Source organism: Geotalea uraniireducens, from assembly GCF_027943965.1.
GTDB classification, from domain to species: Bacteria; Desulfobacterota; Desulfuromonadia; order Geobacterales; family Geobacteraceae; genus Geobacter; species Geobacter uraniireducens.
In genome coordinates, this window is sequence record NZ_AP027151.1 from 1,691,421 (window position 1) to 1,749,091 (window position 57,671).

Below are 57,671 nucleotides of genomic sequence, written 5' to 3' on the forward strand. Positions count from 1 at the left end.
AGTTCGAGAGCCCTTTTCAACTCAGCCTTGAAATGCTTTGCCTGCATGCCGGAGCCGCAGAGCTTCAGCAGAGTTTCGACCTTTACCGGGTATGGTTTCCGGTGGCTGGCCCAGTATCCGAACAGTTTTGAGGCAATTCCGTCGGGCAAGGAGCGCCTGGTATCCCACATCACCTTGGTGAGAAATTCCTCGTCGAACAGCAACTGCATCTCTTTGCCGACCCACACCTGCCATCGGGTAAGGTTCTCGTTTCGCTCGTTCCTGGACATGAACTTCTGGATGAGTGAAATGCTGACGAAGCTGTGCAGGCGTTTGGACTGAATGCGCAACGCTGTGGCCTGCATTCGACTCAGACAATTCCGAAGCCGCTCATAGCTCTGGCCCTTGATGGGCCATCCGAGTGCCTTGATGAACGAATAGGGGGTAAACTCAACGCATTCCCCCAGCGGGCTCTTCTTAATCAAGTGCATCAAGTGCATCCACACCAGCTCGTCATCCTGCCGAAGCTCTTCCCCTCGATAGATGACCTGACCATCGCCAATCACGGCAATCTCCACTTCCTTCATGAACATGCGTGGCAGGTTCCGGTTACGGCAGTTGAATAGCGCCGACCGCAAAATTTCGTTGGGTAACGCTCTGTAGCTCTCCGGCCAATCGGGAAGGTATTTGGGTCTGGCCGCGATGCTCGCCAGCAATTCATGGAATGAGTCAGGTGCTTGCGATTCCTTGGAGTCCGAAAACAGCATGGGTTGAAGATGATCATGCAACCGTGACCTCCCAAATCGGCGTTATTGAAATGATGCTTGTCTCAGGCACTTTTCCGCGCCTCGATCCACGATGCGACTTCCTCAGTTCTCCAGCGTTTGCATCCCATCAGGATGACCGGTTTGGGAAAGTCCTGGTATCTCAGCATCCTCCAGAGCGTTGCACGCGATACGTTCATGATTTCCATCAGGTCACGCTGCCTCAAAAGTGCTTCCATTGCTTTTCCTCCGTTCTTGGTGTTTCTCCCTGTCTCTAATATCTATAAGGGGGGCAGGTACAATTTGTGCTCTGACCCGATAAAGTCGTGTAACTGGCTAAAAGTTCGTATGAAAAAAAATTTTGTCATGGGAATGTCCGGTTTCTTTGAGGGTGCCCATGCCGGGAGGGACCGGCAGGCCGGTACTGGTTATTTCCGCCAGATTGGCTTCATTGCCGCCCAGCAGGTTTTTCATCTCCGCCTTCCCTTCGGCCTGACCATCACCGAAGATGTAAATATTCATTCCGCATCCTGAGGTTTCCAACTCACCCAGTAACCTAACCACTTCCCCCCACGATCTTTCCTGAACAGAATCGTATTTGAGCAGATGAGCCAGAGTTGGCGCGTTACCCAGATCAGTGACGGCGACCGCACCTGCCCCCCCTATAGATTATGTGTATGAAGCACACTCCTACTGGAGGCCTGTTCTCCTTATGAAATCGCTCAGCATCACCGCACTGGCGTTGATTCTTCCTCTGGCAGCCCATGCCGCAGAGATCCGCCAGCGGCCATTCAGTTATTCGCTCGATGCAAGTCCGGCTAAACAAGATGACCAGTTCGTTGTCTGTTCCGACTGCCCTGATCACCGGCTTTCACTCCTGCCAGTGAAACCCAAGCTTGCCGTGCGGCTTTCCGGCCCGGCAAAACCGGAGCCGCAAGTCTCCCTTGAGAAAAAGTCTGTTCAGTCATCCACCCACGGCGCCATTGAGACAGATATTAGGCTCACAACCGTGCAGTTCGATTTCGACAGTGAACGGCTGTCAGGTCATGAGCGTTTGAGATTCGATGGGCTGTTGGCTGGATTGTCGAAGCAGAGCACGTTCGGACTGAAGGGCTACACCTGCACGATTGGGACGGATGACTACAACGAGAGGTTGTCGATCAGGAGAGCGAATCACGTAGCAGGAATAATGAAATCTAATGGCTTTAATGTGGTGACTGTGGAGGGAAATGGCAAGTGCTGCCCTGTTTCGACCGACAAGCGCCTGAATAGGCGCGTGGAAATCGTGGAACATCGAAAGGAGGAGAAGTGAAGATCATTAACGGCAGGACCATGATGGTTGGCGGACTGATGCTGCTTCTTGTCGCGGTCGCAGGGTTCTCCATGGCGAACGACGACGTGAAGACGGAGAAAGAGAATTTGATGAAGAGTTTCCCGAACCTGAAAATCGACAGTTTCAGAGAATCACCGCTCAAAGGACTCTACGAGATCACCGCAGGCGAGCAGGTATTCTACTTCAGCCCTGAAGGATATCTTTTCTTCGGAGAGATCTGGTCCAAGGACGGCAAGAATCTGACCGCTGAAATACGCGAAAAGGTTGTCGCAGAACGAATCAATGGTCTCCCCCTCGATAAAGCTCTTAGAATCGGCAGCGGACCCAAAAAGGTTATTGAATTCACCGATCCAGACTGCCCTTACTGTCGCAAGGTCGACGACTTCCTTGCAAAGCGCACCGATGTGACGCGCTACGTCTATTTCGTCCCACTCCGCAGAATCCATCCCGACGCCGAAAAAAAGGCCCGTTACATACTGTCCCAGCCTGACAGGGACAAGGCGTTTCACGATGTCTTTACCGGTCAACTGGACGGCAAACCGATTGCCATCGCCGACAACGTTCAGCAACAGCAGCTGGAGGAGATGGAGAAGATCGCTGCCGGGATCGGGATACGGGGAACACCGGCACTCTGGATCGAAGGTGCTCACGTGAATGGTGCGGACATCCAACGGATATCCGGGCTGCTGGACAAGGGAAAGGAGGTGAGCAAGCCGCAATCGCACTGACTCTGTACCACTGTCACCGCAGCACCATCAAGAAATCAGCACAAAGGAGAAATGAATGCACAAACGGAAATTACTTCTGATGACCGCCGTGGCCATGATCGTGACCCTGGTGGCATCGCAGGCCATGGCTCTCGTTGCCCCGGTAGCCGGTTCCTTCGGTTTCGAGGCCTACGACTTCTTCATCAACAACATCCTCAAGGGGCCCTTCGGTGCCATTGCCGGTGTCCTGTCGATCATTGCCGGCGTCGTCGTCATGATCCAGCAGAAGATGGTCCCTGCCGTCCTCTGCATCCTTGGAGGGGTCCTTGTCATCAACTCGGACAAGATCGTCACCTCCCTCGGGATGATCATCTGACACAGCAGGGGGGCGAAAGCCCCCCTCACCACCTTGTATCCATGAACGGAGCCGGATGTGACCCGCAAGTTTCCGCAATACCTGACCCAGCCGTTCCAGGTTCTTTGGTTCGAGCCCGACGACCTGGCAATCATGACAGCCAGCTTCATTCTGGCCCAGCAATTCGGCGGGTGGCTCTGGCTGACAATGATCATTGTTCCGTGGGCATACAGCCGCTTCAAACGGCAGTATCCGCGAGGTTTCCTGCGGCATGCGCTCTATTTTCTCGGCCTGGCGCCAATGAAGGGGTACCCGCAGTTTTTCGATAAGGATTTCCTGGAATGACCACCACAGAGGGAGCAACGAAGTGAACCTCGATATTTTTCTGCAGAAAAGTTCCAACATCTTCGCCGAGAACCGGCTGCTCAAGTTCGTGGTTGTGGCGCTCGGCATCGCCGTCGTTATCAATACTGCCGGTCTCTTCATGGCATTGAACAGTCAGCGGGTCATCCTCGTGCCCCCGGTCGTCAACTCCAAGATCTCGGTTTCCGGGGACAAGGCTTCAGATGAATACCTCAAGGAGTTTGCCCGCTACATCCTGAATCTGGCCCTGACCTACAACCCGGTCAATGCCCGGTCCCAGTTCAGCGAACTGCTGGCCGTCTATGACCCGGCCGAGTTCCAGACATCACGGAAAGAGCTGTACGAGCTGGCCGACAAAATCGAAAACACCAAGGCCTCCAGCGCCTTTTACATCCAGTCGATCATCAACGACACCGAAAAGCGCCGGCTCGAAGTCACCGGCACCAAGAAGACCTACATGGTTGACCAGAAGGCGGAGGATACCCTGAAGGTCTATCTCATCGAGTACCGCATTGAGAACGGAAAATTCATCCTGGTCCGCCTCTACGAGAAGCCGGTCCAAGGTGAAAGCAAGGGGGCATGATGCGCAGCACGGTTGTGATACTGGCAGCATTGCTGGTTCCGGCACTACTCCACGCGGCTGATCAATCCGCAATCCAGAAAAAAAGAGTCACTGATGACCAGTCTATGGAGAAACCGGTCGAAAGTGAATTCCCAACAGTGGTACTGCCCGAGGCAACGACCACCATTCGCCTGTCCAGCTCGGACCTGAACCGGATCTCCTGCCCGGCCGAGATCCGCGAGGCACTCACCTCCACGGAAAAAGGGGTAACCATCAAGATCACCGGCAAGGATGCCTTCGTGAAGTTCAAGGTCACGAAGAAAGGGGACAAGCTCTCCTACGCCTCCACGCCAACCGAGCTGTACGTTGTCTGCGGCGATGAAACCTTCAGCATGATCGCCTTCCCCCAGAGAATTCCCTCCCAGACTATCCGTCTGACGTCAGGCAGGGAACGTAAGATCAAGGAAAACCTCTCACTCTATGCCGGGCTCCCCTTCGAGAAAAAGCTGCTTCGCGCCATTCGGGATATCTACACCGAGAACATTCCCGATTCATACAGCGTGGTTCGCAAGGACAAGCGGTATCTCATGTTCAGGGAAATTGCCCTGACGCTGAAGCGTACCGTGGATATCGAGGGGGAAGGACTCCGGATCAAGGAGTACGAGGCGACTTTGAGGGGGGAGCCGTCTGAATTCAGGCTGAACGAGAAGATGTTCCTGAGAACGGAACTGGCGGAAAACCCGGTGGCGGTTGCACTCGAACGGCACATTCTGCGCCAGGGGGACACCTCACGGATATTCGTAGTGGAGCAGCGGGCGGAAAAGCAGGAAGGGCGGAAGCTGGCTGGCGATCTGCCGGTCATGGATAGTTCCGGTGCAAGCCAGAAGATCAAGCAGGAAACCGCCCAGAAACAGCAACCGGCACCGGCTGACCAGGAGGCGGAAGATGAGAAATAAGCTTCTTTCCTACTGGAACGGTCTGACCGGCAACCAGAGACGAATGATGGTCTGGGGGGGCGGCCTAGCCATTTTCGCCCTCACATTCATGCTCGGGAGCATGGCCATGAACCGCGGCAAGTCGACTCTGCCGGTAAGAAGCGCAAAGCAGGCACCGCTGAGCATCGAACCAAAGCTGCTGGAAAAGTCGCAGTACCTTGAAAGCCAGAAGGAAATCGCCAAGCGGGACGACAAGGTTGCCGAACTCCAGCAGAAGCTCGATGAAATCACCCGTGAAAAAAAAGGAGAGACGCCGGCAGCTCTCGTGATACAGCCCGGCACGTCAACTCCCGCAGCGGGTGATGCCCGCATTGCCGCATCAGCCCAGGGCCAGGCGCAAAAGGCCGGTTCAGGAAGGTCCGTGCTGGCAAAGCAGCCGCTGCCGCCACCGCCAATCCCACAAACCAGTTCCATTCCGTTGCCGCCGCCTCCCACGTCCTCGCAGCCGATGGCGGCTGGTCAGCTCCCATCACCACCGGAAACCGAGATCGGTGACATCGCCGTTGTGTCATCAACCGGGACAGGAAAACAGGCCAAGGTCGAACCGGAGGATAAAAAAAAAGACGCAACAGCAGGTTCAGTCTATCTGCCTCCTTCCTTTATGGAGGCGACCCTGCTGAGTGGCCTGGACGCACCAACCACTTCGGAAGCAAAAGGTAACCCGGTGCCGGTGCTGCTCAGGGTCAAGACTCCAGCGGTCCTGCCCAACAGCGTGAAGGCCAATCTCAAAGGGTGCTTTGTCATTGCCGACGGCAAGGGGAACCTTGCCACCGAGCGGGCCGAACTGCTGCTGGTCTCACTGTCATGCCTCGACCGCAAGGGACAGGCAGTGGTTGACCAGAAGGTCAAAGGATTCGTCGTGGATGCAGACGGCAAGATCGGGCTGCGGGGGCGAGTCGTGGCCAAGATGGGCTCCATGATCGCGAGGAGCATGCTGGCCGGATTCTTTGGCGGTGCCGGTGACGCCATCAAGGCATCGGCGACAACTCTGGCTGTCAGCCCTCTCGGCACTACCCAGACTGTTGATCCGAAGGACATCGCCATGTCTGGAGCCGGCTCGGGGCTGTCGAGCGGCTTCAAGGAGATCCAGAAGTTCTACATGGAGCTCGCAAAACAGACCATGCCGGTCATTGAGGTCGGCGCCACGAAGCCGGTGACGCTGGTCATCAGCGAGGGAATCAATCTGGAAATTAAAAGGATCGCCAAGGGAGGCGGAAAGTGAAGAAAACACTGATTCTGGCGGGAATGCTGCTCATGAGCGGATGTGCCCTGCTCAACCCCTATGAAAGCAGTTTCAGTTGCCCGGAGAGTTACAACGGGAAATGCGTCTCCGTTCAGACGGCCTATAGCGAGTCGTCCGGTCTGTCTGTCAAAGCAAAGGACGTGGTTGCCGATCAGCCCCATGAGAACTGCGGGCCAGATACCGAGAATCCCGGTGCCTGTGCCGAAAGCGGGAAAGAGTCTGCAGGCGCCAATTCATCGTCAAAAGAGAACGGCGCCTTGACGAAGTACCGCGCCGCTCTCTTTGACAAATTCACCGGCCTTCTCAAGGAGCCGGTTACCCCGGTCGTTGCTCCTCCCAAGACCATGCGGGTCCTGCTCTTGCCCTACACCGGCCAGGATAAGGAATTCTACATGCTGCGCTACGTCTACTTCTTTGTCGATGAGCCGCGCTGGCTCTTGGGTGACAGCGTGTCGTCCGGTGAGGAGGAGTAGCGCGATGGGGATCATGTCCGCTCTATTCGGCAAGGACGGCGGGATTACCAAGGGAGAGCTGGACCAGATGTCCCGTCGGGAGAAGTTCTCCGATTACCTCCCCTGGATCGCCTACGACGACAGGGAAAATATCTATCTCAACACCGACAACACATTCGGAATGATGTGGGAGTGTGCTCCTCTGGCGTTCGCCTCCGAAACGAGCATCAGGACCCTGGAAGGGATTTTCCGTGTCAACCTGCCGGAAGGATCGGTCATGCAGTTCATCCTTTTTGCCGACCCGGATGTAGAACCGATTGTCAAAGCCTACGGGGCTCAGAAGACGCGTAACAGCAAGCTGGTTCACGACGTTTCCGACAATGTCACGCGGTTTTTCCAGGAAGGTGTGGAAGGTCTCGGTTGCTTGAGCGGCATCCCGGTGCGTACCTTCAGAATGTTCTTCACCGTAAAGTTTCCGGTCAAGGAGATCGGCCATGTGAACCTGGAAGAGGTCTTCGGCACCATTCAGGAAGTTCTGCGCGGAGCCGGACTTGCCCCGGTTGTGGTCGGACCGGGCCGTCTGCTGGACTGGCTGCGGCGCATGCTGAACGAAGATCCTTCCACCAATTCGACCCACTATGATGACCGGAACGTCATTCGCAAACAGGTATTGCTCGGCACGAAGATCGAAAAGCGCTTCACCTCCCTCAAATTCGATAATCGGCACTTTCGCTGTGTCACCCCCAAATCGTTCCCCCTGAATGGTGATCCGATCCAGACCAACCAGCTCTTCGGCGGGATCATGGGGATGGCGACCGATTCCGACCAGATCCGTACTCCGTTCTTTTTCACTCTGAATATCCTGCTCCGCAACCAGAAGAACAAGCTCCACACCAAGTGCAACCTTGTCCTGCAGCAGCAGGGGGTCGGCAGCTTCGCCCCGTCGCTGGCTCGCAAGAAAGATGAATACCTCTGGGCCGTGGATGAACTGGAACGGGGTACCAAGTTCTACCGGATCATCCCGATCATGTGGGTCTACGGCAGTGACGAGTGGCTGGTGAACGAGTCCGTCACCCGGGCCAAGCGGGTCTGGGAGGGGCAAGGGTATGTCATGCAGGAAGACAAGGGGATTCTCCCGATCCTGTTCATCTCGTCGCTGCCATTCGGCCTCTACGACAATGGCAGCAACATCGACACCCTTGACCGTGATCACATCATGCCGGTGGACAGCATCGCCGTGACTCTGCCGATCCAGGGGGACTTCTCTGGCCTCGGCAAGCCGGTCATGCTCTTTGCCGGGCGAAAAGGAAACCTGTTCGGCCTCGACATCTTCAACAAGGGGGTCAACAACCACAACGCCATGGTTTGCGCCTCCAGCGGCGCCGGCAAAAGCTTCTTCATCAACTACCTGGTCTACAACTACTTCGCCATGAACTCCAAGATCAGGATCATCGACATCGGCGGTTCCTACAAGAAGATGACCAAGCTGTTCGGTGCCCGCTACCTGGACTTCAGCGAGGATTCCCAGGTCTGCCTGAACCCTTTCACCAACATCATCGACCCCGAATACGACATTCCGGTCATCGCCCCCATCGTTGCCCAGATGGTCTTCTCCACCGGGAAGACCATCCCCAGTGAAACCGAGATGACCCTCATCAAGGGGGCCGTGCGCTGGTCCTGGCAGCAGGAGGGGAATGACGCCGGCATCGACACGATCTACGAGTACCTGGCCAACTTCGAGCGCTATTCCTCCGAAGGGGGCGAGATCAAGGAGGCAGCTTCACGATTAGCCTTCAACCTGGCCGATTTCCGGAGCGACGGGGCCTTTGGCCGCTTCTTCAACGGCAAGAGCAGCCTCGACATCTCCAACGACGAGTTCGTAGTGCTCGAACTGGAGCATCTCAAGTCCCGCAAGGAGCTGTTCCGGGTCGTCACCCTCCAGGTAATCAACGCCGTCACCCAGGATCTCTACCTCTCCGACAAGTCGGACCAGCGGCTGATTGTCTTCGACGAGGCCTGGCAGTTTCTCGGGGAGAGCTCGACCCTGAAGGAGGTCATCGAGGAGGGGTATCGCCGGGCCCGGAAATACGGAGGGAGCTTCACCATAATCACGCAGTCGGTGCTCGACATGAAGCTGTTCGGGGGCGTTGGCGACGTGATCAGGAACAACTCCGCCTTCAAATTCTTCCTGGAGTCGTCGGATTTCGAGAAGGCGCTGGATGAGAAGCTTCTGGACTATGACGACTTCACCATGCGGATTCTGAAGTCAACCAAGAGCAACAAACCCAAGTATTCGGAGATCTTCATGGATACGCCTTTCGGGGCCGGCATCGGCAGGTTGGCCGTCGATCCGTTCTCATATTACGTGTTCACGTCGGATGCGAGCGAGATTGCCGAAATAGAGGCAATGGTGGATGGCGGAGTGAGTTATGAGGATGCGATCCGTGAGATGGTCAAGAAATACCGCAGCTAGCCTGACCGTGGCTCTGGCACTTGCGAGTTCCCACGCACTGGCTGTGGACGGGAAGACCGCAGGCCAGAGCACTGGTCAGACGGCTCTTTCCCGGTTCGGCACCAAGAGCGGTATTAACAGCAACATCTCGTTGCCGATGACCAACTCCGCGAACCTCATGCAGACGGTGAACGGCGCCACCAGCTTCCCGGCGACCCTGAACGCACCCTCATCGGCAAAGTTCTTGGAGGTAATGATCCAACCGTCGGGCACCGGCGACCTGCAGCAGGTCATCGTCAGCCAGGATCTCAATACCGATGGCGCCATCGACAATGTCCACACCGTTCCGGCGCTCGTTTCAGGAGTCTGCGCCAATGGCTTCATCTCCTGCACCGCCGGCAGCTGGTCGAACTGCAAATACTTCACCTGGGCAGCTGACGCCGATGGGCGGGTCACCGAAGCGCCGGCCTCCATTACCGACCTGGGAGGCTGCTACTGCATAAACAGCAGTTGCGGCAGCAACCTGGTCTGGGTGAACAGCGCCATCGTGCTCAAGGATATCGGCGGCGGGATCGTCAACGCCGTCCATACCAGCAACACCCAGTTCACCATCACCAACGTCGCCACCGACATCACCACCATCACCTATTACGGGCAGGTGACTACCCAGACGAACAACGCCGCGTCAAGCGTCTCAGCCTTCGCTTCATCGCCGACCGTCTCCACACTGTCGGGGTACTACAACAACTGGCCGCAACTGACGGCCGCCAGGGATTCAGCCGCTATCTCCCAGTCCTCCGATCCCAGCAGCCTCTATTACTTGATCTCCAATTCGGGAGCTGCCCGCAATGCCCAGGGAAAAGCAAGCAACTGCACCATCGACCGGGTCGGTCGGGTCGACACCACCATCAAATCCTTCAACGACTCGGGGAACAGTGCCCTTTGCACCGATCACCTCGTCTACATGCGGGTCCACAAGGTCGATGACCTGACCTACCAGCTGGAATACCTGGACACCGGCCCGGGAGGACCGGGAGCGGCGCACAACAACTGCGGCGGCAGTCCTGGCGGCGATGGCTGGCATACCGTCAAAACTGTGATCGTGTCTACTCCTGATCCGGCCAAACTCGGCCAGCTCATGTCAGCCACCTTCAACATGAACAACCTGAGCGGCGGCGGGTGTAACACCGCTTCAGCCTCGGTCGACGGAGTAATCAACGGATTTGACACATCCGTACAGACCGGCATCGTCTGCCCGGCAAAAGGTGCCCAGGGTGTTTCCTTCAACTGGAGCTATTTTTTCGACTTCAAGGAGGACGCCTATACGGAAGGCGTGGAGGACAAGTGCGCCACCCTGGCCAACGATCCGGACTGCCGTCTGAAGGAGGAGGATATCGACGGGGTTGTGACGTATCAGAACTTCAACCCAACCGGATTCAAACCACTCCCTTCCTGTAAGAACTTCACCGGACAGGTGGGCACCAACAACATCTGCCGGGACTGGTGGCACAAGAAGCGGACCTATGTCTGCGGTTCACAACAGTATGACTTCTCCGATGTGGCGACCCGCTTTGGGCAGGTGGTCACTTCTGCCAGTGACAATACTTCCAACCTGACGTTCCAGGACCCGCGTCTCGGTCCGACCGGGTGGAGCATTGCCAACGGCAGCATCAACCTGCCGCAGCGCGACCCGGCCTCCGAATGCGAAGTGGCCTGCAAGACTCGCATCGCCAAGACCGATACCCAGGTGACCACGACCGGGACGGTCAACGACATGCGCGTGCCCGCCCAGTCCTACGACATCTTCTACAAGACCTGCATCAACAACAGCTGTCCAGCCGACCCTGGCGAGGAAATCGTCATCGATTGCCAGTGCATCAACGAGTTCGCCGAGGCTGCCACCGTCATCCAGACGCTCAGGCTGGCCGGCAAGGACAATATCTGTTCCAGCGGCCAGAAACAGCCGATGCAGTCGAGGTAAGACCTGATGCTATTCCGAATTGTCTTCTCAGCAATCTACGCCGTTCTGCTCCTTTCGCTATCGGGAGTTGCGTCTACCGCGCAGGCTGTTGTCAGTTGCCAGGACACGATCACGACTGGCACCACCTATCGCTACGTCGATGCGCTGGCGTTCTTCACCGAATTCAACGGCAAGACTTACGCTATCGCCAAATCAGCGGCCAGCGGCAGCCAGTCGCTTCCCGACATCTATTTCGATTTCTCGGCAAACATCAGCCGGGAGTACCTGATGACCGGCACTGATACGGCTTCGCTCAAGCGGATGCTTTCACTCGGTCAGTTCGGGGCGGCAAAACCGGTGCGTGTGGACAGCCAGCAGACATTGGATTTCCTGATCAAGCGGTATGGTGCCTATTTGGGGGCCTCATCATCGGACAAGAGCACCTATATCGATGCCTGGAAGGAGTTCGGTCCAGGTGGTTTCACTGCCATTGATGGTTCCGGGCTCTCATTCAGCAAATGGCCGGCAAGCGGACCCTATATCGGCCAGGACCCGCAGGCAGTCGTAATGGGGAGTGACGGGGTCTGGACAAGCGGCATCGATGGGACGAGAAGCTCTCAGATCGTGGAATTTTCAGGGAAGCTCGACTGCGCTCTGTCGTACATCGATCCCGGCACTATTACCCCGCCTCCGCCACCACCGCCACCGCCGCCTCCTGATCCAAATGCCATCAATAACATCATGTGCGGTCAGGATCTGAACAACAACGGCTATGCCGGTGACCCGGGAGAAACAGCCAACTGCATTCAGACAGCTCAAGGACAATTCTGCCCGGTCGGTTCCACGGAATGCGTTGAAACCTATACCGCACCGGTCTGTCCGAATGGCTCGACCCTGGAAACGAACCGCGACATGTGCCAGGCAACGGCCCAGAATATCTGTGGCAGCGGCTACACCTGGGATTCCAGCATCGATAAGTGTGTGAAGGATATAGTCTGCCCGGAAAACGGTACTTTCAACACGGTTGCCGACCGGTGCGAGAAACTGGTCCAGAATATCTGTCCTGCCGGCTATGCCTATGACGCCAACCCGGCCAGCCCGACCTATGACCGCTGCGTGAAGTCGGCCAGCTGCAGCAGCGGTGGGTCGTTCATTGCCGCCCGTGACCGCTGCGAGAAGGCCTGGATGCCGGTCTGTGACAGCGCCAACGGCTATTATTACAATGCCCAGACCGGTATTTGCCAGCGGGCGCCGATCTGCACCTATGGCAGTTACAACACCACTTACAATCTGTGCGTCCAGCCTTTTGTCCCTTCGTGCCCTAATGGGTACACCTACAATGCCGGCCGGGCCCGGTGCGAAAAAACCCCGGAATGCCCGCCCGGTACCACCTACAACGGAGTGACCAACAAGTGCGACGCCATCACCGCTGCCAGTTCCCAACAGGTGCTCGCCTGCAGTCCGAAGTCATTCCTCTGCGCCTCTTACGCCGACTCCTGCTGCAACGTCAACATTTCCTGCCCCAGCGGCCCGCAAGGACAGGTGAGTGTTGTCGCCAACTACTGCTGCCTCGGCTCCGATTCAATCACCATCCAGTCGCCGCTCAATCTGTTGAGCAGGACCGAACTGACCAGCACCGGGTATGCGCTTTCGGCGTTGCAGTGCGACAGTGTCGGCAACTGCAGTTACTACTTCATGGACCGCTACTGTTCTGACGGTTCACCGGCCAGCGACTGGATGCTTTCCGGTTCGTTCACCATGTCATCGACCCAGATGGTCTGTCCCCCCGGGCAGGCGCTGATCAATGGTAACCAGTGCCTTTCAGCTACCAATCCGACCTGTTCCGGCGGCAACTTCGATCCGAATCTTGATGTCTGCTGGGCCGCCTATACACCGACCTGTACCCAGGGGACCTATGACAGCGCCAGTGGTCTCTGTGTTCTGGTACCTTCTTGTCCGAACGGCACACTGAATACGGCAACCGATCAGTGCGAGGCGGTCATCACCAAGGATTGCGGCACTTATGCGCTCGATGCCGGCGCCAACCTCTGCTACTCCGCACCGGTCTGCGCCAATGGCGCCTATGACGCGAGCTTCAATGTATGTCAGGCCACTCTGACCAGGGATTGCGGCAGCTATTCGTGGAGCCAGGCCGATTTCAAATGCCTGCAGCCGGTTTCCTGCCCGCAGGACTCAACCTTTTCCCAAGCTGCCACCATCAAGTTTACTGCCACGCTCGACAAATGCGTTTCCGACGTCCAGCACGACTGTCCGGCTGGAACCACCTACACGCCGCTTCCTATCGGCAAGTGCGAGGCCGTGCCGATCTGCAGTGGCGCCGGCATCTACAACCCCCAGAAGGACAGCTGTTTCGAGGGGTTCAATACCTGTCCGCTCGGGACTCAGTACGCGTGCATGGAATATCAAGGGAAAATGCAGTGTTCCCCGAATCCCTGCTTCAACCCGGGTGCGCCCGGATCAGAAGTGACCACTACTCTCGACGAGTCGATGCTGCAGGACGATGGACCGAAAGATGCGAACGGTAACTGCCTTGGCCAGATCTACATTTTCAACGGCAAGGCGTCCCGCTGCCGTCCCCCGGGGATGACGGTCGGGTACCTCAACAACTGCTGTGAAAGCGACAAGGTCGCCTCGGAGGATACCGGCAACAACATACAGTATGCTGCTCAGGGCATTCAGATGGCCTATGAAATCGGCCAGGTCGCCTATTACGGCAATGCGTTGGTCACTGGAGCGGCCCAGATTTCGGCTATCTCGACCACGGCAACCGGAGCTGTCACCTCCATGACCGTGGTCACGGCTACCGGCACCACAACCACGCTTTCAGGAGCGGCAGCTACCGGTGCATACGCTACCATGGCCAGTGGGGCGACAGGAGCATCGGCCCTTGGCGCTGGTCTTCAGGCCTACGCTGCTGCGCTGTTCAATCCGGCCACCATTGCCATTGCCATCGTCGTGATGGTGGTGATGAAGGTGCTAATGGGGAGCGGCTGTGACCAGGGTGATATCCAGACCGGGATGCAGAATGCCGCCAAGGACTGTCACTACGTGGGGGATTACTGCCAGAAGAAATGGCCGCTGGTGGGATGTGTGCAGAAGGCCAAGAGCTTCTGTTGCTTCAACTCGAAAATGGCGAGGATCATCCATGAACAAGGGAGACCGCAACTGCAATCGTTTCAGCCGAACGGCGCCTGGGGGGTACCGGAAGCTCCCAACTGCCGTGGCTTCACCCCCGATGAATTCCAGTCCCTGGATTTCTCGCGGATCGATCTGTCGGAATACTTCGAAGACGTACAGAAGGATCTTGCTACCAAGATCGATGGTTCACAACAGACCATCATGCAGAACATCCAGAACAAGTATCAGGCGACCACGAAATGACCATACGCAACGGACTGGCAGCGATTGGGTTGATGGTGTGCGTTTCATCGGCACAGGCCAAAGAACTCGGCACCTTCGGCATGACGTACAGGATTGCGGAGCGGGATGCCCTGGCCGAGATCGAGGAACGGGCCCGGCAGGTGGACTGGCACAAGGTGCTGGACAAACAGAAGGTCGAGAACTTCCAGGGGCCACCGGACCGGGTGCGCCTGCCGCGTGCGAAGCGGAACCGGAGCTTCCCGGTTGATATGACCTATACCACAGAAATCGATGTTCCCGACGGCAAGGGGGGCATCCTCTATCCGAAGGGATATACCTTCAATCCGCTCGACTACGTGACCTACCCGAAAACGCTGGTGGTCATCGACGGCACCGACGCGGACCAGGTGAAATGGTTTGCAGCTTCCGAGTATGACAAGCGGCTCGATGTGACACTCCTTCTCACCGGGGGGAGCTTCGGGGCCGTGTCGAAGAAGATCAGCCGCCCGTTGTTCTATGCCGACCGCAAGATCGTTGAACGGCTCAAGCTGCAGGCGGTGCCGTCAGTTGTCAGGCAGAAGGGACGGATCATGGAGGTAACGGAGGTCAAGCTGACAAAGATTATCGGTACACCAGCACATGGCAGGAAGGGGGCACCATGAAGTCGCAGCTATTACGTCGCCTGGCAACAGCCTGCATCATTGCGCTGTGTTCCGGGTGTTCCCATGAATCTTGGACAACGGTGGAGGAGACATCCCGCCTGCCATCCGTGGCCGCACCGATCCTGGCGCCGGTCAGCTGGGTTGCGATGGCCGGCAGGGCTGCCACCAGACCTGCATCCATGGGGACAGATTCCGAGCGGGGGAAGCAGTTCGTGCTGACCCGCAGGGTGCTGGATGACTTTAGCAGTGACGGGAAGTTCATGGAAGAGGTGCTGGCAAGGCAGAACCGGTTCCGTGCCCGTGATTGGGGTGAGATATCCCCTGAGCAACTTCATATCAACAGCAGTTCCACCAATGGCAAAGGAACTGTCGGTCGCTATCCAACCGGGAATAAGCGGTCAATCATCATCACGGACGAAGGGTCCGAATTCAAGGTGCGATATGAGGATGAACCTGAACCATAACATCCCGATCTTCACGCTGATCGTGCTCTTCATGACAGTACCACTCGCCTGGGGTGCCGGCGTTAGTTGCAAGGGGAAGGTGCTCAACCCGGTGACCGACATCTGCTGGCAGTGCATGTTCCCGGTAAAGATGGGGAGCGTCTCTTATGGCAATGGCGCCGAGCCGGCACCAGGTAATATCACCTCGCCGGTCTGTGCCTGTCCCGACAGCAAGGGGGTCTTGATCATCGGCGTGTCCACCGCATTCTGGGAGCATGCCCGTCTGATCGAGACCGTGAAGGACCCGTTCTGCTTCCCGGTCATGGGCACCGGCATGACCAACCCGAAGCCGGGCTTCTCGTCCGGGGAGAACCGGAGCAAGGAGTACGGCGACTCCGACTACGCCTTTCAGCAGGCCCATTACTTCTATTTCCCGGCCTGGTCGATCCTGAAGCTGTTCATGGATTTCCCCTGCGCCGAGAACAAAGCTTTCGACCTGGCCTACATGACGGAAGTGGACCCCATGTGGAACGACGACAGCCTGTCGTTCATCATCAACCCGGAGGCGCTCCTGTTCGGCAACCCGGTGTCGCAGCTGGCGTGCGTTGCCGATAGCGTGGGAGCGACCATGTCGTATCCCATCGATCCCCTGTTCTGGTGCATGGGGAGCTGGGGCTCCTTCTACCCCCTGTCGGGGAGCATGATCGAGAACAACCCGTTCAACGTCAACGCCGGCCTGGCGGCCCGGATGCTGTTCAAACTCGGCAGAGAAACGCTCCTTTACGATACCGGCATCAACCAGTGCGCCAGCGCCGGGGTCGTGACGCCGATCCTGGTCAAGAGCAATTACCGGCTCCAGATCGCCCGACCGGTACGCGGCAACGACTGCATCCCCATTGGCCGGCCGTCACTGATCTGGGGGACGGCGAAGAATCCCCCCTTCGGGACAACCAATACGTCACCGGACAATTTTCTCTGGTCACTGACACGAAGGAGGGTCTGTTGCGTCGGCTATGCGCTCAATTGATCTGCTGCCTTGCGGTTGCTTCGTCTTGTACGGTCGCAGCTGCCGGCACTCCAGGGTACATCGCCACTCCCGACACCTGCTGTGTGGTGGACAGGGTGGTTGAGGATACGGTCCATCTTAGGAAGGTCGGTGTCTGCACCGGCAAGTCGGGTCGGGCATACATCGAAACGAAGTTGAAGAAAGTGAAGGTAGTCGTTGAGGGAACCTTGTGGAAGGAGACTGAGGTGGAGGGGCTGACCGTGCCGGACCTGGCCAATACCCTGTCCAATGCCGACCGGCTTGCGAAAGAGATGACCGTTCCCGGGAACCGGCACGAGAAAGAGATGGCAGATCTGGCCGGAACGCTCGATTCCTACTACCACTCGGATGAATTCCAGTTGCGGGTGAAGAGCGAGACGGAGCGGATCAAATCGGAAGTGTTCGGGGACAAGATCTCCGGTTATTACACTGACAAGGGTAAGGAAGCACCGAAGGGCAAGTTGGCCGCGTCCGAGCGGGTCTACGTCTTCATCTCGTCGGCGATGCCCCTTGCGACCATCAGGAACTATGCAGCCTCCGTGGCCCGGTTGGGTGACCCGAATGTTTCCCTGGTCATGCGTGGATTCGTGGACGGGATGACCAAGATCCAGCCGACTATCGGTTTCATTGCTTCGGTGTTGCAGCGCGACCAGGCATGCCGCCCCCAGGACGGTGACTGCGAGATGCTGCCGGCAGGGCTGGTCGTTGATCCCCTGCTATTCCGCCGGTACCGGATCGACCAGGTTCCTGCCGTGGTCTATACCCGCGGGCTCAAGACCGAGGATGCCGGTTTGAGCGAGGGAGATCCCAAGAATACCACCATCTCGGATCACTATGCGGCATACGGAGACGCCAGGCTGGAATATCTGCTCGACCAGATCCGGAGGGAGAGCGGGTCGGATTCACTGGCCGCACTACTGACCGTCTCGGGTGACCGGAAATGAACGAGGAAAGAGAGTCACAATCAATGAGTGAAATGATCAGTATAAAAACCAGTGAAGCCTCTGAAGAGATGGATGCCGTGTCGGTACCGAAAGAGCCTCCCAAAACGTACCCCAAAGAGCAAACCAAACGGCAACCAGGCACACTGGCCCTGATTGGCATCTGTCTGGCAGTATCTTTGGCAGCATCTTTGGCAACCGTTGCCGGGTATGACCACTGGTATGCCCAGAAGGTCGTGGCCGTCGATATCAAGGGGTACATCGCCCAGCAGCGGGACAACTACCTTGCCGGCAAGCTGAACGATGACGAGCTGCGGAAGAGTTTCGACCGTCTTGAGGCGGTCATTACAGCCATACCAAAGAACCGGGTGATCATCATGGGTGACGCGGTGGTGCGCAATGCCGAAACCGTTAAGCCTTGATTTCCATAACTGGCGGCTCTGGCTGGCGATCACCTGCCTGCTTATCGCGGGTACGCTGCTCCCTTACAAGGTCAGCGTCACCCTGACGCCATCTCTCAAACACCGGGTCTACTGGCTCACCCGGAACCCGGACCGTGTGGGACGGGGAGAGTATGTTCTGTTCCACGACAAGGAACTGGCTGCCAGGGTCGGGATGAAGAAGTCGGAGGATATGATGAAGCTCGTGGGATGCAATGAGGGGGATCTGCTCACCGTGGACGCGGAGAAGAAGTTCTACTGCAACGGCGAGTACCTGGTCAGGGCCAAGGACTTTTCACTCAAGGGGGCACCGCTGCAGCACTTCGCCTTCAACGGCATTGTCCCCAAGGGGGCCATGTTCGTGATGGGTGAGCACAAGGACAGCTACGATTCGCGGTATTTCGGCTTCGTGGACAAGAGCCGCATCCTGGCGAGAGCCTACCCGATCTTCTGAGAGGAATACCGTGCCCATCGAGAAATTAAACCCGCTGCACTACATGGGGCAGGCCGAATATACCGGCTTCTGGCAAAAGCTCTTCGCCACGATCCTCTATGGGTTCTGGGGGCGCTGCTTCTTCGTCGCCCTGGTGGTATCCGCCTTCTGGGTCGGGGTGCGACAGCGCAATCCGACTCTGGCTGCCATCTGCCTGCTGCTGGCGGCCATTGTCGCCTATGGCGGCGGGATCATGAATCTGATCCGTTCATTCACGGGATAGGAGAGGACGTGTCGAAGGATAGTCACAGTACACCGGACATCATGCCGGTGCCACCGAGCAACGAGATCCACCCGCGAGGCCTCCTGGAGGCAATCTCGTACATCGACCAGAATTTCGCCAATGAGCTGGGGGGCTGCATGATCAAGTCACGCTTCCTGACCACCAAGCAGCGACTGGAGTTCATGGAGGTGGGGTTCCGGAGTTCCTTTGCTTCTGGGATCGTCTCGGCGCTTCTCACTCCCATCGCCATCGGGGTGATTGAACAGTACATCCCCATGTTCGGCGATCCGTCACCGACCCTGTTCGACAAGTTCAGCGCCTTCCTGCTGGCGCTGGGTTTCTCGCTGGGGTACGCCATCTTCATGGCCAAGGCCTCCACATGCTTCATCGGCGAGTACACCCGGGCCATGGTACTGAACCTTCTGGGAGGCATGGTCTTTGGTGCCATCGTCAAGGCGGTGGTGGCCTTCATCGCCTTCCATTTCCTCTATTTCAAAATCTTCTCTGACAGCAACATCCTCTGGGCCGTGGCGAAGCTCTATTACGCCAAAACCACGCCTGCAACCGTCGCCAAGGTCTATTACTGGGTGCAGGGGTTCAAGGGGATCTTCCTTATCTCCGCCTACTTCGTCCTGGTGTCGACGGCGGTGTTCATAATCATTCCCATTGCCGCCATGTTCATCGCATGGCTACGCAACCGCAAGCTGATCGCCGCAGGAGTCGTGCATGTCGATTCGGACCGCATCTAGGCTGGGGCTGGCAGTTCTGCTGGTGCTGATCCCGACCATGGCGCTGGCCCTGGATATGGAGTTCTATGTCTGGGGAGGCCATGATGCCGTGGTGAATGCCTTCGGCAAGCTGGCCCTGATCTTCGGCGACAACGCCTACAAGTCGCTCTATTTTGTGGTCATCACCGCAGGGCTGTTCTTCGGGGGCGTGACAGTGTTCGCCAAGTCTCTGGGAACCGCTAACGGTTCGGTCATGACCTGGATCGTGCCGACCCTGATCGGTGTCATGGTCTACCTGGCCCTGGTGGTGCCGAAGGGCACCATCCATGTCTACGACCCGATCTACAACAAGAATCAGGCGGTGGGCGGCATCCCTGACGGCGTAGTGGCGGTGGCCGGTATCCTCAACAAGATCGAGCGGGGGCTGGTGGATATCGTCACAACTGCCGGTGATCCGCTGAACTATCAGAGCCAGGCGGGCGGGAAAGGTTTCCTGGGACTGGCCCAGCTCACCAGTATCCCCCTGTCGGCGGTGGACAGCAATCTGGATGCCTCCATGCGGCGTTACGTCAAGGACTGCGTCTCCTATGCCCTGATGAACCCAAATGCCAACCTGACCGTGGATGAACTCCGGAAAACGACCACCAACTTTGTCGGCTCCCTGGACAAGGCGGTCAACCCGGCCATCTGGACAGTCTACTACAACGCCGCCAACCCCCAGGGGCAGGCGCTCACCTGTACCGATGCCTGGACCAATATCAAGGGAGCACTCACTCCGGCTAGCCTTACGAAGAACATCGATTCGGTCTGCGCCAATCTCGGCTATGACGTGACCGATGCCGCCGCAGTTACCCAGTGCAAGTCGGTCCTGAACAACGTGAATAGCGGGACCGGTCTCGGGGCGGCGAGCATCGATGACTTCCTCAAGCAGGCCTACATCTCCCAGCGGCTGGAAGAGATCTTTCGGAGCGGTAATGCTTCCGGCGCCACCAATTACCAGTTTCTGCTGAACGCCTCCGGGGCCATGAAGTCGGCCAACGAGTGGCTGCCAATCCTGAAGGCGGCGCTTACGGCCATTGCTGTCGGTCTGCTGCCGTTCCTGGCGCTATTCATACCCACGCCGCTGATCGGCAAGGCGGTAGGGATCATCGCCGGTTTCTTCATCTGGCTCACCGCCTGGGGGGTGACCGATGCCATTGTTCACCAGTTTGCTGTGGACTACGCCAACCAGGCATACGAGATGGTGCGCCAGAACAAGTTGGGCATGGATGCGCTCTACTTCTTCCCCGATCAGACAGTGAAGATTCTCGGCATGTTCGGCACGCTCCGGATGAGCGGGATGATGCTGGCTACGGTAATCACCGGGATGCTAATCCGGTTTGGCGGGCACGCCATGGCGATGATGGCCGGGGGGATGGTCAACCAGGTGCAGTCGGCTGGCACCCGGGCGGCTCATGAGGTGGAAGATCCAGCCGGTAGAGCATCAGCCATGCAACGCAACGTAACGGCCATGCCGACCCAGGCCTGGAGCAACGAGCACAGTTTCCAGGCGCGGCAGGCGCAGTCATTGGTCGGCATGTCGGCCAAGACCACGGCTGCAAGCGACATGATCCGGGATTTCGGGTTGGATTTCTCCAGAAGAATGACTGCCGACGGGGAACTGGGCCGGACCATCGGCTTCGGCGGTGCCGGCAGGGCCATGCGAGAGAACGGTCTTTCATCGTCCTATGACCTGAAATCGTTCGATGGCCGGTTGGGGCTGGACAAGTCGGCAGCGGTCAGGGATGTTGTCGGCAACAACTACGGTGGCGATACCCGGGCCTTTGCCCAGATGGGGGTTGCTAATGACCGGTCCCTCGCCAATGTCTTCGGCAGCGGTGACAACTACGCCGGATTCCTGACAGCCAATATGGACAAGAGCGTCGGGCAATTGCAGGGTGAAATGGGCGCCTATGCCGCTGCCAGGTCGCTGGGTTTCAGCGGCAACTGGCGTGAGTTCAATTCGCTCCGCTCGGAGATATCTGCTCTGGGCGATTACGCCAATGCCGATGCCGTGAGGACGATTGCCGACTCCTACGGGATCTCCTCAGCGCACCTGATGCAGATGAATTCCCTGTTCAACCAGGGTAAGCAGGCTTCAGAGGTTTCTGGGCTCTCGAACCAGCTCGGCGGCCCGGTAGCGGCCGGAACGGAAGCTGGCCGTGTTGTGGCGACGGAGACCGGCGGCAAGATCCAGGGAATTTACGCTGGTGGCGGATACGACAACTACCAACAGCTCATCGGGAATGATGTGTCAGGACGGATTGCCCGCAATCAGTTGGTCCATTCAGCTGCCGATCAGATGGTCGGCAAGGTGGCGCCGCATCTCACCAATGATCCGGAGATGTACCAAAACGGCCACCTGACCGAACGGGGCTTTGCCGAGATGCAGAAGGCCATGGAGGGTCAGAATATCACCTTCACGACCGCTGACGGCAAGAGCGTCGTCAATGTCGGTATGGATGGTGGCGTCGTGAATTCCTCTGAAGCCGGGACCGTTGCCAAGGGAGACAGGGCCAAGTCGCTCGATCTGCAGAAGCAGCTCAAGGGAGCCGGCTTCCAGAGCGCTGCGGCCCATGTTGCCAGGCTGTCAGGCCAGGCATTTGACTTTAAGGCGGATTACGACCGCAACGGCAATCTTGCCTCATTCAGCGTCGATCAGGGCGGGCGGGTGCAGAAGTTCGATCTCGGTCAGAGTCGTACCGGTACCGACATGGAGCGACTGGACCGGAATGTATCGACCCTCGACAAGGGGGTGCGCAAGACCGTCGGGGATTTCATCAAGACCGGCTACGAGAACCAGTCACTGAATGTTTCCAGAAAATCTGGCAGCTATATGATCCAGGCTGGCGGCAAGCAGATGATGGTCAACGGTGACTGGTATTACGCCAAGAATGAGAAAACCGGCAAGATGGAAGTGGTGGGAGGATCGTTCTCCAACGGCCTCGACGGCAATGTGCTTATGTACGCCAAGGACAAGGATGGCAATCTGCACTATTCGCAGGTGCAGGGGAAAATGGACAAGAGCGGCAATCTGATCGCCGGCAAGCGTTCCGAGATTACCGAGGATCAGTTCGTCCAGATGTCGCAGCAAGGGGCGGCGGTGGTCAGCACCAGGTCAGGTGGCGGGATTACCGGGAGTATTCATGCCGATGGCGGGGTTAAGGCGGACTATTCAAACCGGCAAACCGTTGGTACATCGGTCAGCTCTGTACAGGATCTTGCCGGTAGTGCGGCGAGCAGCGATTTTGTCGAAGGTCGGGCTATTTATGCGGGAACTGCAGCAACTACGATAGCTGTCGGCAGAGGAGCGCTGCACGAAACCTCCGGTTTGATTGGAGATGCGGCAACGGTTGCCAGGCCTTTGACTTCATCAATGGAAAAGAACGCCGCTAAACGTGAAGCTGAGACACGCATAACAGAACAGGCCGCCAGGACTGCTGAAACTCGTGTTGAAAGGGATCTGCAAAGAACAGGGAGAATCCTTCAGCATCAGAGCAAGAATTCTCCACTGCCGAAAGGTGGTGGCCCGCAACCCTACAAAGGCCCGAGGAGGTAATTCGTGTTGGACAAAATTCTCTTGGTATCAGACGGTATAATCGTTCTGGTAGCAGATACATTTGCTCTGGCTGACGATCATGAATCGACAATTTCACTGCAAGTTCAGGTACACGGGGCTGATTTGAAGATTGCAAGCAGTGTGATCAGTCTTCCGGTGGCGGTGCTTGAGCATTTGGAGCAGGCAGAAGGTACGAATGTCTATTTTTACCAATCATCTCCGTATGCCATCATTGCCCCATTCGTCGGCGGGATTGAAATACGTCGTGATGAACTCCTCAAAATAAAAGGGGCATGGGAGTATTCCTATGCCCCTTCGTAAGCTATCACTGCAGTTATCAAAAATGTCTTCTGAAAAATCCCCAGTACCAATTCCACCACGAACTGCCGAATAGAGATGTTCTTGGATAATATTCGGTACTTGTGTATGCATACTTTATGTTTTCGATCAAAGATTTACCGCTGAGAACCCCACGGTAGAATCGGGTATGTACCCGGTTCATGAGCATCCAGGGGAACGAAATAGCCGCCAACCCAAGGGTCCAGATCCAGAAGTTCGATCTGAAAACAACCCCCACCAGCGCTCCCGCGAGCAGACAAGGGAGGGTAGTTCCTAGCGTTGCGACAACGATAGCTTCAAATTTTCTCGCCAGCATCTCCTCCCTCCTTTCTCGACGGTCAATGTTCCTCTGTATTTCAGGTTAAGTTTGACCAGCCTGAAATGAATTGTCAATCCAAAATCACATCTTAATTTAAATATTTCAGCAAGTTGCACTACTCTGTCCTATTCGGACAGGGAGCGCGGTTGTCTCAAATTGACTTTTGAGGCAAAAAGAGGTATTAACATGGCGTAATTTCATGCATTTGGAGGGTAAAGAGATGGGCTCTGTGCCCTTCAGGACATATCGTTCGAACTGAAAGCCGCATTGTCTTCTCTCGTGCAGACAGGCGGTTTTGTTTTTGAAACATCACACTGATCACCAAGGATAATCTCATCTATGCCTTTTCTCGATTGGGTTAACAAAACCCAGGCCGTTGGCACTTCGGTCGAAACTCCCTATCATTTACTGCAATTTCAGGCCGCCTTCGGAGACGCAGCAGTCGATAACCTGCTGATTCAAGGCGATAATCTCAAGGCGCTGAAAGCTCTGCTGCCGTTTTACCGGTCGCAGGTAAAGTGCGTCTACATCGATCCTCCATACAACACCCAATCGGCATTCACATATTATGACGACAAGCTTGAGCATTCGCAGTGGCTTTCAATGATGTATCCCCGACTTGAACTAATCCGTGACCTTTTGGCCGATGAAGGAACTATCTTTGTCCACATAGATGACAACGAGCTTGGTTATCTTATTGCAATCATGGATGAAATATTTGTGAGGTCAAACCGTATTGGTGTGATTACGTTCAAACAAAGTTCCGCTTCTGGCCCAAAGGCTATTAACCCAGGTCTTGTTACTACAAACAACTACATACTTTATTACGCCAAAAATAAATCTGCTTGGTCACCAAATCGAGTTTATGTCCCAGGCCCACGTGATGATAGGTACAACAAGGTTATAGAAAATGTTAACGATCATTACAGTAGCTGGCGATTGATTGGACTTAGAGAAGCTTTTCAAAGAAATAATAAACTAGCTACATGGGATGAAATAAAGGCAAAGTTCGCCGATAAATTAGAAGAAAAAATAGCTGATTTTGTTGTAGCAAATGCGAACCGTGTTGTTCGTACTGCTAGAGTTGCTCCAAAAGATGTGAATGAGTCTGCACGTGAAGCACTTGAAAAATCTAACAACGACAAGTTGAAAGTATACTGTTCCCCCCGTGAAGATAAGGATGATTACTATTTCCTTGGAGGAGAACAGCTTGTGTTTTACAAGGCAAAAACGAGGATAATTGATGGAGTTACTCGTACCGCTTCACCTCTCACAAACCTATGGGATGATCTACTTTCAAACAATTTGCACAATGAAGGCAGTGTATCCTTTCCGAACGGAAAGAAACCAGAGACCTTGATAAAAAGATGCATCGAACTTTCTACAAAATCAGGGGATATCGTCCTTGACTCCTTTTTAGGGTCGGGAACTACCATTGCTGTAGCCCACAAGATGGGCCGTCGCTGGATCGGCATCGAGATGGGGGACCATGCAGTTTCCCACTGCATTCCACGGATGGAAAGCATAATTGCAGGTGAGCAGAGTGGAATTTCCAAGGCGGTCGAATGGCAAGGTGGCGGTGGATTCCGTTTTTATACATTGGGCGAGCCCGTTTTTGATGCAGATGGCGGTATTCATCCGAATGTCCGTTTCGGGCCTTTGGCAGCATATCTCTGGCATTTTGAAACAGGAGACGCCGCCCGACAGGAATTCACCACTCCTTTTCTCGGTGTCCATAACAACACCGCCTATTACCTGCTGTACAACGGCATTCTCGGTGACCGCCGCCCACAGGGTGGCAATGTGCTGACATCCGCAGTTTTGGCATATCTGAATGAGTCTTTTTCCCATGATGGCCCCAGAGTGATTTATGGCGAGACGACCCGCCTGGGAGAGGCCCGACTACGAGAAGCCAACATTGTATTCAAACAAATCCCTTATGACATAAAGGCCCGCTGAGTATGTTCAAACTTAAAGATTATCAGGAACAATCGCTGACAGCCCTCGACAATTATTTCCGGCAATTGCGCATCAACGGGCTGAATCCAGCATGGCAGCAGTGCGCACCGCTGCAGGAGAAGCAGGGGCAAACCTGGCAGGTACCGTACAATTCCGAGGCGCTTGGTGATATTCCGGCAGTCTGCGTGCGGATACCAACCGGTGGGGGGAAAACCTTTCTGGCGGCCCATGCGGTGGCCCATACCGGCAAGACGCTGCTCGACACCGATGCTCCTGTGGCACTGTGGTTGGTCCCTTCCGACGCCATTCGCTCCCAGACCCTGGCGGCCCTGTCAGCCCCGCGTCATCCTTGCCGCACGGCGCTGGCGGAATACTTTGGCGAGCGGATTCGGGTCTGTGCCCTGGACGATCTGACAACTGTCGGCCCGCAGGATGTGGGTCAATCGGCAATCATTGTGGTTGCGACTATCCAGTCGTTCAATGTGAAGGAGAAAACCCAGCGCAACGTCTACTCTTTTGATGAAAACTTCGCCCGCCACTTCCAGGGGCTCACGCCGCAGCAGGAAGAACGATTGGACAAAGTCACCGAGGCCGATCTTGCCGCGCAACCGTACCTGACCGCGTCCGACCTGGGGCGGGTTAAATCATCTCTTGCCAACTGGCTTACCTTGCACAAACCAATTGTGATTGTCGATGAAGCCCACAATAACCGAACGGATCAGGCGTTCCGAACCTTAAAAAATCTGCAACCCGCCTGCGTGATCGAACTGACGGCAACCCCAGCGGACAATAGCAATGTCCTGTACCATGTAGGTGCCAGTGCCTTGCAGCGTGAGGATATGATCAAGCTGCCGATTGTTCTGATGGAGCACCCGACCGGCTGGAAGGATGCTGTTCGTGACGCCATCCTCACCAGAGACCGGCTGGAAACCCTTGCGGCAAAGGAGACGGAGTTTATCCGTCCAGTACTGCTGTTCCAGGCGGAACCGAAGAATGGCGAAGTCACCGTTGAGAAGTTGTTGGAACATCTCGTCAGCCCGGATGGGGAGAAGCTGGAGAGAAAGCAGATTGCCGTTGCTACCGGCGATCAGAAGGAACTTGATGGCATTGTGCTGGCCGATCCGCTCTGCCCGATCCGCTACGTCATCACGGTCGAGGCCCTGAAGGAAGGGTGGGATTGCCCCTTTGCCTACGTGCTTTGCGGCCTGCAGGACATGAAAAGCTCGAAGGATGTGGAGCAGATTCTGGGACGAGTGCTGCGGATGCCCTATGCCAAGGCACGCCAACAGATTGAACTCTCGAAAGCCTATGCTCACATGGTTTCAAGCGTCACGGCGCGGGTTGCCGATCAATTGGCTGACCGTCTGGTGAACAACATGGGCTTCGAAGCCTATGAGGCGGCCCTGGCAATTGCTCCCGCTCAAACGGCATTGCCGCTGCCTCAAGGTGGCGAACAGCCACGTCCCAAACCCGCTGAGGCCGTCATCTCTCTACCGGCAGCTCCGACGCAGGCTGTTCCCGAAGATCTGAAGCAGAGTATTGAGATACGTCCGACCACCGGCGGCGCAACGGCAATAGTTCGCGGAGAGCTGTCCGAGAAGGTTGAAGAGTTCTTGCTGACTGCCTGCAATGCCAAGCATCAGCAGACGATCAAGGACTCCATCGAGCGCGAACGGACCCGACAGGCGGCACTACTGGCTCCGTCGGCACGGGGCGTTCGCTTTGCGCCGCTGCCACAGCTCTGCCTTGACTGGGACGGTGAGTTGCAGCCGGTCGAAAAGCGCATCCTCTCCGAACTGGGGAAGTTCGACCTTTTCAGTGAACCCATTGCACTGGCAGGATTCACGATACGGGAGCGCGGGACGGCGTTCGAAATCGATCTTGATGGCGGCAAGGTAGTTTACGAGCTGGCAAACGCTGAACAACTGCATCTGAATGAAATTGCCACTCATGCCACTGAAAATGACCTTGTACGCTGGCTGGATCGGGAATGCCGCCAGAAGGATGTTGGGCAGGCTGTGCTGCTCAAGTGGCTGCTGGCTGTTGTCCGTCACCTGCAAGCAGACCGTGGCTTCAGTTTGACTGCCCTGGTTCGCGCAAAATACCCGCTTGCCGAAGCAATCCGCCGTGAGATTGATCGCCGCAGGGATAATGCCGTTGCCTCGGGCTTTCAGAAGTCCTTGCCCGGGTTCCTGGCAGCTCCCCAGCTTGAAGACAGCTTCAGCTATGCCTTCAATTTTCATCCTACCCATTATCCGGCCCGGCCACCGTACTATTCCGGCCGCTACCGCTTCAAGAAACACTATTACCCGGTAATCCATGATCTTCGTGAAAAACGCGCCGATGGTACTCCGGCAGAAGAGTTCGTCTGTGCCCGGGCGCTGGACATGCATCCGGCTGTCAAGCATTGGGTGCGCAACGTGGAGAAGGAAGACCGCTTCTCATTCTGGCTGCCGACCTCCACGGATTACTTTTATCCAGATTTTGTCTGTGAACTGACCGACGGGCGCGTGCTGGTTGTCGAATACAAGGGAGAGCCTTACAAGACGAATGACGATTCTAGGGAGAAATCCCAGGTAGGGCATCAATGGGAGAATTCCAGCAACGGCAAGTGCTTATTCCTGTTTGCGGTTCAGCAGGATGAGCAAGGCCGGAATGTCGAGCAGCAGATAGAACATGCATTACTTGACTGTAATTTGGCGACTAAGGAGAGAACCGTATGAGTGAAATTCACTGGGACAAAAAGAACATTCTCTTCATTGCCAATGAATCACATGAGGTTGCTGAAGCCCCTGATGAAAAAGCTCTTCGCAAAATAATTGAACCATGGTTAACGGCGGTTTTTCAAAGCGAGCATCTGTCATTGTTGCTCGGAACTGGAATAACTACGGGTATCTGTTTGGATGCTGGGGTTAAGCCGCAAGCCATGGGACGGATTGAGTTTACGACCAGGAGAGAGGAAATCAAGCAATTCGCTGCAGTAGAAGCCCGGTCGATGGGCCGTGGCAATGCCAATTTTGAAGACGATTTGCGCACTGCTATGGAGCTGCTGAAAGGTTTGAAGATTCTCTCTAATACGGAGGCTACCGCGCTAGAATCTGAAATAAACGAGAAGCTTAGAGGGCTTATTGAAAATCTAGTTGAAAATGAATCTAGTGTTTTATCGGCTGGCAACGGAGCAAAAGCCCTCGCTCTTCTCAAGCGATTTTTGATCAGCTTTGCCAGTAGAACGGCCACTCGCGACCGTCTTCATATATTCACTACTAATTATGACAGGTTTGTTGAATACGCTCTGGATGAAGCTGGAATCTATACCTTGGATCGCTTCGTTGGCAAGCTTAACCCGGTCATGCGAATGCATAAGATGGAGCTGGATTATCATTACAATCCACCAGGTATCCGTGGCGAACCGCGTTATGTGGAAGGAGTAGCTCGGTATACAAAACTTCATGGCTCGCTGGATTGGGGTTTCAATGATGCTGAGATCCATCGAATACCGTTACCTTTTGGCAACAAGCTTCGTGAAGAGGATTTGCAGAACCCTGCGGATACTGTAGTCATCTATCCCAACTCATCCAAAGGAATCGATACCGCATTTTTCCCGTATTCAGAACTCTTCAGGGATTTTTCTACCGCAACCTGTCGGCCAAATTCTGTGTTAGTTACCTATGGCTATGGTTTTGGCGATTCTCACATCAACACAATAATTGCCGATATGATAAGCATTCCCTCCACCCATCTGGTGATCATCTCCTACGATCTGGCAGACGGGCGTATTCAAAAGTTTGTAGAAGGTTGCAACAGGTCCCAACTGACTTTGCTTATCGGCGATCACCTGGGTAGTGTCCGCTCCCTCACCGAGAATTATCTGCCTAAATCGGCCATTGATCGCATATCCAACCGGAAACATGAGATCTTGGAAAAGCGCGGACGTGATGATAGCTCATTCGTTCAAGCAGGCGAAAAGCCATGAGTAAGGAGTTCGAATACATACGTAATCAGGCCATCGGTACGGTGGAATATGTGTCACCTCGTGAAATCAAGGTGTTGCTGGAGATCAATGCACCACAGAATACAGCAATTAATACCGGTGTTCCTCAGCTGTTCCCTAAGATCAACGGCTTTATTTTGATTCCGAACGAATCCGGAGCGTTAGTGGGGATTGTTTCGTGGATGGGGGTCGAGTATTCACCTTATCCCAAGCGCAAGGGCTATAAAGACTTTGATCTGATTGACCTGCCGTTTCCACTTAGAAAGTTGTCCGTTAGCCCCCTCGGAATTTTGAAAGAAGAGGATGGAAGATTTGAGATTGAACGAGGTGTATACAACTATCCTTCTGTGGGCGATGTAGTAGTAGTGCCGAATCAGGACCAACTGCGGGCCATAGTGCAAAACAAAGATGCGCACGCTAAAGTCAAAATAGGAATTTCGCCTTTGGCGGCTAATGCGCCTGTTTACGTTAGTCCAGATCGGGTCTTTGGGCGACATGTCGCGATATTGGGAAATACTGGTAGCGGTAAATCATGCTCCGTTGCGGGGCTGATCCGCTGGTCATTAGAACAGGCGAAAAGTGAGTTGTCGGAAGGGAAAACGCTCAATTCACGATTCATCATCCTTGATCCGAATGGAGAATATGGCGAGGCTTTTCACGGTTTGGGAACGGTACGTCGTTTTCAGGTTCTCCTGAATGAATCCGCAACTACAGAGATTCGGCAACTTAAAGTCCCAAGTTGGATATGGAATAGCTATGAATGGAGTTCAATAGCTCAGGCAAGTGGAAAAACACAGAGGCCGCTGTTGCGGCGTACATTGAGAGAGGTCCGTAGTAATTTACCTGCTTCCGAGGATTCATATGCTAGCCTTCGTCGGTATTACTCAAGCTGTCTGATTGAACTCAACAACGATCTCCGCAAAGGTACATCAGCTTTTAAAGGTAAGCCTGGGAAAAATGAGTTTGGAAAAAAACTACAAAGTATGGCTACTGATGCCAGCAAAGATTGCGAGACGCTAGAAGATGGAGATATAAAAACTGCATTACAGACGCTTCAAACAGCCCTAACGGCATGTGCAAAAAGGAAGCATAGGACGTTTCAAGACAAAGAGACAAAGGAACAGGTAGAGTATTACGAAGATTTTGACAAATCTGACGTTGAAGGTTGTATCACTTCTCTTGATATTTTTCTCAAGTCTGTTGGTGGATTTCAGATATACACCGGCCCAGATGAAGACAGTCCTGTCTTTTTCAAGAATGAAGATTTTTTGAGTCATATTGGGCGTCTGGCTCAGGAGAGCAACGCCCAACAGTTTATGGACTTCTTCCTGATGCGGGTGCGCAGCATCTTGACTGATTCTCGAATAGCGTCCGTTATCGAGACAAAGACACCGGAGGAACTTTCTTTAGATAAGTGGCTCAAAGAATATGTTGGCTCTGCTAATGAAGCCAACATCAATATAATCGACCTTTCACTATTGCCTTCAGAAGTTCTCTACGTCATCGTATCTGTTCTTTCGAGGATCATCTTCGAAGCTCACCAGCGATACCGTCGCAAAAATGGGCACATTCTTCCAACTACGTTAGTTGTTGAAGAGGCCCATAACTTTATCAAACGTTACGACGGCGATTCTGACGAAATCACGGCAGTAAAACTCTGTGCCCAGTCTTTTGAGAAAATTGCCAAGGAAGGGCGTAAATTCGGACTTGGCTTGTTGATTTCATCGCAAAGACCTTCAGAATTATCCCAGACTGTTCTTTCCCAGTGCAATACGTTTCTGTTGCATCGTTTGGTAAACGATAAAGATCAGGAAATGGTCAGGAAGTTAGTACCAGACAATCTAGGCAGCATTCTCAATGAACTTCCAATCCTTCCAACCAAGAAAGCTATTCTCCTTGGATGGGCAGCACCAATCCCAGTGATTGTGGAAATGAGAACTCTTGATGAAAGCCACTGCCCAAAATCAAAAGATCCCGAATTCTGGGATGTCTGGACTGGTCTAAGTGAAAGAAGTGTAAACTGGAAAGAAATTGCTGCGGAATGGCAACAAGTATCTCTTAGCGAGAATAAATGCATCCATTGTGATGACTATCTTACTGAACAGGAGAACGCTTTTTGTGCGGAGGGCGTGGAGCAAGGTGATTTGATTTGCACGTCCTGCTTAGTCGATTATTCAACTTGTCAAAAATGTGGCCGAAAAACGCAAAATACAACCTTCTGTGATATTTGTGCAGATTTCGTGGAAGAATGATTTAGGTGAAAACCAAATGCGCTTTATCCACACATCCGATATCCATCTCGGCAAAACTTACCGCACCTCTGCCGGTGAAGCCGAACGGTACGAGGACTTCTTTCGCATGCTTGGCAGCATTGTGTCTGATGCCATCTGCGAACAAGTAGATTTTGTCCTGATTGCCGGTGATCTGTTTCACACCGGCCAGATCCTCCCTCGTACCTTCGCTCGCACAATTGAAACCCTGCAACCCCTGAAGGACGCCAACATCCCCTGCATTACCGTGGAGGGAAACCATGACTGGATTCACCGCCGCGATAGCATCTCCTGGATGGAGGCGCTATCACAGATGGGATATATCCATCTCCTGCGTCCAACCAGAACAGATAACGGCGGCTATCGCTTCGATCAGTTCGACCCGGAAACCGGCATGGGCGGCCACATAGAGATCAATGGGCTCAACATCTATGGCCTCGGTTACATTGGTGCCCAAGCGGGTGTTCATGTGCCGCGCATCTGCGAGGCGGTGGAGACGAAGAATAATATCCTCCTCTTCCATGTCGGAGTCTGGACCTTTTCACCGGTTGAGATCGGCAACATGCAACCGGCGGAGTCTCTGCCGCTTGCCGATGTCTTTGACTACGTGGCCTTGGGTCATGGTCACAAACCGTATGTCATCGAAACACCAGACGGTCGGTCGTATGCTTTTAACCCCGGTTCACCAGAACGAGTAAATTTTGGCGAGGAAGGGTATGACAAAGGGTACTGGCTTGTCACTGTTGCTGACTGCAAATATGCAACGGAATTCCGTCGGACAGCCCCCCGTCCAATGAAATCGGTATCCGTAAGTCTGGATGGAGCCGAAAGCGTTGATCAGGCTCTGAACCATTTGCGGGATCAACTGGCTGAAAAACTGAATGGGGTGGGCGAGCGGCCCCTGATCGAGATGAAAGTCACCGGCCGCGTCCGGTTCCATCCTTTTGAGTTGGGGCGCGAGCGGCTGCGATCCCTTGTCGAAGAGTTGGCCGATCCGCTGCACGTCGAGATCAAGAATCACCTGTCCCTGGTGACGGGAAGAGGGTTGGAAGAAACTGAACGACGGAACCTGGAAGAGATCGAACGTGATGTCCTGCATGAATTGATCGGAGCCAACAGCGCATGGAAAGGGAAAGAGGACGAGCTCGTGTCGCTGGCAACAGCCATCCGCGACCAGGTGCTGAAAGGCGACACTGAGGGAGAAGAGCTTTTTGCTCTCTTGAAATGATGCAGATACTTTCGATCCACCTTAAGAACATCAAGTCCCATCGGGACACGGAGCTTGTCTTCTCCCCCGGCATCAACGTCCTCTCCGGTCCGAATGGCGTGGGCAAGAGCACGGTTTTCGAGGCTATCGGCTATGCCCTCTTCGGCGTCGATGCTCGGGATTTCGTTTCCAATGTTGATCGTTTCCTCACCATCGGGGCCAAACGAGGAGAAATATCCGTCACCTTCGCCGCCAGCGATGGCGACAACTACCGTGTGACACGGACTGTGGGGACACCGGCAACCTGGCGGCTGGCAAAGGACATAGGCGGCATTTTCGAGGTCGAAGATCATGCCGGGGGCGAGGAGACTGAAGAACGGATTCGGGAACTTCTCGGGCTCTCCAGGGGAAGATCCCTAGCCGAGCAGTTCAAGCTGGTGATCGGGCCTTTCCAGAGCGAGTTCCTCGGGCCATTTGTCAAGAAGCAGACCACGAAGCGTAAAGAAGATTTTGACGAGATCCTTGGGATCGACTCCTGGCGCAAGACCTTCGACGGCACGAAGGAACTGGGGAACATTATCAAGGCGAAGCTCGCAAACCTAGAGACAGATATTGCCGGGAAGGAAGAGCGTATCGCCTGTCTCCCGCAGCGACAGGAAGAACTCACAGCCTTGGTTCTGGATGAGGAGAAGAAGGGAAGCGAGCTGAAAGGGGTTACCGCGGATCTCGTCGTTGTAGTCGCGCTGCTTCAAGCCCTTGAGGAAAAGAAAAACGGAGTCGAGCGACTTCGCAGCGAAATTGCCCAAGTGAAACAGAGCATTGTTTCTGGAAGCGAGCACATAACCACTCAAAAGGCGTTGGTTGAACAGGCTGAGACGGCTGCTCGGACCGCTGAACAGGCTCGACCCGGCAAAGAACGCTACGAGTCCGCCGAAAAGAGGCTTCAGGAGCTCCGAGATCGTGAGAAGACGAAACAGGCACTGGATAAGGAAATCAATGATCTAAACCTTCAGGCAACTTCGGCAAGTCAGTCCGCCGACCACGAAGAAAGCGAAGCAGCTCTCCAGGAGAAGAAGCTCCAGGAGGATCGAAAATCAGCCTTATCCGAAGAGAACGATCTGCGTCAGAACCTGACAAAGCTGATTGAGGAAGAAACGCGCTGTCAGTCCGCAGTCGATCAGGTGAAGAGAATCGAAGAGCAGTTCCGGAATCTTCCGCTGGTGAAGATCGATACCCACGTGCCGTACATCCGGGTGACTCTCGGGAGACTGGTGGAACTCGATAGCAGTATTCATGAAAAGAAAATCCAACTCCAGGCCGAGGAGGAATGGAAGGCTGCCGCCGCGACACTGGAGCCCCTTCGCAAGGAGCGTGAAATTTTGCTCGGAGAGAAAGCCCGGCTCTTGGGCAAAATGGCCGGGTTGACGGAGGGAGAAGAGAAACTGCGTGAGGGCAGCTGTCCGTTCTTTAGCGAACCATGCGGGAACATGGATGGCAAGCAGTCTCTGGAGGTTTTCCCGGAGCGAAGGCAGCAGATCGAAAGTGAGATAGCGACTATTGAGGCAGCCATTTCCGTAATGGAAGTCAAGATTGCTGCAGCAGAGGCTGCAGGAAAAGAGATGGAAAAATTCCGGTTGCTTCGTGCCGAGATTGCCAGTCTGGAAAAGGAGCGGAACGCGAAAGATAAAGAGCGGGAAGAATACCTCCGACAACTGGACCCTGCCGGCATTGCCGCAACCTTTGGTAACTGGGTGGAAGAACACCAACTCGACAATTGTCGGCAGACGGTTGAAACGCTTAAGCCCGTAGTCTTCTCGGGAGAACCATCCGCACAGCTTGTCTCCCTTGAAGCATGGGAAATCTGCTGCCATGATGTTACGTCTGCGGTAACAACTATCATCGGCAACATGATGACCACTGCGGAGAAGCCACTTGCAGCTGTCAGGACAGACAGGGCGAAGGCTGATGCCCGAATCTATGAGCTTGAGCGTCGCTTACAGGAGTTCTCTGAAGCGGGTAAGCGTATCGAGCAAAGAAAGAATACCGCTAAACTCCAGCGCGAGACGGCCGAGAAGACGGAACGCGAGAAACTGCAGAAAATGGAATTGCTGGCTGCGTATCAAGACGTTGAGACCGGCATTCGCGAAGCCGAGGAGGAACGTCGTCTTTCACAGCCCGACCACGAACGTTACCTTCAGGCCGAGCCGATAGCGAAAGACCTGCCGAAGCGGCATGAAACGCTGGAGAAGTATAAGAAGCGTCTTGCAGATCTGGAGCGGGATCAGGCTGCAAAAGAGAGTAGTTTGCAAGAAATAGAAAAGGATTATTCACCCGAGGGGCATGCCGAACAGCAACAGAAGAAGGAGACGCTGCAAGCATCCGAAGCGACTCTGAAAGAGAGCCTGAAAAACCTTGACCAGAACCGGCAACGTCTGGCGTCAGAAATTGCCGAACTGGAGAAGGTTCAGGAGGAGATCCGTAAGAAGCAAGAAGAGGCGCGGGATCTCCGAAAAAAGGAAGATCTTGTCAAATTCCTCCGCAACAAGGTCTTCAAGAACGTCTCAGCCCAGCTTTCCGAGCGATTCCGGGAAGAGATAACCCTCCGTGCCGACCGCATCTATCGAACGATATCAGAAGCTGACGAGGAGCTGATCTGGGGGGACGACTACAGGATCATCCTTCGTGACATGGTTAACGGCGAAGTGCGTGAGCGCTCTGATGACCAGCTCTCCGGTGGACAGACCATGAGTGCCGTCGTTGCGCTTCGCCTGGCCCTGCTGCAAACCATCGGCGCCCGGGTGGCATTTTTCGATGAGCCTACCTCCAATCTCGACGTATCACGGCGCGAGAACCTCGCCCAGGCGTTCCGGGCAATCGATCATGGGAAGGAAGAGGTGACCGATCACTGGTACGACCAGCTCTTCCTAATCAGCCATGATGTTGCCTTCACCGAGATCACCGACCAGATGATACAACTGGGGGAATAATAAGACCATAAGTTTATAGTACGTTATATATGGTTTATTAGCTTGCACAGGAGGAATAAACCCAGATGGTCGACCGTTCACCATACAGAGATGCCATAAGAATTCTTTTCATCCTTATCAAGGGCAGCGAATATCTACTTACGCCTGATCCAACCGGCGCTGTGGCGATATTTCGTGGGGAAGCTAAATTACACGCTTTTGATTTTTGGATGCGGAATCCTGATTATCTGGCCGATGAACTTCTGAATAAATTTGAGCAAGATGGTAATGAGAAATTCCTTGAGGAAGTTGAAAAAATCTTCGCCGATGAAGAGCCTGACATCAGGCGTGTTCCGATGTTACGATACCGTTTTGGTGCCTATGAACGCCTTGATGATACTGTCTCATTGCTTCGCTCAAGAGACTTGGTAAGGATCACTGGCGTGAAGTCTGGCGATAAGGTACGTGAGACACATTTCCTAGTCATGCCCTCAGCCATCCATCTTGCAGCCAGTATCATCGCCGAATTTCCTGTATTAGGCTGGTACGCGATTCGTTCAGAATTAGTTGCTGAGATTGCCAAGGGTTTAGGTGGAAAAGCGCTGAAGGAGAAACAATACCTACAGGTGGAATATGCCGAAACACAGTTTGGTGGTGTCATTCCATCCATTTCTAGCAGGGTCCGAGCAAGGTTCGAACTGCTGAAAGCTGAACACTGACCGATACTGGAGGGAAGGTATGTGTGCATTACGGCAGAACCAGAGCAAGGAATGGGCGATAGCTATTTCTGAGAAGGCTGGAGTTGATAAGGGGATAACAGAGGAGATCCTTTCAGCCTGCCAGATCCGCCCTTCTCCAGTAATAGCCACCCCCAGGCGTTTGCTGCTACGCCGTATTAGGTTCTCGGGTGAGAAGGAGGGGCCTGCCGAGCAGGGACCATTCGAGTTTAATTGGAGCAACTTGAACACGGGTCTTTGGGCACTTGTGACTGAGTCCAATCTTAAGGGTAAGTCTACCGTCATAGAAGTAGTTCGGTGGATGTTGCGAGGTAGACCGTCTGAAAATCTTCAGCGGGACGTTCGAAGCTGGATTACCGATGTGAGTGTCACTTTCGACTTCGATGGTGTGGGACATGAGGTTCAGGCCAAGACTACAGGTGGGGTCATTGGCAAGCTTGTAAGAATTGATGGAGAAAGCAATCGTCAACTAGCTACCTTTGAGTCTGATGACGAATTTGAGGCGGTTATGTCAGATTTTTTCCTTCGTGAGCTATCGCTTGAACCGGTTACACTTTGGCTAGGCGGTTCCGAAGAGGAAGGTGGCAAAGCAGTAACACATGAATGGCCTTGGTTGTCGGGGGCCATGTTTATCGGTACGGATTATTCATCGCTGTTGGGTGATGTGTATGCTGGTGGACTATCTACGAAGCTCATGCAGATGTATCTTGGACTTCCATGGATATCAACCTTATCTAATGCAAAGACAGCGCAACAGGCGATGAGCAGGGAAAAAGAATCCAGAGACAGGAGAAGAAAATCTGCTGCTACTGTTAGAAAGACCCGCACTGATAGCATAATTAAAGAGCTAGAGGTTAAACGTAAGAATCTGGCATCAATCCCTTCTGACGAAAAAATTCGCGAAGACCTCTCGAAATCTAACAATGAGCTTGCCATCAGAATTCGCTCGTCAAGAATGCTGGAGGATCGACTTGAGAAAGCAGATAGAGCTTCAAAGCTTGCTGAACAAGAATATGCCGATGACCGTCGCGAGCTTCAAACGTTTAATGATGCAGAGGCTGCCTGTCAAGTTTTCAGGATGCTCGACCCCAGCTTCTGTCCTCGTTGTGATACAGCCATCACTCAAGAACGAAAGAAGCAGGAAAAGACGCACCATGCTTGCTCGGTCTGCGGCGAATCAATAACCTCTGAAGCCGATGTCCATGAGGCTAAAGCTGCTATTGAACATAGGGTGAAGGCATCCAAATCTGCCCTTGAAAAAGTTCAGAAAGAGTATTTCGAAATTAAGAAAAACCTTGAAATTCTTGAGCAAGAAAAATCTACATTTAGGACTAAGTGTGTAGAACTTGAAAACAAGCTCGGCTCATTTGCGAAACGGCGCGAACTTGAGATTGATGTACGAATGCTCGAAGCTCGGCTGGAAGAGGCAGCTTTCGATCCAGAGCCCGAGGAAGAGGGAATAAATCAGAAGGCTCAGGTTATTGATGCGGCTGTTGCTGAGACAGACAGGCGGGTTAAGGCCATTCAGGTAGAATTATTGAAGGACGTATCCACAAAAATTGTTAAATACGCTCAGCGCTTCGGAATGGTAAATCTTTCAGACGCAGAATTGAAAGGGAATGCTTCGTTGCCTTTAGTTAAAGGTGGGAGGGTAACGTCTTACAGCAAGGTCACTGCAGGTGAAAAGCTGAGGTTGAAAGTCGCTGCGGTATTAGCGATGCTTAGTGTGGCGGAAGCTAAAGGCTTGGGGCGACACCCTGGTTTGCTCATGATTGACTCCCCTGGTGCTCATGAGGTTACTCTTGAAGACTTGGAAGAGCTCATCAGTGGGCTTGTGGAGGTTTCTAAAGAACTTCCGCATTTGCAAGTCTTCATCGCAGCACTTGCTTCTCCAGCCATAACCGGGCACGTTTCCAAACAAAGGTTGCAGTATGCTACGGGTCACGAACCTCTCTGGTAGGGAGTCGTTGAGATGCATTCTTTTGAGCAAATTATGGTCAGTGCCTTGGAAAGCGGTACTCACCCCTTTCTTGAAATGTTCGGTGGTCCGCCTGGACTGCTTGAAGTAGCCGACACTCTAGCGCTGTCACCATTGATGCCAGCATTCCTGGAGCTTGTTTGTGAAGCACTTCCGTCCGCAACAGCAGAGGTCCGTGAGGATTTGTGCGAATTCGTCTGCCAATGCATCGAAAAAACCACTTATGACTTTACCCTTATCAAGGCAGTTGACATTGTAGACCAAATTTCTCCGTTGCTCGAAAACAAAAATGATCGCTGTTTTAACCGGTTTCTCGACTTGTCGGATAATCGTAAGATCGCTCCTATGTCTCGGGCTGCTGCGCTTGATGGTGCGTTGCGTTGGGCCGCGAACGACAGGCGACGACAGCTTAGACTGATGTCCCATCTTCTTGGAGTGGAGAAAAACGACGATTCCATTTATCTAGCCAGAGCCGCAAAGGTTATAGGTGTAGCGTACTCACATTGGCGGGAAAGTGGGTTGAAAGACAAATTGAGGGATCTCACAGAAGTTGACGGCGCTGCAGACGAAGCCTCATTTGAGATGGGAATGGCACGGCTCGTAGATGGAGTTGACTCCAAAACGAGAAAAGAAGCCAACGAAGCCCTTGAGGCTGCACGATACTGGTTCTCACGGTCCGAAGTAGACCGCGAAGAGCGCCCCGACGCCAATCTTTATCGCCAGTGTGTCGAGACAATCCTCTCTTTCTCTCGGGAAGAACCGGCTGTTCACATTAATGACTTAGCGGAGGGACTATCACAGAATGCCTTTGCTTTGAAGGCTTGGCATTCGTCTTCGAACGTTCCCATCTGGCTCGGGGCTCGATTCGCAGAGGTTGTACAATGGGAACTTATGATAATCAAGCTGCAGAAACTGGCCACCTCTCTTGATGAGCCCAGCTGGTGGGAACCTGCGGTTGTTGTTGAAGAGTATCTGATCAGCGCTTACACGGCTAGTCGAAGCATTCTGCGCCGTGGAGTCGATGGTGGAGTGGAGGAACTGGTCCGCCCTCGCATCGAGGCAACCCTTGCAAAATCAGATGGTCAATTCTATGCCCTCAAGCAATGGGCAACTCGGCATATTGATGAAAAATGGGCAGAACAAGCGAAGGAACTCATTCAGCGAGTTGATGCTGTCATTACTTCAGGTGTCACTTCCAACCCTACTGAGGCGGCGACTGCGAGGCCATCAATCGCCGCTCTTCTCGAACTGGCCAGTATTCCACGGGTGATAAATTTTGCTGCACAAAAAGCAGTAGCAAATGCTTTGACGGTCCATCTTGCTAATATGTCCGGTGCCGAAATGTCAATTATAGAGTCCATTTTGGGAAAAGTGGCAAGATGCAGCGAGTACAACGAGAATGTGTCAGGGAAGAAACTTTTCGATGCAGTGCTAGTTTGGAGCGTCCGTTTTTTGAACAATCGACTCGAAATAACACAGGGGACAAATCCACGCATCTCATATCTTTTCGAACGTGATGGTGGCACTCTGCCTGCTGAAAGTGAGCTTCAGTCAGACTTCTTTGAATTTGCTTTTGGGCTGATGGCAGGAACTGAAATTGAAGTTAACAATGTAGGAAGTGGCCGGGCTGATCTCCGATTTACATTTGGAGGAGAGAGACTGGTAACAGAGGTGAAGCGAGAGTTACGCGATAGTTCCTTCCCTTCACTGGTAAAGGCTTACGCTGCGCAAGCGACTGACTACCAGAACGTAAGCATACGCCTTGGATTTCTTCTAGTTCTTGACCTTACAGAGATACGTTCTGAAGGTACACCGCATATTAGCACACTAGTCGGAGTTGAAGAGGTTGTGCGCAAAGGTGAGAATGAACCACGCATTGTCGTGATCATCAAGGTCCCCGGTAGACGACTTCGCCCGAGTGATCTAACTAAGGATGCGGTACGAAATGGGAAGAAAGTTAAATAGATATTAGTCTTACTGCTCTGACTCGAATGTGAACAGAATTAAAAATGGTAACTAGCTGATATCAATAAAGTCTATCCTGAAGAAAAAATTGATGTTTCGGATATTACATTTGGGAATAGAGCAAAAACCATAATTACAAATTTTTGTTGTTTTGGAGAGAAGTTGACTAAAGATGACTTTTTGTATAAATGCGTGTTACTGGACCTTGAAGCCGATGGCAGCAAGCTCTATCATATCGGTGCTGTATATTCCGGACAGACATTTGAACGAAAAGGACGCTTCGACCACCAAACTGCGTTGAAAGAGCTGGACATATTTGTCTCTGGTGCAGATTTCGTTCTTGGCCACAATCTCCTGGGCCATGACTTTCCCGTCGTTGAGTCTCTGGCGCCAGATCTCCGTCTTTTGCACAAACCTGTCGTAGATACCCTGTATCTTTCCCCCCTCGCATTTCCGGAAAATCCTTACCATCGTTTGGTGAAGGACTACAAGCTGGTCCGGGACTCGATCAATGACCCGGTTGCCGATGCGCGACTGGCGGCTTCAGTCTTCGGAGATCAGTGGGCCAGCTTCATTGCTATCGGCAACTCCAAGGAAGATATCCTCTCTTTTTATCGGTACTGCTTTGAGGAGAACAGCAGATCATCACTCCATAGCAGCGGATTGAACGACGTTTTTACTGCACTTGGCGCCAAGCAGGTGTCAGAAAACGAAGCCTTCACCATTTTTCAGAACCACTCAAGGGGAAAAGCATGCGAGTCAGCCACCGCCATGGTTTCCCTCAAATACCTCCTGCATCCAGACAAGCGGCCGGCTCTTGCCTACTGTCTTGCCTGGTTAACGGTTGCCGGCCATAATTCAGTACTGCCTCCCTGGGTACGCCATCGATTTCATGATATCGTGCCGATCCTTCGCGAGCTGCGGGATGTGCCTTGTAACAGCCCCACCTGCGAGTGGTGTCAGACAATTCATAATCCTGTACGCCAGTTACAAAAATTCTTTGGCTATCCGGAATACCGTTCAACGCCGGCCACGGATGACGGTACAAGCCTTCAGGAGGCGATTGTACGCTTCGGTATGAGCGACAAGCCTCAATTAGCCATTCTCCCGACTGGGGGCGGCAAGTCACTGTGCTACCAGATTCCGGCACTGGCACGCAATTTCCGCCGTGGACTCCTTACCATCGTCATTTCCCCCTTGCAGGCATTGATGAAGGATCAAGTGGACGGCTTGGCGTCTAAAACTGGCACCATGTTTTCCGCCGCCATCTACGGCATGTTGACTCCACCGGAGCGTGGAGACGTATTGGAACGCGTGAGACTGGGCGATATTGCCATTCTTTACGTTTCCCCTGAACAACTTCGCAACAAGTCACTTTCCGATGCCATCAGCCAACGGGAAATTGGCTGCTGGGTCTTCGACGAAGCACACTGTCTCTCGAAGTGGGGGCATGATTTCCGTCCGGATTATCTCTTTGCCGCCCGATTCATCCGCGAATTTGCCCAGAAACAGCAGACACCGATCCCGCCGATTGCCTGTTTCACCGCGACCGCCAAGCGTGACGTAATGGAGGAGATCACCGACCATTTCAGACGGGAACTCGGGCAGGAGCTGGAGGTGTTCGAGGGGGGCGTAGAACGGAAGAACCTCTCTTTCGAGGTTCGGTTGATTCAGGGCGCCGAGCGCTATGAGTCTATCCACGAAATTATCGCTGACCGGCTGCCGCAGCCCGAGATGGGCTCTGTTGTTGTGTATGCAGCAACTCGTAAAGAGACGGAAAACATCAGGGATTTCCTGCTGAAGAAGGGATGGTCGGTCGAGGCTTACCATGCCGGTCTTGAAGTTCCTGAAAAGCGTCGAGTTCAGGATGATTTCATAAGCGGCAAGACGCAGGTCATCTGTGCCACCAACGCCTTCGGGATGGGGATCGACAAGGACAATGTCCGGTTGGTGATACACGCGAATATCCCCGGCTCCCTTGAAAATTACATTCAAGAGGCAGGCAGGGCCGGCAGGGATACCAGGGATGCAGAGTGCGTGCTGCTTTACAGCGAGCAGGACATTGAGACCCAGTTTCAGCTTGGGGCCATGTCACAGCTCAGTCAGCACGATATCAGCCAGATACTGCGCGGGCTGCGCCGGGCCAAACGGAGCAAGGATAACGAGATAGTCATCACTACCGGTGAACTGTTGCGGGACGAGCATGTTCAGACGGGTTTTACCAGTGAAGATCAGATGGCGGATACCAAGGTCAAGACCGCCATTGCCTGGCTTGAGCGGGCTGGAATGGTAGAACGGAACCAGAACAACACCAGGGTTTTTCAAGGGCAGCCATTAGTCAGGAATCTGGAAGAGGCTGAACAAAAAATCGCTGCATTGAATCTTCCGGATAAGCAGAAAAAACGCTGGCTCGCGGTACTGACAGCATTGTTCAATGCCCGCCAGAATGAGGGGATGAGTGCTGATGAACTGGCTGAACTCCCGGAATTCAAGCCGCAGCCGGGTGATGCACCGGAGCCGCGTACGGTTGCCAGTGATACGAAGACCGTACTGCGGGTCCTGCATGAAATGACCGAGGCTGGCCTGATCAAGCAGGGCGTTCTGCTGAACGCTTTTGTCCGGTACAAGGTCGCTGATCATTCCCGGTTGAGATTCGACAAGGTCTGCTCACTGGAACAGGCAATGCTCAAAGCCATGCAGGAAGCAGAACCGGATGCCGAGGGATGGCTCGATCTTTCCTTGAGACGCCTGAATCAAAAGATGGTTGATGCAGGGCATGAATGCATCCCGGAGTCATTGCGCAATCTTCTGAAAAGCCTCTCTTTTGACGGCAAGGGATTGGCAGGTAATCGTGGCAGTCTTGAATTTCGCTATCTGGGACAGGATCACTATCGCGTCAAGTTGAATCGTGACTGGTCAGCACTTACAACCACTGCCGACCGGAGACGCGCTGTCGCCCGGGTGGCACTGGATGCCCTGTACGCAAAAATTCCGGATAACTCTGCTCCCAGTGCTGAACTGTTGGTGAACTTCGCCATCGACGATATTTCGCAGGCATTGCGCGAGGATCTCTTTCTGAGTGGCCAGATCAAGGATGTGCTCGGCGCCATTGATCGCGCGCTCATGTTCCTTCACGAACAGCAGGTCATTATCCTTCAGCAAGGACTTGCTGTCTTCCGGCAGGCCATGACGATCCGCATTGTGCCGGAGGAAGGCAAGCGCCGTTACAGTAAGGGGGACTTCAGCCCCCTTGAGCAGCATTATCGGGAACGTATCTTCCAAGTCCATGTCATGAATGAATACGCAAAGCTTGGGCTTGAAAAGATACAGCAGGCGATCAATCTGGTCTCTGCATATTTCACCATGGACCGGACTGCCTTCGTACAACGTTATTTCTCAGGGCGTAAGGATGTCATCGACAGAGCAACAAGTCAGGCATCCTATCATCGCATTGTCGACAACCTGGCTAATCCGGTTCAGGTAGCAGTCGTTGCAGCACTGCCTGATGAGAACATGTTGGTGCTGGCCGGACCAGGTTCCGGCAAAACCCGGGTTGTTGCTCACCGCTGCGCCTACTTGTTGCGAGTGAAGCGTGCCCAGCCCCGTAGTATCTTGATTCTCTGTTTCAACCGCAATGCCGCAAATAGCTTGCGCCGTAGGCTGCTTGATCTGGTAGGCCCCGATGCAAAAGGTGTTACCGTCCAGACCTACCATAGTCTTGCCATGCGACTGACCGGCTCATCTTTTGCCGAGCGGGCTGAACGAAAAAAAGTAGACACGGATGATTTCAAGACGGTGATTCCGGATGCAGTGCGACTATTGAATGGAGAAGCGGATTTTACGGGCCTGGAACGTGATGAGCTTCGGGAACGGCTGTTGGCTGGATATCGCTATATCCTGGTTGATGAATACCAGGATATCGACCAGGACCAGTACCAGTTGATTTCAGCCATCGCCGGCAGGACCCTGGGCGATCCCGACAGTAAGCTAGCACTTCTGGCGGTTGGTGACGATGACCAGAATATCTATACCTTCCGCGGTGCCAATGTTGAATTTATCAGGCGATTCCAGTCAGATTACCAGGCAAAGACCTTCTACCTTGTTGAGAACTATCGTTCTTCAGCCCACATCATTGCTGCTGCGAATACGCTCATTGGACACAACCGTGACCGAATGAAAACCGAGCACGCCATCCGGATCAATAAAGGGCGGGAACGTCTCCCGGCAGGAGGCCCTTGGAAAGATCTTGATCCTGTCGCGCAAGGTCGTGTCCAATTGCTGAAGGTGGCCGATGCCGCACATCAGGCTGTTGCCCTTGTTGGAGAACTGTCACGGCTTAAGCACCGAAACCCCTCGCTTAACTGGTCTGATTGCGCCGTACTTGCCAGGACAAGGGAAGAGCTGGCGCCGATTCGAGCCTTATGTGAACTGCACAGCATTCCGATAATTTGGGGGATTGATCGGGAGAAGACACCGCCATTGTATCGTATTCGTGAAGTACGGCAGTTGGTTACCGAGTTGAAAGCACGGCATGACGAGTTGATGACGGCGGCAAACATATCGTCGCTTATTGACGAACTTACCGGAAGAACGACAAATGCCTGGTGGGATCTCCTGCGTGGCATCATTCAGGATCTGCGTGACGAGATCGGCGCCAATGCTCAACTCCCGATGTCTTATTTTATTGAGTTCGTGTATGAAGCGCTTGCTGAACAGTGTCGCGAGCAGTCGGTCGGTGAGGGGATTTTTCTGAGTACGGTTCATTCAGCCAAGGGTATGGAGTATTCCCATGTGTTTGTGCCTGGCGGCGGATGGACCCGGGGCAAGAATCAGCAGGAACAGGAGGAGGAACGGCGTATCTATTATGTCGCCATGACACGTGCAAAAGAAACGCTTTGCCTCTTCGAGCGTGCTGACGCGCCTAATCCTCATGCCAGCCTAATCGATGGAGATTTCCTTTTCAGACGCGAACCTCCATGTGAACAGCGCCCAGAAGAGCATGTGTTGCGTCGCAAGTATGACATCCTGGGCATGGAGGATTTGTTCCTGGATTTTGCCGGCTACAAAACGGCTGAGGATCAGATGCACAAGCATCTCAGCAAACTTCAGGCGGGTGACCCGCTGACTGCTATGCTGAAGGGGGACAACATCGTCTTATGCGATATCCAGGGATTGCCGGTTGCAAGATTGTCGAAGAAGGCTTCGGACAAATGGCGCAACCTGCTTGCTTGCATAGAAAAAATATCGATTCTCGCCATGGTACGGAGGCATGCCGACGATTCAGGTGAAGAGTACCGTTCCCGATGTCAGTGTGAGCAGTGGGAAGTGCCGGTGGCAGAGATTATTTACTTGCCACCATCAGCATAAATGATGAGACAAAATGCCTCAGTCGTATGTCAATCATCGATATTCAGTCATTTTCCCAAAGAACTTAAGCATACTATTCAGCTAATGGAGGACATTTGTGGTTGATTACGAAGATTTACTGGCAGCGCTTCAGGAGCTACTGGAAGCGTCAAGCGCCATGACCAGTGGCCAGCTGCCAACGGCAAGCCAGCTAGAACGATACCAGCGTGCCCGGGAGTGGGCTCAACGGCTAATTGATCGTGAAGAGAAGGCCAAGAATTCCCGTCTGTAGGATTCTTTCTACTTCTTCGGCGGCGGGGACGTTGACGGCCCCTGACCTGTCGAAGGCGTTGGCAGGCTTGGCGGCGAGTAGCCTGCACCTGGTTTTGGGTTGGATGGCAGTTGAGCAGGCGCATATCCGCGGTTACCATTAGTTGTCCCAATCTTATTGTTCATTTCCGAGTACCTCCTGACGTTGAACGTTGTGAAAAGAATCGTGAGAATGAGCCCAGTAATGAAAAGGGCACCGGCGTACATATTTAACCTGTTCGTGCGGTTGGTGTGAGAGTTCGGCTGATTAGCGCTCTCAAAATCTCGGGCTATCCGCGATTCGAGTCGCTGCATTTGTACGTCAATAGCTCTTCTGCTTTCGTACTGGGAAAACAGAACACAGGCAATTGAGCTACCGAAGGCACCCCACGCTGTAATAATCAAAGGGAGTTCGATGACGTCTTTCAGGGGGACAATGTCCTTGAGAAACGTCATCGAAAGTGCCAAGGCACCGGCAGAGAGCGTCAGGATAGCCTTGTCGGTGTGCTCGCTCGCCGATTTCCCTGCTTCCCAGAGATGCTTGCGGTATTCCAGATGAAGCGCATCATCGTTATTCCGGATTTCATTCCTGTGTCGTGGGCGCATGCTAGCCTTTAGGCGGGAACGGGTCGTTGCCATGACTGTCTGATCCGGAAATTCTGCCATCCTTGTTGTGAATGATGAATTCACTCCCCTGGTTTTGGCTGATCCTTCTCCCCTGATCAATTGCCTCTTTCTTTGTCTCGGTATGCACCGATACCCGCTGTGCTCCTGGCTTCACGACATCCCAACCTCCCTTTGAACCTGGTACTACATGATGTTCCTTGCGTGGCATGGTCATTCTCCTTTTGGCGCACAAGATATAGTGCTGTGAATACTGTTATGGTCAATATATGGTGTGTGACTTGTTTTGTCAAGGTGCCATATAATAATTTATTATATTATTGACTTTGCGGTATAATATTATTATATTTATCGATAGCAGAAAGGGGGGATTTTGATGTCGAGAATGGAGTTGGCTGAGCGACTGCGAAAGGCCCGAGAAGCCGTAGGGCTGTCAATCGGCGAAGCTGCAACGCGTCTTGGTTTCGGTAATTACCAAACGTTGAGTAATATTGAAAAAGGGGATCGTGAGGTCAAGGCGAGCGAGTTGACCCAGTTCGCCAAGACGTATTTCTGCAGCCTGAACAGTCTCCTGGTAGGGGAAGATGTGCCGCAGCCGGCTGTTCATTTCCTCTGGAGAAGAGCACCATCTGAGAGGAAGGCAGAAATAGAGGCTTCGATCAAGCACAGGTTTGAGGAATACCATCTACTTGAAAAGCTCCTGGGCTTGGATGAAGAAGGGACAGGGCTCGCAATAACGGTTTCCCCGGCAGATATTCGCAATTACCATCAGGTCGATGCGCTTGCGGCCAGGGTGAGCAACCTTCTGAATATGGGGAGTAGACCGGCATTGTCTCTCCAGAAGGTTATGGAACAGGTACTGCGAACCAAGATCCTCTTCGTGGAGTTGTCAGAGTTTGGCTCGGCAGCCTCAACGGTACATCCGGATTTTGGCGCTGCAATTGTTGTCAATAGTGAGGAAGCTCCCTGGCGCATCAATTTCACGCTTGCCCATGAGCTCTTCCATATCATCACCTGGAATACCTTCAACCCTGCCGATCTTGAACAGGATGAAGTGCTTTTCAAAGACATCGAGAAAAAGGCCGAGCGTTTTGCCTCGACACTTCTCCTTCCGGAAAGCGCTGTCCGGGAAGAACTGAATGCGAGGATAAAGGAACAAAAACTCTCATTTTCGGACATAGTAGATGTTGCAAGGGAATTCGGGGTTTCAACAAAGGCTTTGCTCTATCGAATGGCTAACATGCGCTTGATCGAGTGGGATAAAGCAAATGAACTGGCAAATAACGATGAGTTGCTCATGATTGACCGGCGCATCAGAAGGGATGCGGCAATCGAGGCTCCCTCCTCGGAACGCTTCTCACTCCTGGCAGTAAAATGCCTCCGGAAAGGATTGATCTCGCGGGGCAAATTCTCTGAACTGCTTGACATTGACCGTGCAGATATCGACGAGTTTCTTGAATGCCGGGGATTGAGTGAGGTGGAGGGCGAGTCGATTGAAATTATGGCTTCTTGATGCTGATGTTATCATCAAACTACTCGAAATCGATGTGTTCGACAGGCTCGTTGCCATGCATGAACTGCATGTCGCCTCGACTGTGGTCGATGAGGTAAAGTTTTTCCGCAGAGGTGGACAGAAATTTCAGGTTGATTTTCGTCAGCAGTATATTGAAACCCGTCGTGTGATTGAGACTACGGCAACCCCCGAAGAGATGCAGGATGTTCTTCGCCGGTTGCCGCCGTTGCGTCAGCAAGCTGTTCACGCTGGCGAGATCGAATCACTTGCAGTTCTAGTCAGACAGGAAGATCTTACTCTTTGCACGTTCGATTCAGCGGCAATCAAGACACTTCCTTTTCTCGATGTTACCGAGCGTGCGGTGTCTGCGGAGCGCCTCCTACAAACTTCGGGACTGACCTTGTCGCCAGGCTTCAAGCTTGATCCCAGGCTCAGCGAGGAATACTTTCGATCCAACATTGAGCAAGGCTTGCAAGAGTATATCTATTCACACAGAAGCTGAATTTCGGTAGATCTGTTTACGTTGAAGGAACAAAGGGAAGGAACAGGAAATGAAAGTTTTTCGCGATTTGTATATCAGGCTGAATGGTGCCAGGATTAAAGATCTTATTGAACAGTTCACTGCTCAATGTGGCGACCATTGGCACCGTGCATTGGATCGTGAAAAAGATGCCGGTTCAATGGGGGAGAAAGCCTTTAGCTTTGAACATACGGCAGGTGATGGTCTTGAAAGGGCAGGACTTTCCTTGTTTCAGAAAGAGGGCGACACCTGGTACGTCCCGAACATTATTCCCCTTGATAGCAGCCAGCTTTCCCATGATCAGTACAACAAGATCCTGGAAAACTTCCTCGACACCATTGTGCGCCCGTCTATCGCAGGCCTCCCGGTAACAGCCGAATTGTCAGGAGACGTAGTGTTCCTGAAGGATGTTGTGGGTGAAGATGTGGCAGTGTTACTCCATAATTTTTCAGTGTTGGCGAATAAATCTACCGGGAGCGCTCATCCGTGTGATCGGAATCGCTGGTTTGATTTTCTTATCGCCGTGCAGAGGAAGCATATCTCTCTCGATACTGACTTGCTGATTCATTCATTGATGGAGGATGGGTGGTCAGAGGACAGGGCTCATGACCTTGCAATCGAGTACGAATTTGCGATTGGTCTTCTTGATTATAAAGAAGGCAAATAACCATGTACATCGAAGTTGACGAGGTATGTGCCGCCATTACAGCCAGGCCAGCGCCGGTTCTGTTTCTCGACACATGCACCATACTGGATGTGCTCCGCGCTCCATGCCGGGAGACAATTGCCGTGGAAGAAATTTCAGCGGCATTGGCCTTGATAAGGCTGAACGGACAGCCAACCCCTGGTGTATGGCTTGTGACGAATGAAACAGTCCATGGTGAATGGACTGCTAATCTCGACACCGTGAAAACCGAGCTGGAAAGGGAATCTAAAAAAATCGAGAGGCTTCGGTCCCGGCTTGTCGATGCTGTCGATATTGTCTACGGCAGGACACACGAAGTCGGGCACCGCATCGAACACCTCAAGCTTTCAGAGCATCTTGAAAACCTTTCAAGGCAATTGGTTTCCGTTTCGCAGAAGGTAAAGATAGTCGAATCGCACAGTGTCAATGCCATGAACAGGGTCATTAGATGTCTAGCTCCAGCAGGTCGCGGCAAGCAGGAGGCAAAGGACTGTCAAATCTATGAAGCTTTTCTTGATGTAGGACGAACGCTGCGAACCAAAGGCTTTGCAGGTTCCATTTGCTTCGTGACTGCTAATTCCGATGATTATGGAAAACCCACGGAGCCAAAGAACCCGCTCGGAGCGGAGTTGCTGGCCATTAATGCCCGATATGTCGGATCGCTGAGCTGGGCGCTGGCTGTAGTCGAGGGACGCGGGTAACTTTTCGGTCTATCGTGCCGCCGTATACCCGCATTGTAGATCTGGCGAAGAGGATTGATGCCTCCCGTTCGCAGCTCTTCAAGGGGGGGCAATAAGAGCGATGCCTTGATGAAATTTATCGGGGGACAGGCTGAGAAAACTTTGCGTAAGATAGTGTGTAGGTTGTGTTGAGTATTTCTAATAGACTTCATTACGTCACTATTCCTAATATCTTGCGCATCTCGGAGATTGTTTTTACAGACCATTTTTGTTCATTCTGGTCAAAAACTACAACCTCATCGTCACCATATTGCAAGGGAGGAATCGTTGTTATCCCATCAACATATTTCATTAGATTCGCATCCTCGTAAACTTCCCCCTGATACATTCCACTCTCAAGATCAAACATATACGCTTTCATCATAGCCCCCCTGGCACGCACAGCTTTTATATCAAGCTATCAGGGGAGGCATAAATAAGGTGTGAAATTGAGTGGTTAACTCGTTAATAATTCGTTAAGACGAGAGACCATTTATCCATTCAACCTGTTTTAAGTCGATATCCAACACCAGGCTCGGTAATGATATATTTGGGTCTTGAAGCATCAGATTCTATTTTCTGTCGAAGATGGCTAATGTTAACTCTCAAGATATTCTGCTGGTCTGTATATGTCGTGCCCCATATTTGCTTTAAAATTTGATGGTGGGTCAGTACTTTACCTGCATGTGTGGCCAGTAATCTCAAAATACCGTATTCCGTTGGTGTTAATGATATTTCACTGCCGGCTACCAATACTTTGCGGAGGGGCAGATTTATCTCAAGATCTCCAAATGTATAAACCGGCTCTGGTGCTTGCTGAAGTGTACGTCTCAATGCTGCTTGAATCCTTGCCTGGAGTTCAGCGACACCGAACGGTTTAGTCAGGTAGTCATCGGCACCAGCATTTAGTGCGCCAACCTTGTCGTCTTCCTGCTCACGTACTGAAAGTACAATAATTGGCACTTGGGACCACTCCCTGATCCGTCTGATAACTTCTACGCCATCCATGTCCGGGAGTCCGAGATCCAACAGGATAATGTCAGGCTTGACGGCTACAGCCGCAGCTAAAGCAGCATGGCCGGTTTCGGCCTGATGCAACGAGTAATCTCCTGTGTCAAGTGTTGCCTCCAACATTCTCAGGATTGCTATTTCATCATCAACCATGAGAATTCTCGGCACATGAGAAGTGCTAGTATTCTTCATTGAATGAGCTTTCCTTTCCTACAGGCAGTATAACAGAAATGCGCAATCCTCCCCCCTCATGCATCGTTGCCACAATCTCTCCGTCATGTGCTTCAACGATTCCTTTACAAATAGCCAGCCCTAACCCGGTCCCTCCCGCACCTTCAGGAACCGGAATGCGATAAAACTTATCAAAAATCTTGTTAAGTTCTGACTGTGGAACCCCTTGACCGTAATCAGAAACCTGAAGACATAAGAATTCCATGGCGCATCGGGCCTTGATCTCAATTGGTTTATCTACAGGAGAATATTTATGGGCGTTTTCGATCAGGTTAACCATCATTTGTATCATAAGAGAAAGATCCATCATAACGAGCGGCAAGTCAGATGGAGCGTCAACGGTAATAACCCTGTCACCAATTCTCTGTTCCAGCGCAGCCAATGAGCAGCCAATCAACTCCTGGACTTCACACGGAATCTTTTTCAACTTGACTGCTCCGGCTTCCAGGCGCGTCATATCAAGCAGATTGCCTACGAAGCGGTTCAATCGTTGTGCTTCACCTCTTGCTGCGCTTATGAGCTTCGTTCGCGCCGCCTCCGTAAGTTTACTACCACTTTCCCACATGTTGTCGAGAGCCATGCTTATCGTTACTAAAGGAGTGCGCAGATCGTGGGAAATCGAATTCAGAAGTGCCCTTTCCAGGTTGCTGCGAGCCTGATGAATTTTTGTTTGTTCTGCCTGAGCCACCAGCATAACCCGCTCAACAGCTAATGCAGCCTGAGTTACGAATGCATTGAGCAGTTTCCGGATGTCAGGCGACGTATATGCAGCCTGGTCCGCAAAACCTATTCCCAGTACACCCAGAACATTTTCTCCCGTTGACATCGGCACATAGAGATATTCGGCGGAGATCAGCGTATCAGTACCCTTACCGGCCGGTTGACGATTTCGGTATGCCCAGTCGGCAACAGCAAGTTCCTTAAGGTCAAGATTTATGGATGTAGTGGAAGCTTTAATCTCCATCCGCTCGCCCTCAGGCAAAAGAATTGCAAGATTCGCTTCAAGGCTGCTTTCGATATTTTTTATCATAGCGTTCAAGACGCTTTGCACATCCGATGCTGCAGACAAGTCTCTACTAAGGTAGTACAGGCTGGCTGTCTGCATTTCTCTTTCCCTGATCACTTCTGCACGCTCGCGTGATTGGGAAACGAGCTTGCCAATGACTATGCCGACGACAAAGAGAGCTGCGAATGAAAGCAGGTATTCCGAATCACTCACAGCAAATGAGAAGCGGGGTGGGACAAAAAAGAAGTCGAATGCCAACACACCGAAGAATGCAGTCATCATAGCTGGGCGCTGGCCAAGACGTGTTGCAGCAAGAACAACAGCCAGCAGATAAATCATGACCAAATTGGTCGGCGAAAAGAATTGATAAAGAAGTTCTGAAACAGCAGTTGCTGCTGCAACCAAAGCGAAACTTCTCAAGAGATCGGACCACTGAATATATTTCTTAGTGGCAGGTAACGCTCTTTGCGTTGACGTGGGTTCTGGTGCTCCCAGGCTAACGACATAGACATCGATTTCGCCACTAAGGCGAATAATCCGGTCAACCAGTGGGGTGGCAAGAAGTTCCCGCCACCGCGGTTTTGATGGCTTGCCGACAACGATCTTGGTTACATGATGCTTATTGGCGTACTCAATAAGCGCATCAGCGACTGACGTGGCAGTCATGGTCGCTGTCTGAGCACCAAGAGTCTCGGCAAGACGAAGATCGCGCCAGACACGCTGGCGGTTTTCCTGAAGATATTTGCCTCCACCGGGAGTCTCGATATACACCGTATGCCATGGGGCTTTCATCTCGTCTGACAAGCGGCGAGTAGTACGAATAAGCTTCTCGCTATAAGGTGAACCACTGACGCAGACCAGCAGACGCTCTGCCACTGGCCATGGGCCTTCAATGGCGCTTGCTTCCATATAGGCGCGTACTTCTTCATCTACACGGGCTGCGGCGCGCCGCATTGATAGTTCACGCAGGGCCATGAGGTTGCCAGGGCGGAAAAATTTTTCCATAGCCTTGGTTGCCTGTTCAGGGATATAGATCTTCCCTTCGCGCAGCCTCTGCATGAGTTCATCGGGGGGGATGTCAACAAGCTTGATATCAAAGGCCTCGTCCAACAGCCTATCGGGCACGGTTTCCTTGACCTTGATCCCGGTAACCTGGGTGACAATGTCATTCAGACTCTCAAAATGTTGTACGTTGACCGTGGTATAGACATCAATCCCGGCATCCAGCAGTTCTTCGACATCCTGCCAACGTTTTTCGTGGCGGGAACCTGAAACATTGGTGTGGGCAAGCTCATCGACAAGAGCAATCTGGGGGGCGCGTTCAAGTGTGGCATCGATGTCAAGCTCCGGCAACTGAACACCCATGTAGCTTATCATTGCCTTTGGTAGTTGTTCTAGCCCATCCAGCAGAGCATCGGTCTCCTGCCGTCCATGGGATTCCACATATGCGACGACAACGTCGCGTCCATCCAACTTGCGCTGACGTGCCGCTTCCAGCATGGCATATGTCTTGCCTACACCAGCAGCATAGCCGAGGAAAATTTTGAGCTTCCCTCGACTAGTCGCAGATTCTTCCGCTTGTGCCAATTTCAGCATCGCCTCCGGGGAGGGGCGTATGTCATCAGGGTTTGAGATCATTGAAAGCGTGACTATGTTAATACTTCAACATTTCTCCCTCTAAAATTACAAGACTAGAAGCATTCTCATACTTGGCAATGTCATCATGCCTAACCTCACCTTCGATGACTTCTGCTTTCAGATAGTATTCACCAATACTCAAAAGCACTTTTAGCTTGCCGACAGTCTTAGTTTTACCCTGCCTTTTTCCAATTACGGTAAGTATTCCGTTATGCCCAAATGCATTAATGACATCGGGTGTGCCACTGTGAAACAGGTACACAATTCCCCCAACTTTCACAGATGATTTCTCTGTTAGTTGCTGATGTTCTTCTGATATTGGATAGGAGACAGCTTCAGCAATCTGGGTGATACCACCAATTGAGAATATTACCCCAAGAGCTATTGTTAACCCCCAAATTTTATGTTGTTTTATATTCATACGACACCTCCAGATGAGATAGTTTAATGGTACCAAATGATACCACCAGCACTCTAGGCAGGCAATTTTTCACTGTTAGAGTACCGTTACCCCCTCCAATTCCAGATTCAGCTTGAGTACATTCACTCGTGGTTCCCCCAGGAACCCCAATTGACGTCCTTCGGTATGGGTTTTAACAAGCTTTATAAGTGTTTCTTCACTTATGCCCCTGGCCTTGGCCACGCGAGGAATTTGCATGACAGCCGATTCAGGTGAGATATGCGGATCTAGACCGCTGCCGGAGGCCTGGACCTGATCCGCCGGAATCGGGCCGATCACGCCGGTGTCGCGGAGCGCTTTCACCCGGTCGCCAACGGTCTTGAGATAGTCTGGATTGGTGGGGCCGCTGTTGGATCCGCTTGATCCCATGGGGTTGTTGCTGAAGTCCGAAGTGGCCGACGGCCGAGGCCAGAAGTACTTGGGATCGGAGAACGGCTGGCCGATAAGGCTTGAGCCAATCTCCTTGCCGTCCTTGCCGACGATCAGGCTGCCGTTAGCCTGTTTCGGAAAAACTGCCTGGGCGATGCCCGTGACCGCCAGGGGATAGATACCTCCGCAAATGATGGTGAACACGACAAACAACAAAATGGCTGACTTGATATCTTTCATGGTTTCGCTCCTTACACGAACATGGCAACGCACATGTCGATGATTTTAATCCCCGCGAACGGTGCGATGATCCCGCCGACGCCGTAGAGCAGCAGGTTGTGGATAAGCAGTTTCTCAGCCGGCATGGGGCGGAATTTCGTTCCCTTGAGTGCCAGTGGCACGAGTAAGGGGATAATTATGGCGTTGAAGATGACCGCCGACAGGATTGCCGACAATGGTGTGGCCAAGTGCATGACATTCAAGACTCCGAGCTGAGGATATACCGAAAGCATCATGGCCGGGATGATGGCAAAGTATTTTGCCACATCGTTTGAGATGCTGAAGGTGGTCAGATTCCCGCGGGTCATGAGGATTTGTTTCCCCACCTCCACGATGTCCAGGAGCTTGGTGGGGTTGGAGTCCAGGTCGATGATGTTGGCCGCTTCCCGGGCCGGCTGGGTGCCGGTATTCATGGCTACGGCAACGTCGGCCTGGGCCAGGGCCGGGGCATCGTTGGTGCCGTCGCCGGTCATTGCCACCATGAAGCCCGCCTCCTGGTTCTCCTTGATCAAACGCAACTTGTCCTCGGGCTTGGCCTGAGCAAGGAAGTCATCCACCTGGGCCTCGGCGGCGATGGCCGCGGCAGTGAGCGGGTTGTCGCCGGTGATCATGACGGTTCTGATCCCCATGCTGCGCAGTTGCAGAAACCGCTCTTGGATTCCCGCCTTAACAATATCTTTCAGATTTATAACACCAAGAATTTCACATCCTTTACAAACTACTAAGGGTGTCGCACCTGCTCTTGCTATAGTATCCACAACGTCTGAAAGGTTAGCTGGAATGTTGATGCAGCCATTCTTTTTTACAAAGGCAATGGTCGAATCTGCCGCACCCTTACGGTATTGATTGCCACCTGTGTTGATCCCGGAAAGCCTGGTCTCTGCGCTGAATTCGATCACTTCAGCATCAGCCGGCATGGCATCAGACTTTTTCAGACCGAATTTTTCTCGCGCAAGCGCCACGACACTTCGACCCTCTGGAGTTTCGTCGGCCAGAGATGCTGTAAAAGCCGCTTCTGCCAATTCCTGCTCCGTGTGCCCTCCCACCGGAACGAATGCCACTGCCTCCCGGTTACCATGGGTAATGGTACCAGTCTTGTCCAGAAGAAGGACGTTGACATCGCCGGCGGCCTCGATGGCCCGGCCGGAGAGGGCGATGACGTTCTTCTGGAACAGCCGGTCCATGCCGGCAATGCCGATGGCTGGCAACAGCGCGGCGATGGTGGTGGGCGCCAGGCAGACGAACAGGGCGGTCAAAACCGTCAGCGACACTGGTGTCCCCTGGCCAGCGGCCTTGACGCTGTAGATGGAGAGCGGGCTGATATTGATGCAGACCAGCAGGAACACCAGGGTCAGCGCGATAAGCAGCACCTCAAGAGCGATCTCGTTGGGAGTTTTGCGCCGTTTGGCACCCTCGATGAGGCCGATCATCCGGTCGAGGAAGGTCTCTCCCGGGTTGGCGGTGATGCGGACAATGATCGAGTTGGCAATCACTGTAGTGCCACCGGTAACCGCACTTCGATCGCCACCCGACTCCCGTACTACCGGTGCTGACTCACCGGTTACCGCAGCCTCATTGACCAGGGCCGCACCAGCGATGACGTCGCCGTCACCGGCGATGATCTCGTTAGCTCCCACCAGGATCACATCACCCTTGCGCAGCTGGCTTGCACCTACGGTGGTGAAGGCGCTGTCGAATTCCGGTTTCGAGAGCAGTTTGGCGCTGACGCTGGTGCGAGAGGAACGGAGACTTGCCGCTCGGGCTTTCCCCCGTCCTTCAGCCAGTGATTCTGAAAAGTTTGCAAAGATCACCGTCAACCAGAGCCAGACAGAGACTTGACCGGTGAACCAAGCCGGTTCCTTGTTTGCCCCGGTGAGAGACAGGATGAAGGTGATTAGGGTGATGACGCTGGCAATTTCTACGCACAGCATCACCGGGTTGCGCCAGAGTTCAATCGGATTTAGCTTTTTGAGCGATGAGACCAGCGCTGGACCAACGATTTGCTTGTCGAAAATAGATACCGGTTCGGGTTTGTGTACAGACATTTCTAGTTACCTCCCAGCATGGTCAGGTGTTCAACAATCGGTCCCAGCGACAGAGCGGGGAAAAAG

Annotated in this window: 48 protein-coding genes (2 of these 48 cut by a window edge); 35 read left to right on the forward strand and 13 right to left on the reverse strand. The window is 53.3% G+C overall.

Annotation, left to right across the window (positions count from 1 at the left end):
- The 3 genes from trfA to QMN23_RS07995 all read right to left on the reverse strand — a co-directional run.
- Nucleotides 1–767, reverse strand: partial view of a plasmid replication initiator TrfA gene (gene trfA, locus QMN23_RS07985; protein WP_282003236.1) — the 5' portion only. It extends 73 nt beyond the left edge of the window; only the first 767 of its 840 coding nucleotides appear in the window; its start codon is at nucleotides 765–767; the stop codon falls past the left edge of the window.
- Between the two features lie 41 nt (nucleotides 768–808).
- A complete protein-coding gene (locus QMN23_RS07990; RefSeq protein WP_108103968.1) occupies nucleotides 809–982 on the reverse strand; it encodes a helix-turn-helix transcriptional regulator in 174 nt (57 codons plus the stop codon).
- A 97-nt stretch (nucleotides 983–1,079) separates the two neighbouring features.
- Nucleotides 1,080–1,265: a hypothetical protein gene (locus tag QMN23_RS07995; protein WP_282003238.1), complete on the reverse strand. Its 186-nt coding sequence runs from the start codon at nucleotides 1,263–1,265 to the stop codon at nucleotides 1,080–1,082.
- A 190-nt stretch (nucleotides 1,266–1,455) separates the two neighbouring features.
- On the opposite strand from QMN23_RS07995, the gene QMN23_RS08000 reads away from it, so the two are divergent.
- The 21 genes from QMN23_RS08000 to QMN23_RS08100 all read left to right on the forward strand — a co-directional run bounded on the left by QMN23_RS08000 (nucleotide 1,456) and on the right by QMN23_RS08100 (nucleotide 23,440).
- Nucleotides 1,456–2,055 carry an OmpA family protein gene (locus tag QMN23_RS08000; RefSeq protein WP_282003240.1) on the forward strand — a complete coding sequence of 200 codons (600 nt, stop codon included), beginning with the start codon at nucleotides 1,456–1,458 and terminating at the stop codon, nucleotides 2,053–2,055.
- Nucleotides 2,052–2,804 (forward strand): DsbC family protein, encoded by a 753-nt coding sequence (locus tag QMN23_RS08005; protein ID WP_282003242.1) that lies wholly within the window; start codon nucleotides 2,052–2,054, stop codon nucleotides 2,802–2,804. The genes QMN23_RS08000 and QMN23_RS08005 overlap by 4 nt, the downstream gene beginning before the upstream one ends.
- A gap of 55 nt (nucleotides 2,805–2,859) precedes the next feature.
- A complete protein-coding gene (locus QMN23_RS08010) occupies nucleotides 2,860–3,159 on the forward strand; it encodes a hypothetical protein (protein WP_214184463.1) in 300 nt (99 codons plus the stop codon).
- Nucleotides 3,160–3,216: 57 nt separating this feature from the next.
- Complete coding sequence (locus tag QMN23_RS08015) at nucleotides 3,217–3,483, forward strand: type IV conjugative transfer system protein TraL (protein WP_108103972.1); 267 nt, start codon at nucleotides 3,217–3,219, stop codon at nucleotides 3,481–3,483.
- Nucleotides 3,484–3,505: 22 nt separating this feature from the next.
- A complete protein-coding gene (locus QMN23_RS08020) occupies nucleotides 3,506–4,084 on the forward strand; it encodes a type IV conjugative transfer system protein TraE (RefSeq protein WP_282003244.1) in 579 nt (192 codons plus the stop codon).
- Between the two features lie 104 nt (nucleotides 4,085–4,188).
- The gene (locus QMN23_RS08025; protein ID WP_432613101.1) at nucleotides 4,189–5,019 is read left to right on the forward strand and encodes a type-F conjugative transfer system secretin TraK; all 831 of its coding nucleotides are present in this window, start codon (nucleotides 4,189–4,191) and stop codon (nucleotides 5,017–5,019) included.
- A 106-nt stretch (nucleotides 5,020–5,125) separates the two neighbouring features.
- A complete protein-coding gene (locus QMN23_RS08030; RefSeq protein WP_282003246.1) occupies nucleotides 5,126–6,280 on the forward strand; it encodes a TraB/VirB10 family protein in 1,155 nt (384 codons plus the stop codon).
- On the forward strand, nucleotides 6,277–6,774 hold the full coding sequence (locus tag QMN23_RS08035; RefSeq protein WP_282003248.1) for a TraV family lipoprotein: 498 nt from the start codon (nucleotides 6,277–6,279) through the stop codon (nucleotides 6,772–6,774). Before QMN23_RS08030 ends, QMN23_RS08035 begins: the two co-directional genes overlap by 4 nt.
- Before the next feature lie 4 nt (nucleotides 6,775–6,778).
- On the forward strand, nucleotides 6,779–9,226 hold the full coding sequence (locus tag QMN23_RS08040) for a TraC family protein (RefSeq protein WP_282003250.1): 2,448 nt from the start codon (nucleotides 6,779–6,781) through the stop codon (nucleotides 9,224–9,226).
- Nucleotides 9,189–11,186 carry a hypothetical protein gene (locus tag QMN23_RS08045; protein ID WP_282003838.1) on the forward strand — a complete coding sequence of 666 codons (1,998 nt, stop codon included), beginning with the start codon at nucleotides 9,189–9,191 and terminating at the stop codon, nucleotides 11,184–11,186. The genes QMN23_RS08040 and QMN23_RS08045 overlap by 38 nt, the downstream gene beginning before the upstream one ends.
- A gap of 6 nt (nucleotides 11,187–11,192) precedes the next feature.
- On the forward strand, nucleotides 11,193–14,567 hold the full coding sequence (traN, locus tag QMN23_RS08050; RefSeq protein ID WP_282003252.1) for a conjugal transfer protein TraN: 3,375 nt from the start codon (nucleotides 11,193–11,195) through the stop codon (nucleotides 14,565–14,567).
- Nucleotides 14,564–15,208 carry a hypothetical protein gene (locus tag QMN23_RS08055; RefSeq protein WP_282003253.1) on the forward strand — a complete coding sequence of 215 codons (645 nt, stop codon included), beginning with the start codon at nucleotides 14,564–14,566 and terminating at the stop codon, nucleotides 15,206–15,208. Before traN ends, QMN23_RS08055 begins: the two co-directional genes overlap by 4 nt.
- Nucleotides 15,205–15,672 (forward strand): hypothetical protein, encoded by a 468-nt coding sequence (locus tag QMN23_RS08060; protein WP_282003255.1) that lies wholly within the window; start codon nucleotides 15,205–15,207, stop codon nucleotides 15,670–15,672. Before QMN23_RS08055 ends, QMN23_RS08060 begins: the two co-directional genes overlap by 4 nt.
- The gene (locus QMN23_RS08065; protein ID WP_282003258.1) at nucleotides 15,656–16,678 is read left to right on the forward strand and encodes a TraU family protein; all 1,023 of its coding nucleotides are present in this window, start codon (nucleotides 15,656–15,658) and stop codon (nucleotides 16,676–16,678) included. The genes QMN23_RS08060 and QMN23_RS08065 overlap by 17 nt, the downstream gene beginning before the upstream one ends.
- The gene (locus tag QMN23_RS08070) at nucleotides 16,654–17,640 is read left to right on the forward strand and encodes a type-F conjugative transfer system pilin assembly protein TrbC (protein ID WP_282003260.1); all 987 of its coding nucleotides are present in this window, start codon (nucleotides 16,654–16,656) and stop codon (nucleotides 17,638–17,640) included. The genes QMN23_RS08065 and QMN23_RS08070 overlap by 25 nt, the downstream gene beginning before the upstream one ends.
- Before the next feature lie 32 nt (nucleotides 17,641–17,672).
- Nucleotides 17,673–18,059, forward strand: a complete 387-nt coding sequence (locus QMN23_RS08075; RefSeq protein WP_282003262.1) for a hypothetical protein — start codon at nucleotides 17,673–17,675, stop codon at nucleotides 18,057–18,059.
- Entirely contained in the window at nucleotides 18,037–18,531 is a 495-nt protein-coding gene (locus QMN23_RS08080) for a S26 family signal peptidase (protein WP_282003264.1), read from the forward strand. The genes QMN23_RS08075 and QMN23_RS08080 overlap by 23 nt, the downstream gene beginning before the upstream one ends.
- A gap of 10 nt (nucleotides 18,532–18,541) precedes the next feature.
- Complete coding sequence (locus QMN23_RS08085; RefSeq protein WP_282003266.1) at nucleotides 18,542–18,793, forward strand: hypothetical protein; 252 nt, start codon at nucleotides 18,542–18,544, stop codon at nucleotides 18,791–18,793.
- Between the two features lie 8 nt (nucleotides 18,794–18,801).
- The gene (locus tag QMN23_RS08090; protein ID WP_282003267.1) at nucleotides 18,802–19,542 is read left to right on the forward strand and encodes a hypothetical protein; all 741 of its coding nucleotides are present in this window, start codon (nucleotides 18,802–18,804) and stop codon (nucleotides 19,540–19,542) included.
- A complete protein-coding gene (locus QMN23_RS08095; protein WP_282003268.1) occupies nucleotides 19,520–23,119 on the forward strand; it encodes a conjugal transfer protein TraG N-terminal domain-containing protein in 3,600 nt (1,199 codons plus the stop codon). Before QMN23_RS08090 ends, QMN23_RS08095 begins: the two co-directional genes overlap by 23 nt.
- A gap of 3 nt (nucleotides 23,120–23,122) precedes the next feature.
- Nucleotides 23,123–23,440 (forward strand): hypothetical protein, encoded by a 318-nt coding sequence (locus tag QMN23_RS08100; protein WP_282003269.1) that lies wholly within the window; start codon nucleotides 23,123–23,125, stop codon nucleotides 23,438–23,440.
- Between the two features lie 16 nt (nucleotides 23,441–23,456).
- Here the strand turns inward: QMN23_RS08100 and QMN23_RS08105 are convergent, their stop codons facing one another.
- Nucleotides 23,457–23,774: a hypothetical protein gene (locus tag QMN23_RS08105; protein ID WP_282003271.1), complete on the reverse strand. Its 318-nt coding sequence runs from the start codon at nucleotides 23,772–23,774 to the stop codon at nucleotides 23,457–23,459.
- A 342-nt stretch (nucleotides 23,775–24,116) separates the two neighbouring features.
- Between QMN23_RS08105 and QMN23_RS08110 the strand changes: the two genes are divergently transcribed.
- The 10 genes from QMN23_RS08110 to QMN23_RS08155 all read left to right on the forward strand — a co-directional run bounded on the left by QMN23_RS08110 (nucleotide 24,117) and on the right by QMN23_RS08155 (nucleotide 46,217).
- Nucleotides 24,117–25,736 carry a site-specific DNA-methyltransferase gene (locus QMN23_RS08110; protein ID WP_282003272.1) on the forward strand — a complete coding sequence of 540 codons (1,620 nt, stop codon included), beginning with the start codon at nucleotides 24,117–24,119 and terminating at the stop codon, nucleotides 25,734–25,736.
- 2 nt (nucleotides 25,737–25,738) lie between these two features.
- A complete protein-coding gene (locus tag QMN23_RS08115; RefSeq protein WP_282003274.1) occupies nucleotides 25,739–28,459 on the forward strand; it encodes a DEAD/DEAH box helicase in 2,721 nt (906 codons plus the stop codon).
- On the forward strand, nucleotides 28,456–29,709 hold the full coding sequence (locus QMN23_RS08120) for an SIR2 family protein (RefSeq protein WP_282003277.1): 1,254 nt from the start codon (nucleotides 28,456–28,458) through the stop codon (nucleotides 29,707–29,709). Before QMN23_RS08115 ends, QMN23_RS08120 begins: the two co-directional genes overlap by 4 nt.
- Entirely contained in the window at nucleotides 29,706–31,979 is a 2,274-nt protein-coding gene (locus QMN23_RS08125; protein ID WP_282003279.1) for a helicase HerA domain-containing protein, read from the forward strand. The genes QMN23_RS08120 and QMN23_RS08125 overlap by 4 nt, the downstream gene beginning before the upstream one ends.
- A gap of 16 nt (nucleotides 31,980–31,995) precedes the next feature.
- Nucleotides 31,996–33,225: a metallophosphoesterase family protein gene (locus tag QMN23_RS08130; protein ID WP_282003281.1), complete on the forward strand. Its 1,230-nt coding sequence runs from the start codon at nucleotides 31,996–31,998 to the stop codon at nucleotides 33,223–33,225.
- On the forward strand, nucleotides 33,222–36,191 hold the full coding sequence (locus tag QMN23_RS08135) for an AAA family ATPase (protein ID WP_282003282.1): 2,970 nt from the start codon (nucleotides 33,222–33,224) through the stop codon (nucleotides 36,189–36,191). The genes QMN23_RS08130 and QMN23_RS08135 overlap by 4 nt, the downstream gene beginning before the upstream one ends.
- Nucleotides 36,192–36,256: 65 nt before the next feature.
- Nucleotides 36,257–36,889 carry a hypothetical protein gene (locus QMN23_RS08140; RefSeq protein ID WP_282003283.1) on the forward strand — a complete coding sequence of 211 codons (633 nt, stop codon included), beginning with the start codon at nucleotides 36,257–36,259 and terminating at the stop codon, nucleotides 36,887–36,889.
- Nucleotides 36,890–36,908: 19 nt separating this feature from the next.
- Nucleotides 36,909–38,867 (forward strand): hypothetical protein, encoded by a 1,959-nt coding sequence (locus QMN23_RS08145; RefSeq protein ID WP_282003284.1) that lies wholly within the window; start codon nucleotides 36,909–36,911, stop codon nucleotides 38,865–38,867.
- A gap of 12 nt (nucleotides 38,868–38,879) precedes the next feature.
- Nucleotides 38,880–40,850: a hypothetical protein gene (locus QMN23_RS08150; RefSeq protein WP_282003286.1), complete on the forward strand. Its 1,971-nt coding sequence runs from the start codon at nucleotides 38,880–38,882 to the stop codon at nucleotides 40,848–40,850.
- A gap of 162 nt (nucleotides 40,851–41,012) precedes the next feature.
- The gene (locus tag QMN23_RS08155) at nucleotides 41,013–46,217 is read left to right on the forward strand and encodes a RecQ family ATP-dependent DNA helicase (protein ID WP_282003288.1); all 5,205 of its coding nucleotides are present in this window, start codon (nucleotides 41,013–41,015) and stop codon (nucleotides 46,215–46,217) included.
- A gap of 279 nt (nucleotides 46,218–46,496) precedes the next feature.
- Here QMN23_RS08155 and QMN23_RS08160 read toward each other — a convergent pair whose 3' ends face one another.
- Nucleotides 46,497–47,144, reverse strand: a complete 648-nt coding sequence (locus QMN23_RS08160) for a hypothetical protein (RefSeq protein ID WP_282003289.1) — start codon at nucleotides 47,142–47,144, stop codon at nucleotides 46,497–46,499.
- A complete protein-coding gene (locus QMN23_RS08165; RefSeq protein WP_282003291.1) occupies nucleotides 47,113–47,340 on the reverse strand; it encodes a DUF2188 domain-containing protein in 228 nt (75 codons plus the stop codon). Before QMN23_RS08165 ends, QMN23_RS08160 begins: the two co-directional genes overlap by 32 nt.
- A 165-nt stretch (nucleotides 47,341–47,505) precedes the next feature.
- On the opposite strand from QMN23_RS08165, the gene QMN23_RS08170 reads away from it, so the two are divergent.
- The 4 genes from QMN23_RS08170 to QMN23_RS08185 are packed head-to-tail and all read left to right on the forward strand — an operon-like array spanning nucleotide 47,506 to nucleotide 50,548.
- Entirely contained in the window at nucleotides 47,506–48,642 is a 1,137-nt protein-coding gene (locus QMN23_RS08170; RefSeq protein ID WP_282003292.1) for a helix-turn-helix domain-containing protein, read from the forward strand.
- Nucleotides 48,623–49,144 (forward strand): hypothetical protein, encoded by a 522-nt coding sequence (locus QMN23_RS08175; RefSeq protein ID WP_282003294.1) that lies wholly within the window; start codon nucleotides 48,623–48,625, stop codon nucleotides 49,142–49,144. Before QMN23_RS08170 ends, QMN23_RS08175 begins: the two co-directional genes overlap by 20 nt.
- Before the next feature lie 49 nt (nucleotides 49,145–49,193).
- A complete protein-coding gene (locus QMN23_RS08180) occupies nucleotides 49,194–49,829 on the forward strand; it encodes a hypothetical protein (RefSeq protein WP_282003295.1) in 636 nt (211 codons plus the stop codon).
- 2 nt (nucleotides 49,830–49,831) lie between these two features.
- A complete protein-coding gene (locus QMN23_RS08185; protein ID WP_282003297.1) occupies nucleotides 49,832–50,548 on the forward strand; it encodes a PIN domain-containing protein in 717 nt (238 codons plus the stop codon).
- Between the two features lie 190 nt (nucleotides 50,549–50,738).
- Here the strand turns inward: QMN23_RS08185 and QMN23_RS08190 are convergent, their stop codons facing one another.
- The 7 genes from QMN23_RS08190 to kdpA form a co-directional block, all read right to left on the reverse strand.
- Nucleotides 50,739–50,951, reverse strand: coding sequence for a hypothetical protein (locus QMN23_RS08190; protein ID WP_282003299.1), 213 nt, complete (start codon nucleotides 50,949–50,951; stop codon nucleotides 50,739–50,741).
- A 116-nt stretch (nucleotides 50,952–51,067) separates the two neighbouring features.
- Complete coding sequence (locus tag QMN23_RS08195; protein ID WP_282003300.1) at nucleotides 51,068–51,769, reverse strand: response regulator; 702 nt, start codon at nucleotides 51,767–51,769, stop codon at nucleotides 51,068–51,070.
- On the reverse strand, nucleotides 51,756–54,410 hold the full coding sequence (locus QMN23_RS08200) for a sensor histidine kinase (protein WP_282003301.1): 2,655 nt from the start codon (nucleotides 54,408–54,410) through the stop codon (nucleotides 51,756–51,758). Before QMN23_RS08200 ends, QMN23_RS08195 begins: the two co-directional genes overlap by 14 nt.
- 58 nt (nucleotides 54,411–54,468) lie before the next feature.
- Nucleotides 54,469–54,873, reverse strand: coding sequence for a hypothetical protein (locus QMN23_RS08205; protein WP_282003303.1), 405 nt, complete (start codon nucleotides 54,871–54,873; stop codon nucleotides 54,469–54,471).
- A gap of 75 nt (nucleotides 54,874–54,948) precedes the next feature.
- Nucleotides 54,949–55,521, reverse strand: a complete 573-nt coding sequence (gene kdpC, locus QMN23_RS08210; RefSeq protein WP_282003305.1) for a potassium-transporting ATPase subunit KdpC — start codon at nucleotides 55,519–55,521, stop codon at nucleotides 54,949–54,951.
- A gap of 11 nt (nucleotides 55,522–55,532) precedes the next feature.
- Complete coding sequence (gene kdpB / locus QMN23_RS08215; RefSeq protein ID WP_282003306.1) at nucleotides 55,533–57,605, reverse strand: potassium-transporting ATPase subunit KdpB; 2,073 nt, start codon at nucleotides 57,603–57,605, stop codon at nucleotides 55,533–55,535.
- Nucleotides 57,606–57,607: 2 nt separating this feature from the next.
- Nucleotides 57,608–57,671, reverse strand: the 3' end of a protein-coding gene (gene kdpA, locus QMN23_RS08220; protein WP_282003308.1) for a potassium-transporting ATPase subunit KdpA. The gene runs 1,721 nt beyond the window's last position; only the last 64 of its 1,785 coding nucleotides appear in the window; its start codon lies beyond the right edge, outside the window; it ends in the stop codon at nucleotides 57,608–57,610.

Coding starts and splice junctions, on each gene's coding strand:
- QMN23_RS08000 (WP_282003240.1), top strand. CDS start 1,456: ATGAAATCGCTCAGCATCACCGCACTGGCGTTGATTCTTCCTCTGGCA.
- QMN23_RS08010 (WP_214184463.1), top strand. CDS start 2,860: ATGCACAAACGGAAATTACTTCTGATGACCGCCGTGGCCATGATCGTG.
- QMN23_RS08060 (WP_282003255.1), top strand. CDS start 15,205: ATGAAGTCGCAGCTATTACGTCGCCTGGCAACAGCCTGCATCATTGCG.
- QMN23_RS08145 (WP_282003284.1), top strand. CDS start 36,909: ATGTGTGCATTACGGCAGAACCAGAGCAAGGAATGGGCGATAGCTATT.
- QMN23_RS08125 (WP_282003279.1), top strand. CDS start 29,706: ATGAGTAAGGAGTTCGAATACATACGTAATCAGGCCATCGGTACGGTG.
- kdpC (WP_282003305.1), bottom strand. CDS start 55,521: ATGAAAGATATCAAGTCAGCCATTTTGTTGTTTGTCGTGTTCACCATC.
- QMN23_RS08115 (WP_282003274.1), top strand. CDS start 25,739: ATGTTCAAACTTAAAGATTATCAGGAACAATCGCTGACAGCCCTCGAC.
- QMN23_RS08160 (WP_282003289.1), bottom strand. CDS start 47,144: ATGGCAACGACCCGTTCCCGCCTAAAGGCTAGCATGCGCCCACGACAC.
- QMN23_RS08065 (WP_282003258.1), top strand. CDS start 15,656: ATGAACCTGAACCATAACATCCCGATCTTCACGCTGATCGTGCTCTTC.
- QMN23_RS08075 (WP_282003262.1), top strand. CDS start 17,673: ATGATCAGTATAAAAACCAGTGAAGCCTCTGAAGAGATGGATGCCGTG.
- QMN23_RS08105 (WP_282003271.1), bottom strand. CDS start 23,774: ATGCTGGCGAGAAAATTTGAAGCTATCGTTGTCGCAACGCTAGGAACT.
- QMN23_RS07990 (WP_108103968.1), bottom strand. CDS start 982: ATGGAAGCACTTTTGAGGCAGCGTGACCTGATGGAAATCATGAACGTA.
- QMN23_RS08055 (WP_282003253.1), top strand. CDS start 14,564: ATGACCATACGCAACGGACTGGCAGCGATTGGGTTGATGGTGTGCGTT.
- QMN23_RS08040 (WP_282003250.1), top strand. CDS start 6,779: ATGGGGATCATGTCCGCTCTATTCGGCAAGGACGGCGGGATTACCAAG.
- QMN23_RS08045 (WP_282003838.1), top strand. CDS start 9,189: ATGCGATCCGTGAGATGGTCAAGAAATACCGCAGCTAGCCTGACCGTG.
- QMN23_RS08200 (WP_282003301.1), bottom strand. CDS start 54,410: ATGCTGAAATTGGCACAAGCGGAAGAATCTGCGACTAGTCGAGGGAAG.
- QMN23_RS08110 (WP_282003272.1), top strand. CDS start 24,117: ATGCCTTTTCTCGATTGGGTTAACAAAACCCAGGCCGTTGGCACTTCG.
- QMN23_RS08130 (WP_282003281.1), top strand. CDS start 31,996: ATGCGCTTTATCCACACATCCGATATCCATCTCGGCAAAACTTACCGC.
- QMN23_RS08095 (WP_282003268.1), top strand. CDS start 19,520: ATGTCGATTCGGACCGCATCTAGGCTGGGGCTGGCAGTTCTGCTGGTG.
- QMN23_RS08190 (WP_282003299.1), bottom strand. CDS start 50,951: ATGATGAAAGCGTATATGTTTGATCTTGAGAGTGGAATGTATCAGGGG.
- QMN23_RS08180 (WP_282003295.1), top strand. CDS start 49,194: ATGAAAGTTTTTCGCGATTTGTATATCAGGCTGAATGGTGCCAGGATT.
- QMN23_RS08140 (WP_282003283.1), top strand. CDS start 36,257: ATGGTCGACCGTTCACCATACAGAGATGCCATAAGAATTCTTTTCATC.
- traN (WP_282003252.1), top strand. CDS start 11,193: ATGCTATTCCGAATTGTCTTCTCAGCAATCTACGCCGTTCTGCTCCTT.
- QMN23_RS08170 (WP_282003292.1), top strand. CDS start 47,506: ATGTCGAGAATGGAGTTGGCTGAGCGACTGCGAAAGGCCCGAGAAGCC.
- QMN23_RS08195 (WP_282003300.1), bottom strand. CDS start 51,769: ATGAAGAATACTAGCACTTCTCATGTGCCGAGAATTCTCATGGTTGAT.
- QMN23_RS08120 (WP_282003277.1), top strand. CDS start 28,456: ATGAGTGAAATTCACTGGGACAAAAAGAACATTCTCTTCATTGCCAAT.
- QMN23_RS08150 (WP_282003286.1), top strand. CDS start 38,880: ATGCATTCTTTTGAGCAAATTATGGTCAGTGCCTTGGAAAGCGGTACT.
- QMN23_RS08205 (WP_282003303.1), bottom strand. CDS start 54,873: ATGAATATAAAACAACATAAAATTTGGGGGTTAACAATAGCTCTTGGG.
- QMN23_RS08025 (WP_432613101.1), top strand. CDS start 4,189: ATGGAGAAACCGGTCGAAAGTGAATTCCCAACAGTGGTACTGCCCGAG.
- QMN23_RS08135 (WP_282003282.1), top strand. CDS start 33,222: ATGATGCAGATACTTTCGATCCACCTTAAGAACATCAAGTCCCATCGG.
- QMN23_RS08030 (WP_282003246.1), top strand. CDS start 5,126: ATGAACCGCGGCAAGTCGACTCTGCCGGTAAGAAGCGCAAAGCAGGCA.
- QMN23_RS08080 (WP_282003264.1), top strand. CDS start 18,037: ATGCCGAAACCGTTAAGCCTTGATTTCCATAACTGGCGGCTCTGGCTG.
- QMN23_RS08165 (WP_282003291.1), bottom strand. CDS start 47,340: ATGCCACGCAAGGAACATCATGTAGTACCAGGTTCAAAGGGAGGTTGG.
- QMN23_RS07995 (WP_282003238.1), bottom strand. CDS start 1,265: ATGAATATTTACATCTTCGGTGATGGTCAGGCCGAAGGGAAGGCGGAG.
- QMN23_RS08185 (WP_282003297.1), top strand. CDS start 49,832: ATGTACATCGAAGTTGACGAGGTATGTGCCGCCATTACAGCCAGGCCA.
- kdpB (WP_282003306.1), bottom strand. CDS start 57,605: ATGTCTGTACACAAACCCGAACCGGTATCTATTTTCGACAAGCAAATC.